At 58.5% G+C, this 43,993-nt stretch carries 36 protein-coding genes, 1 rRNA gene and 2 riboswitches (1 of these 39 running past the window's edge); of the genes, 23 read left to right on the plus strand and 14 right to left on the minus strand.

The features are described 5' to 3' along the window. Together NBH12_RS09520 and NBH12_RS09525 are read right to left on the minus strand one after the other, a co-directional pair. Positions 1 to 1,787 carry the 5' portion of an energy-coupling factor transporter ATPase gene (locus tag NBH12_RS09520; protein ID WP_003833454.1) on the minus strand. 565 nt of this gene lie to the left of the window's left edge, so 1,787 of the gene's 2,352 nt are visible here — the first part of the coding sequence; the start codon lies at positions 1,785 to 1,787; the stop codon falls past the left edge of the window. A gap of 13 nt (positions 1,788 to 1,800) precedes the next feature. Further along, positions 1,801 to 2,457, minus strand: a complete 657-nt coding sequence (locus NBH12_RS09525) for an ECF transporter S component (protein WP_015439013.1) — start codon at positions 2,455 to 2,457, stop codon at positions 1,801 to 1,803. Between the two features lie 5 nt (positions 2,458 to 2,462). After that, positions 2,463 to 2,615, minus strand: a riboswitch (FMN riboswitch). A 132-nt stretch (positions 2,616 to 2,747) separates the two neighbouring features. Between NBH12_RS09525 and NBH12_RS09530 the strand changes: the two genes are divergently transcribed. After that, positions 2,748 to 3,761 carry a glycosyltransferase family 2 protein gene (locus tag NBH12_RS09530; RefSeq protein ID WP_015439012.1) on the plus strand — a complete coding sequence of 338 codons (1,014 nt, stop codon included), beginning with the start codon at positions 2,748 to 2,750 and terminating at the stop codon, positions 3,759 to 3,761. Positions 3,762 to 3,899: 138 nt separating this feature from the next. Here NBH12_RS09530 and NBH12_RS09535 read toward each other — a convergent pair whose 3' ends face one another. Next, positions 3,900 to 4,682 (minus strand): nitroreductase family protein, encoded by a 783-nt coding sequence (locus tag NBH12_RS09535; RefSeq protein ID WP_014483558.1) that lies wholly within the window; start codon positions 4,680 to 4,682, stop codon positions 3,900 to 3,902. A 228-nt stretch (positions 4,683 to 4,910) separates the two neighbouring features. On the opposite strand from NBH12_RS09535, the gene ppgK reads away from it, so the two are divergent. Next, positions 4,911 to 5,678 carry a polyphosphate--glucose phosphotransferase gene (gene ppgK / locus NBH12_RS09540; RefSeq protein ID WP_014483559.1) on the plus strand — a complete coding sequence of 256 codons (768 nt, stop codon included), beginning with the start codon at positions 4,911 to 4,913 and terminating at the stop codon, positions 5,676 to 5,678. Between the two features lie 143 nt (positions 5,679 to 5,821). Here ppgK and NBH12_RS09545 read toward each other — a convergent pair whose 3' ends face one another. The 5 genes from NBH12_RS09545 to NBH12_RS09565 form a co-directional block, all read right to left on the minus strand. Then, positions 5,822 to 7,378, minus strand: coding sequence for a glycoside hydrolase family 32 protein (locus NBH12_RS09545; protein ID WP_014483560.1), 1,557 nt, complete (start codon positions 7,376 to 7,378; stop codon positions 5,822 to 5,824). A 164-nt stretch (positions 7,379 to 7,542) separates the two neighbouring features. After that, a complete protein-coding gene (locus tag NBH12_RS09550; RefSeq protein ID WP_012577172.1) occupies positions 7,543 to 8,868 on the minus strand; it encodes an MFS transporter in 1,326 nt (441 codons plus the stop codon). A 213-nt stretch (positions 8,869 to 9,081) separates the two neighbouring features. After that, positions 9,082 to 10,122 (minus strand): LacI family DNA-binding transcriptional regulator, encoded by a 1,041-nt coding sequence (locus NBH12_RS09555; RefSeq protein WP_014483561.1) that lies wholly within the window; start codon positions 10,120 to 10,122, stop codon positions 9,082 to 9,084. A 43-nt stretch (positions 10,123 to 10,165) separates the two neighbouring features. Continuing rightward, a complete protein-coding gene (serU, locus tag NBH12_RS09560) occupies positions 10,166 to 11,599 on the minus strand; it encodes a serpin-like protein SerU (protein WP_014483562.1) in 1,434 nt (477 codons plus the stop codon). A gap of 38 nt (positions 11,600 to 11,637) precedes the next feature. Next, complete coding sequence (locus NBH12_RS09565) at positions 11,638 to 12,654, minus strand: hypothetical protein (protein WP_014483563.1); 1,017 nt, start codon at positions 12,652 to 12,654, stop codon at positions 11,638 to 11,640. A 146-nt stretch (positions 12,655 to 12,800) separates the two neighbouring features. Here NBH12_RS09565 and NBH12_RS09570 point away from each other — a divergent pair, with 146 nt between their 5' ends. Both NBH12_RS09570 and serK read left to right on the plus strand, forming a co-directional pair. Continuing rightward, the gene (locus NBH12_RS09570; protein WP_052789452.1) at positions 12,801 to 13,493 is read left to right on the plus strand and encodes a response regulator transcription factor; all 693 of its coding nucleotides are present in this window, start codon (positions 12,801 to 12,803) and stop codon (positions 13,491 to 13,493) included. 53 nt (positions 13,494 to 13,546) lie between these two features. After that, positions 13,547 to 14,959, plus strand: a complete 1,413-nt coding sequence (serK, locus tag NBH12_RS09575) for a serpin regulatory histidine kinase SerK (RefSeq protein WP_025299938.1) — start codon at positions 13,547 to 13,549, stop codon at positions 14,957 to 14,959. Positions 14,960 to 14,968: 9 nt separating this feature from the next. Here serK and NBH12_RS09580 read toward each other — a convergent pair whose 3' ends face one another. From NBH12_RS09580 to thiD, 3 genes are all read right to left on the minus strand, one after another. After that, positions 14,969 to 16,348, minus strand: coding sequence for an MFS transporter (locus NBH12_RS09580; protein WP_003830345.1), 1,380 nt, complete (start codon positions 16,346 to 16,348; stop codon positions 14,969 to 14,971). Between the two features lie 524 nt (positions 16,349 to 16,872). Beyond that, positions 16,873 to 17,250, minus strand: coding sequence for a thiamine-binding protein (locus tag NBH12_RS09585; RefSeq protein WP_003830347.1), 378 nt, complete (start codon positions 17,248 to 17,250; stop codon positions 16,873 to 16,875). A 63-nt stretch (positions 17,251 to 17,313) separates the two neighbouring features. Then, complete coding sequence (gene thiD / locus NBH12_RS09590) at positions 17,314 to 18,123, minus strand: bifunctional hydroxymethylpyrimidine kinase/phosphomethylpyrimidine kinase (RefSeq protein ID WP_054321815.1); 810 nt, start codon at positions 18,121 to 18,123, stop codon at positions 17,314 to 17,316. A gap of 126 nt (positions 18,124 to 18,249) precedes the next feature. On the opposite strand from thiD, the gene NBH12_RS09595 reads away from it, so the two are divergent. Beyond that, positions 18,250 to 19,458: an ATP-binding protein gene (locus tag NBH12_RS09595; protein ID WP_032684021.1), complete on the plus strand. Its 1,209-nt coding sequence runs from the start codon at positions 18,250 to 18,252 to the stop codon at positions 19,456 to 19,458. 36 nt (positions 19,459 to 19,494) lie between these two features. Here NBH12_RS09595 and thiC read toward each other — a convergent pair whose 3' ends face one another. Further along, complete coding sequence (thiC, locus tag NBH12_RS09600; protein WP_250819420.1) at positions 19,495 to 22,248, minus strand: phosphomethylpyrimidine synthase ThiC; 2,754 nt, start codon at positions 22,246 to 22,248, stop codon at positions 19,495 to 19,497. An 82-nt stretch (positions 22,249 to 22,330) separates the two neighbouring features. Then, positions 22,331 to 23,275, minus strand: a complete 945-nt coding sequence (thiM, locus tag NBH12_RS09605; protein WP_250819421.1) for a hydroxyethylthiazole kinase — start codon at positions 23,273 to 23,275, stop codon at positions 22,331 to 22,333. Beyond that, positions 23,266 to 23,374, minus strand: a riboswitch (TPP riboswitch). (Overlaps the previous gene by 10 nt.) Before the next feature lie 214 nt (positions 23,375 to 23,588). Between thiM and NBH12_RS09610 the strand changes: the two genes are divergently transcribed. The 13 genes from NBH12_RS09610 (at position 23,589) to NBH12_RS09670 (ending at position 34,899) form a co-directional block, all read left to right on the plus strand. After that, complete coding sequence (locus NBH12_RS09610) at positions 23,589 to 24,119, plus strand: hypothetical protein (RefSeq protein WP_250819422.1); 531 nt, start codon at positions 23,589 to 23,591, stop codon at positions 24,117 to 24,119. Further along, positions 24,116 to 24,502 carry a transcriptional regulator gene (locus NBH12_RS09615; protein WP_015439003.1) on the plus strand — a complete coding sequence of 129 codons (387 nt, stop codon included), beginning with the start codon at positions 24,116 to 24,118 and terminating at the stop codon, positions 24,500 to 24,502. Before NBH12_RS09610 ends, NBH12_RS09615 begins: the two co-directional genes overlap by 4 nt. Then, entirely contained in the window at positions 24,502 to 25,146 is a 645-nt protein-coding gene (locus tag NBH12_RS09620; protein ID WP_025221910.1) for a hypothetical protein, read from the plus strand. The genes NBH12_RS09615 and NBH12_RS09620 overlap by 1 nt, the downstream gene beginning before the upstream one ends. Before the next feature lie 98 nt (positions 25,147 to 25,244). Beyond that, positions 25,245 to 26,009 carry an ABC transporter ATP-binding protein gene (locus NBH12_RS09625; protein WP_015439001.1) on the plus strand — a complete coding sequence of 255 codons (765 nt, stop codon included), beginning with the start codon at positions 25,245 to 25,247 and terminating at the stop codon, positions 26,007 to 26,009. Positions 26,010 to 26,028: 19 nt separating this feature from the next. Further along, a complete protein-coding gene (locus tag NBH12_RS09630; protein ID WP_015439000.1) occupies positions 26,029 to 26,742 on the plus strand; it encodes a hypothetical protein in 714 nt (237 codons plus the stop codon). A 74-nt stretch (positions 26,743 to 26,816) separates the two neighbouring features. Then, the gene (locus tag NBH12_RS09635) at positions 26,817 to 28,289 is read left to right on the plus strand and encodes a glycine--tRNA ligase (protein ID WP_065471539.1); all 1,473 of its coding nucleotides are present in this window, start codon (positions 26,817 to 26,819) and stop codon (positions 28,287 to 28,289) included. Between the two features lie 142 nt (positions 28,290 to 28,431). Then, complete coding sequence (dusB, locus tag NBH12_RS09640) at positions 28,432 to 29,667, plus strand: tRNA dihydrouridine synthase DusB (RefSeq protein WP_081293900.1); 1,236 nt, start codon at positions 28,432 to 28,434, stop codon at positions 29,665 to 29,667. A 121-nt stretch (positions 29,668 to 29,788) separates the two neighbouring features. Continuing rightward, positions 29,789 to 30,991 carry a cell division protein FtsZ gene (gene ftsZ / locus NBH12_RS09645; protein WP_003833441.1) on the plus strand — a complete coding sequence of 401 codons (1,203 nt, stop codon included), beginning with the start codon at positions 29,789 to 29,791 and terminating at the stop codon, positions 30,989 to 30,991. A gap of 12 nt (positions 30,992 to 31,003) precedes the next feature. Further along, complete coding sequence (locus tag NBH12_RS09650; protein ID WP_052829452.1) at positions 31,004 to 31,480, plus strand: cell division protein SepF; 477 nt, start codon at positions 31,004 to 31,006, stop codon at positions 31,478 to 31,480. Between the two features lie 111 nt (positions 31,481 to 31,591). Further along, a complete protein-coding gene (locus tag NBH12_RS09655; protein ID WP_003830366.1) occupies positions 31,592 to 31,894 on the plus strand; it encodes a YggT family protein in 303 nt (100 codons plus the stop codon). Positions 31,895 to 32,034: 140 nt separating this feature from the next. Next, positions 32,035 to 33,384: a DivIVA domain-containing protein gene (locus tag NBH12_RS09660; RefSeq protein ID WP_250819423.1), complete on the plus strand. Its 1,350-nt coding sequence runs from the start codon at positions 32,035 to 32,037 to the stop codon at positions 33,382 to 33,384. Between the two features lie 16 nt (positions 33,385 to 33,400). Next, positions 33,401 to 33,955, plus strand: coding sequence for a signal peptidase II (lspA, locus tag NBH12_RS09665; RefSeq protein WP_250819424.1), 555 nt, complete (start codon positions 33,401 to 33,403; stop codon positions 33,953 to 33,955). Then, on the plus strand, positions 33,955 to 34,899 hold the full coding sequence (locus NBH12_RS09670) for an RluA family pseudouridine synthase (protein WP_250819425.1): 945 nt from the start codon (positions 33,955 to 33,957) through the stop codon (positions 34,897 to 34,899). Before lspA ends, NBH12_RS09670 begins: the two co-directional genes overlap by 1 nt. Positions 34,900 to 34,909: 10 nt before the next feature. On the opposite strand, the gene NBH12_RS09675 is transcribed toward NBH12_RS09670, so the two are convergent. Further along, a complete protein-coding gene (locus NBH12_RS09675; RefSeq protein ID WP_065453726.1) occupies positions 34,910 to 35,959 on the minus strand; it encodes a helix-turn-helix transcriptional regulator in 1,050 nt (349 codons plus the stop codon). A gap of 294 nt (positions 35,960 to 36,253) precedes the next feature. On the opposite strand from NBH12_RS09675, the gene dnaE reads away from it, so the two are divergent. The 5 genes from dnaE to NBH12_RS09700 all read left to right on the plus strand — a co-directional run. Continuing rightward, positions 36,254 to 39,811, plus strand: coding sequence for a DNA polymerase III subunit alpha (dnaE, locus tag NBH12_RS09680; RefSeq protein WP_003833440.1), 3,558 nt, complete (start codon positions 36,254 to 36,256; stop codon positions 39,809 to 39,811). Positions 39,812 to 39,822: 11 nt separating this feature from the next. Next, on the plus strand, positions 39,823 to 40,209 hold the full coding sequence (locus tag NBH12_RS09685) for a DUF4186 domain-containing protein (RefSeq protein WP_003830380.1): 387 nt from the start codon (positions 39,823 to 39,825) through the stop codon (positions 40,207 to 40,209). A 90-nt stretch (positions 40,210 to 40,299) separates the two neighbouring features. Next, positions 40,300 to 41,181 carry an aldo/keto reductase gene (locus tag NBH12_RS09690; RefSeq protein ID WP_250819426.1) on the plus strand — a complete coding sequence of 294 codons (882 nt, stop codon included), beginning with the start codon at positions 40,300 to 40,302 and terminating at the stop codon, positions 41,179 to 41,181. Between the two features lie 177 nt (positions 41,182 to 41,358). Then, positions 41,359 to 43,236 (plus strand): oleate hydratase, encoded by a 1,878-nt coding sequence (locus tag NBH12_RS09695; RefSeq protein WP_250819427.1) that lies wholly within the window; start codon positions 41,359 to 41,361, stop codon positions 43,234 to 43,236. A 547-nt stretch (positions 43,237 to 43,783) separates the two neighbouring features. After that, a 16S ribosomal RNA gene (locus NBH12_RS09700) occupies positions 43,784 to 43,993 on the plus strand; the annotation flags it as partial.

Below are 43,993 nucleotides of genomic sequence, written 5' to 3' on the forward strand. Positions count from 1 at the left end.
AACATCAGCAGCGGATGAATGGATTTGAGCACCCATAATGGGTTCAGTCGGGCAGCTGCGATTACGGTAAGCGTCACCATGAGACCCAAGACAAGTTGCACTGGCGTATTCACGGCGAACATGGTGAACATGGCGGCCAGGAATCCCACCATTTTCACGCGCGGATCAAGTCGGTGAATCACCGAGAAAGCGGCACCGGCAGAGGCGGCGGTCGTGTTGGATACCGAGGCTTCTGTATTGGAGTTATTCAGGGCATCGCTTGCCGGAGAATCCGGTTGCTCCGCCGCATTCGGCATACGCACCACGCGGTCAGCAAGGGCCTCGGCCTCCGCTCGGTCGTGGGTAATGAGCAACACGGTTACGCCTTGCTGCTTCAAGGTGCGCAGCAGTTCATGGATGCGCTCTTTGGCCTGCGTATCCAGACTGGCGGTCGGCTCATCCATAATGAGCACATCAGGATTGCAGGCAATAACGCCAGCAATGGCCGCAAGACGCTGCTGTCCACCTGATAAGTCGAAAGGGGGGCGGTCGGCAAGGTGCCCGATGTGCAGCAGTTCCAGTGCTTCGTGGACACGGTCGGTGACTTCGGTTTCTGCCAGTCCCTGATTGCGCGGGCCATAGGCCACATCTTCAGCCACGGTATCCGCAAAAAGCTGATGTTCGGGATGCTGCATCACATAACCCACATGACGGCGAAGCTGCACAAGCTGCTGCCGTGTTGCGGATTTGGAACGTGTACCGGTGCCTGTGGATGTTGCCACAGGCACGTTGGCTATGTCGATACTGCCGGATCTCGGCGTGGCCAAAGCGCAGAGCAGTCGAATCAAAGTAGATTTGCCCGAGCCATTCGCGCCCATCAATGCTACGGTCTGGCCGCGCGCGATAGTGAACGACAGGTCGTTGATGGTCGCATGCTTGGCCGAGGAATATCGATATGTCACATGCGAAACCCGGATGATGGGGTCTGTGGCGTCGTCGTTTGAAGCATCCGAGAGTAAGGGGAATGCCACATCCCGCCCCGGCTGGTGGGGCTCGTCGGGTGAAGGATGGTTGGCAATGGTTTGCGGCCGAGCGCTGACCGCTTCGATGCCAACGATCTGCCCGGATTCCATATGCACAATGCGGTCAGCGTGCACAGTCTCATCCTGATGATGTGTGACATGCACGATGGTGGTGCCTTGCGCCTGCAGATCATCGAGAATACGCATCACTTCGGCGCGCGCCGACTCGTCCAACATGGCGGTCGGCTCATCCAGCACCAGCATGGCCGGACTCATGGCCAGCATGCCGGCAATGGCGGCGCGTTGCTGTTGGCCTCCACTCATACGAGTTGGATCGGACTGGCGGAAGGACACCAATCCAACCGATTTCAGAGAATCATCGATGCGCTCTCCGATGCGGCTGCGTTCAATGCCCAGATTTTCCGGTCCAAACGCCACATCATCTTCCAGCACGGTAGTGACCAGCTGATCCTCCGGATTCTGGAACACTACGCCAATGCCACGCCGGGCCGCACGATATTCGTCGGCATTCGGCAGGGCATCGGCGTAGGCGCGATGCCCCAACAACGTGATGTCGCCGCCGTCGGGCGCGGCCAGCCCGGCAATCAGCCGGGCAAAAGTAGATTTGCCGGATCCGTTCGGGCCGACCAGACAAATGCGCTCGCCGGCCCGAACGGTCAATGACACACCGTCCAAAGCCCAGGAGTTGCCACGGTCGTAGCTGAAACGGATATTCTTCAGCTCGGCAGCGTGGGCATAGGCGGGGTTATGGGTGGATTCAGTCATGGCTGCAGGTTGCTCACTGCTGCTTGGAAAGCAGGTTGGAGACCGGCTTGTAGATCAGGAACGTGATTACGGCGTGAATTGCCATCTTGGCCAGATTGAACGGCAGCAGGATCGGCAGAATCATCGCGGCCACTGCCTGATAGGTCATGTGCGCGTAGATCGGCGTGACGATGAGGTTGCCCACCAGCGCCACCACGATAGCCAGAACCGCACCCACCAGAATGCCGATGGCGGCACCCTTGCGCGTGCGAATCTTGCGGTAGATGAACGCGGCAGGAACCGACAGGAACAGTGCCACCAGCACTGCCATCAGCGAACCCCACGGGTTGGCGAACATATGAGGCACGAAGCCCAGCACGGACACAATCGCGGCGGCTGCCGGTCCATAAGCGAATCCGGCAATCAGGCATACGATGCCGGACGGGTCGTACTTGAGCCATGTGACCGGCGTGATCGGGAATTCGATGAAGCTGGTCACCATCGCCAGCGCTACGAACAATGCATACATGGCAATGCGACGTGTGGACCAGCGTCCCGAATCGGCCACGCCGGTGGCGTGTGAGCCGAGTTTGGTGCTGGAAGACGTGCTGGTTGAGCCGGAGCCTGCACCTTCAGCCTGCGGCGCCACGGAACGGATTGCTTGCATGCGGATACGCGAAGATATGCTCATCAGAGCCCTCGTTTCTTCCATCCGGACTATAACCGTTGGCTCCGGAATCTCACCGGATCAGCCGCTTACGCGGGTCGCGGGCTTCCTGACATCTCCGTTATGAAACCCGGAGTGCAGATCACCGCCAGTAAGGAATTACACCTTCCCTGAAACTGACAGGCTTATTCATACGCCATACGCCGGACGTGTGCAAGCTGCGTTTCACTTTCGGCAAGGAAATCAACAGCAATCAGCTGAGATTCAGCAGACGTTCAGAGGGTTTGTGCTGGTCAAGTGCAACAATGGATACCATGGCTGAAGTGAAGAATCCCAATACCACTATCGACAAACTGGCATTGATCGTCACCACATACAAGCGTCAGCAACTGCTTGAAGTGCTGTTCGATTCAATTCTGGCACTGGAGCAGGCGCCGTGGCGCATTGTCATTGTGGACAATGAGCAGTCCAAGCAAACCGCGGATATGGTTGCTGGTTTTGCCGGCAAGGTGACCGGTCAGTGGGGCACTACCGTGGCCGATCAATCAGGCAATGAGGAGCGTGTGGTCTATGCGCCGCAGTCCGAGAATCTCGGCGGTGCTGGCGGTTTCTCCGCTGGCGTGGCCAAGGCATATGAGCTGGGTGCCGCATGGTTCTGGGTGATGGACGATGATGTGGCCGTGCTGCCCGATGCCATCGCCAAGCTTGCCAAGTGGACTGATAAGCATGAGGTGATTCAGGGCTCCCGTTTCGATTACGATGGCGGCCCGTTCTACTGGCAGTATGACTTCATTGTGCCGCTGGGCATTCCGAATCCGATTGCCCCTGCCGCGTTCGGCCCTGCCAAATACCGTGTAATGAACACCCTGTGCTTTGAAGGCGGTCTGTTCAGTCGCCGCGTGGTGAGCGAAATCGGCCTGCCGGATCCGCGATTCTTCATCTACTGGGATGACACGATTTACGGCTATCGTGCCAGCAAGGTCACCAACCCGATTGTGGTGCCGGATGTGGTGTTGCGACGCACGCGTGAGATTGGAAACTGGGATATAGCCGGCATGCGCCAGCTCAACTCCACGTCGGATATGAACCGCTACCACATCATGCGCAACCGTGGCTATATGGCCCGGTATTTCATGGTGTATGGCGATTTCCGTCCGATGCTTTTTGCTCTGGGTACTGTGCTCACCGCCATCAAGGAAGTCATTCGTCTGGTGATGGTGGATCGGGAGCATGTCAAGACCGGCTTGGTGCAGATCGTCAAAGGTTGGTGGGACTCGCGCAAGTTGATGCACGATCCTGATTGGAAGCCCATGCCGCCGCTGAAGTAGTCCTTACTTGGCTCCCTCTATGAGGGGAACTGGCTCGCGTAGCGAGACTGAGGGGAGTCTGTCGGAGATGTACCTCTGAGACTCCCCTCAGTTGCTTTCAGTGGTGGCTCCCCTCAAAGCTGGGAGCCACTATAACGGTCACTTATGGATGAATAGGCCTCCGTCGCCCCATGCCCATTGGCCCTGGCCGGCGCCGATTTGGAAATGCAGTTTGGCAATGCCCATGTCGTTCATCGCATGATGCTCGTCACCGGCTGTGGTGTCGATATGCGCGGCGGCAGTGTCGTCGGCTGGATTGTACGAAAACATAATCGGCTGACGGTTCATGGCGCTCGGCGCCTTCATCGCAGCCTCGACGCCGGCCTTGAACCACGCTGGTGCTGAGTCACGTTCTTCATCGCCCATCGTGGCGGTGAACTGCTCATACGATTTGGTCGGCCGGTGCGTGCGCTGGGCCTCGCAGAGATCTTCATAGGATTTCGCCCGATACTCCAGATGGTTCTTGGGATGGCCGATGACCACACCGAGATAGAGCTCCTGACCGGATGCCACACGGCAGTGCTTGGCGGCCTCGTCCTTGTCCCATGAGCCGGCGACCCACAGTGTGCCGAGACCTCGCAGCGTGGCGGTAAGCACCAGGCGTTCGGCGTAGAAGCCGGCGCGTTCCCGGGCTTCCTCATCGTTCTTGGGGCCAACGATGGCCAGATAATTCGCCGCATTGGTCAGATGGCCTGAGGCGTTGGCCTCGAATACCTTTGGCTGGTTGCGCACCAGCTGAATGTTGAGATCGCCGAGCAGGTTGATTGGCTGCAGTGCCATCTCGAGCTGACGGGCCGTGTCGTCATCGATCGGTTCGTCATCATAGGTACGCACGGCGGTGCGAATGTTGACCGCATCAATAAGTTGGGTATGTTCTGTCATGTATTCCATTATCGCGCGCGACACGTGGAAATGATGGCTGTGCGCGGTGTTCCCTTGTGCCGTATTTTTTTAAGGAGCGAAGGGGTCGAAGTCCTGGATACGTAGTGCCGCAACAAAAATGCACACGTTTGCACAATAGGTGGAATGTCGGTTTCGTGTTTGAAAGATATTCGCGTTAGACTGGGCGCAATCCTAACGAAAGCAATACTGAAGGGAAGGACATCAACGATGATTGAAACTGCGCAGGCTTTCGGTGTCGATATCGGTGGCTCCGGCATCAAGGCCGCACCCGTCGATCTGGCCAAGGGCGATTTCGCCGAACCCCGTCTGAAGATTCTCACTCCGGAGGTTTCCACTCCGCAGGCGGTGGCCAAGATAGTCAAGCAGCAGCTCGACCATTTCGAAGTGCCTGAGTCCGCACCTGTGGGCATCGCTTTTCCTGCTCCAATCAAGCCTGGCCAGAAGCTTGACTTCATGGCCAACCTTGATCAGTCCTGGATCGGCGTGGATGTTACCGAGGCGTTCTCCGAAGCTTGCGGCCGTCCGGTTGTCGTGGTGAACGATGCCGATGCCGCTGGCCTTGCCGAGGTCCAGTTCGGTGCCGCCAAGGGGCAGGACGGTCTGGTGATTGCCACTACGTTGGGAACCGGCATCGGTACCGCGTTGATCTACAATGGCGCGCTCATCCCGAACACAGAGCTTGGCCACATCATGCTGAGCCCCAAGCACCTTGACGCCGAGAAGTATGCATCGTCGGCCGTGCGTGAGAACGAGGAGTTGGGCTACAAGAAGTGGGCCAAGCGACTGACCAAGTATTACGGCCTCATGGAGAAGTACTTCAACCCTGACCTATTCACTGTGGGCGGCGGCGTGAGCCGCCAAAGCGACAAGTTCCTTCCCTATGTGGACATCAAGACTCCGATCGTGCCCGCCACGCTGCGTAATCAGGCCGGCATCGTCGGCGCTGCATATTATGCCAGCACCAAGCAGCAGTAATCACAGCTACTGCGCCTGGTAAGCATTGAGCCCCGATCACCGTCTGGTGGTCGGGGCTCAATGCTTGGGGTTCGGTCTGCTTTTGGGAGGAGCGTGGCCGACTCCTGAGATTGCTCGCCTGCTTATGGCGTTGTCTTTACGGTCTACTCCAGTCCGATGGACTTCATGTGGTGCAGCTTCAGGGACTCCACCTTGAGGTTGCCGAACTCGGCCACGAGCTTGATGGCGCGTGGGCCTTCGGAGGCATAGGAGTAGGAGCTTAGGACCTGATGGCCGCCGTTGACGTAGACCTCCACGGAGCCGCGATCCACGAACACGCGCAGGTCCAGCTTGCCGGAGGCCAGTTCGGTGTCGGTCAGTGGGGCGGCGCGGTAGCCGCGATCGCCGTTGGCCATGGCCTGACGATCCACCACCACGCGGCCGATCTGGTCGTCATAAGCCACGTAGGTGTAGGCACCGTCCTCAGTGGCATGAATCTTCAGGCCCGCACGCTCGGCAGTGGAGGCAGCCAAGTCGATGGTCATTTCGATTTCCACGGCCTTGGCGTCATCGGCGATGACCTGCTCCCCATCCATGTCGAGTGTGATCGAACCATGGTCGAGGGTATCCTCGCGCAGGCCTTCCATTTCGGCGACCGGCGCGGTGACCACGTCGCCGTCATCGCCAAGGGTGATCTCGCGCGGCAGGGTGAGCTGGCCACACCAGCCGTCATCCTCCATGGGAATCGGCTGCACGAACGGGCTCATCCAGCCATAGACGATCTGACGGCCGTCCACATTGAAGGACTGCGGGGCGTAGTAGTTGTGGCCGCAATCCCACAGGCGGAACTCGGTTTCCGGCTTGAATTCGCCGCCCGGCTCCCACGTGCCGATCATGTAGCCGGCGTTGTTGACGTTGCGGTTCATGAAGCCGCTGGGCTTGGACCCCATGGCGGAGAAGCCAATGACCCACTTCTCGTTGCCGTCCTTGTCTTTGATGGGGAAGAAGTCGGGGCATTCGAGCATGAACACATCCGGATCCGGGTGCTGGAAGAGCACGCGCTCGTATTCCCAGCGGACCATGTCCTTGGAGGAGAACAGCCACATCTGGCCGCGCTTGTCCGCAGAGGAGACACCGAAGGTCATGTACCAGGTGTCGCCGGTCTTCCAGACCTTCGGGTCGCGGTAGTGATGGTCGACCTTGTCGGTCGGGCAGTCGATGATCATGCCGCGCTTGGTGGCGCTGGTCAGCTCGTCGTTGTCCGGCTCGGCGAGCATCTGCACCTGCCAGTCGCCGCCGGTGTTGTCTTGGCCGTTGGCCCAACGGTGGCCGGTGTAGTAGAACTTGAGTTCGCCGTCGTCGCCGATTACTGCGGAACCGGAGAATACGCCGTCCTTCTCCTCTTCAAGGGTCGGGGCGAACATGATTGGCTCACGTTTCCAATTGAGCATGTCGGTGGAGGAGACGTGTCCCCAGTGCATCGGACCCCACTGGGTGCCGTACGGGTGCAGCTGGTAGAACACGTGCCAGCGGCCCTTATAGAAGCACAGGCCGTTCGGATCGTTGATCCAACCGCCGTTGGATGCGATGTGGAACTTCGGGTACCAGCGGTTGTTGCGTTCGGCGGCCATAGCTGCAACGCCTGCTTCCGCCTGTGCCAGAGCTTCGCTGTGGTTCTTGATTTCGTGGAGGACGGGTGCATCCGGAGTGAAGCCAGTCATCGTTGAATAGCCTTTCTTCATGATTGTTGAATCTTGCGATTGTTGAATTGTTGCTTATTGAGTTTTTAGATAAAAGTTTTAAGAATGCTGCCCGAAACGGAAAAAGGGGAAACGCTTCGGGCAGCACGATTTAGTTGTGTTTTTGCCGATTTTGGCGGTTGCGCTCAGGCGTTTGCTTTAGCTGCGGCTTGGGCCTTGAGCTGCTTATCGGTGTAGAACGGATCACCGCCGACTTCCTGGTCGTCCTTCTTGATCACGAAGAAGCCGTAGATTAGGGCGGCCAGCACGATGCCGGAGATGGTGAAGAAGGTCGGACGGTCGCCCATGGCGTCATGCAGGGCGCCCATCGGGGTGGAGAAGATCACCTGGCCGATTTGGGAAGCGATCTGGAAGCCCACCATGTACAGGGTTGCCGACAGTTTGGTGTCGAAGTGCAGGGTGAAGTAGCGGAATGCCGGTAGGCAGAACAGCGGAACCTCGATGGAGTGGAACAGTTTGACGATGGAGACACTGACCGGATCGTGGAACACGCCGCACAGACCGATACGCAGGAACATCACGGTTGCGCCGAGCAGCAGGGAGTTACGAACGCCGATCTTCTTCATGATAATCGGAACGACGCCCATCATGGCGGACTCGAGGAACACCTGGAAGGAGTTCAGGGTGCCGTAGGTGGCGTTGCCGATTTCGGTGGTCGGGAAGAGGGAAGCGTAGTAGTTAGGGAACATCTGCTGGTCGAACACGGTGTAGAAGGTGTTGGTGAACAGCATGAAGACGATGAGCACCCACAGAGTCGGCATCTTCAGAACGGAGATCATCTCTTTGAAGGATGGGTTGGTTGGAGCCGCGTTCGGATCGGCTTCTTTCTTGAGCTCTTCCTTTTGCTTGGCCGGAACCCAGAAAGCGTAGACGCACAGCATGCCAAGGCCGCAGATGGAGCCGACCCAGAAGTTCAGCAGCGGGTTGATATTGAACAGGAAACCTGCGCACAGTGCCACGATGGCGTAGCCGAAGGAGCCCCAAGCGCGGGACTGGCCGTATTCGAAGCCGAACTTACGGGAGTAGCGTTCGGTGAGCGCTTCGAACAGGGAACAGCCGGCCATGAAGCCTGAGGAGAGCACGATGGAGCCGATGAGCACGCCGATGAAACGGGTGGTGCCGCCGGCAGTCAGCATCGGGGCATACACGAACTGTACGAACGGGCCGACGAGCGCTGCGATGGCGGAGACGAAGATCACGAGCTTGCGCTTGATGCCCAGCTGATCTTGGATGGCACCATAGGCGAACATGATGACCAGGGTTGCCAAGGAGTTAATGGAGTAGATCTGGCCCTGCTCTGCGGAGGTCATGCCCAGACCGTGGGTCGGGTCGGTGAGCCAGCGGGAGAAGAAGGACCACCAGATGCCCCAGGAGCAGAAGAACATGAAGATGCCGAAGGAGCTCTGCAGATAGGAAGGATTCTTCCATGCAGATTTGGTTGCACTTGCCATAATCATCCTTTGATTACTACTTGGTTGGTTATTGGTTATGTGACGCTTCTGCTCGGGCGGCTGTGCCTTTGTAGAAGTTGTTGTGTAGTAATTACTATGCGACGTCAATCGATTTACGTCAATCGATTGACGTCATCGGCGTGTCGTACCCGTTCGAGACGCAAAAAGGCCTCCGTGCTGAACGGAGGCCTTGAGAAATCGCGTGGGCCTCGGTTACTTCACCGAGGCCTTTTCGATCAGCGTGCAGTGGATCTTCGCCGGAATCGGCGCGTCGATCGGCGGCAGGGGAGCGGTGGTCGCTGGCCGTGAGACGTCGTCCATCGAGCGTCCTTCGATAATTGACACCAGCTTGGCCACGGCCCAGTAGCCCATCTCGAAATGCGGCAGTTCCACAGTGGTGAGCATCGGTTCCAGCGTTTCGGCGAACACGCGATGGTTGTCCACGCCGATCACGGAGATGTCCTTGCCGACCGTGAGTCCTCGGCGTGCGGCGCATTCGTACACATACCAGGCGCGGGCATCGTTGAAGCAGAAGAATCCGTCCGGATGCTCGGCGTCGAACAAATCGCTGACTGCGGTCAGTGCCGGCCCGTTATTGAGCACATTGACGACCAGACGATCGTCATAGTCGAGGCAGGCGTCCCTGAGCGCCGCCTGATAGCCTTCCAAACGACCATCCTGCGCAATCATCGGTTCCGAGCAACCCACATAGGCGATACGTGCGCATCCGGCCTTAACCAATCTGGTGGTGGCGTCGTAGCCGATTTGGAACTCGTCCGGTTCCACGCTCGGGATTTTGCCAAGCGAGTCGGTGGCATCCACCAACACCAGTGGCGTCTTGGCCAGCGAAGAAGGCGCATGGGTGATGCGGTTCGACATCTTGGCGTACAGGAAACCGTCGGTGCCGTATCGCTTGAGTGCGGCGATTTCCTCGCTCTCGCTGTTCTCACCGTCGGTGCTCACGGTGATGAGCATATAGCCGAACTGGCTTGCGGCGGTCTGCGCGCCCAGAATCATACCGCCGGCGTACGGGGTGGTGGCCACCTCCTCACTGATGAAACCGAGGATGTGCGTCTTGCCTGTACGCAGCGAACTGGCCAGCGGATTCGACCGGTAGCCGAGCTTGGTGGCGATGGCGCGCACATTGTCCGCAATTTCGGACTTTACGCGCCCCTCGTCGCGTCCGTTGAGCACCAGCGACACCGTAGAGACGGAAACCCCCGCCTTGTTCGCGATTTCCTTCATCGTAGCCATGCGTCAAACGATACACCCTAATTGACGGACTGTCGGGAAAGTATCAGTGTTCTCCACCGACTCCGCCGAGGTTGCGCACCGCACCGATGAATAATGGTATGCCGTCCGGGGTGACGTACGAATACAGGAATGGGCGATCCACCGTGAACTCGATGTTGTCCACCGGCGCGCTAGTGAAGTCTGCGCCGGCTTTGGTGAAGGACATGGCCTTGGCGCCGGCCTCGTTCACCTCGATGCGCGTGCCTTGCAGAATCGAACCGATATACAGATTCTCGCCGTGCGAACCGGCGTCGACCATCTTGGTGAAGTCGGCGTCGCCTGCACTGAACGCATCGGTCACCCCCAGTTTTTCGAATGCCTTGATGGTGGCTTCCGAGTCGAACATGCTGTCGATGGTGAATCGCGGTAGCGTGACGTTCACCGTGGCCGAGTTGACGGAGACGCCCCATCCGGGCATACTGTCCGCGGCGCAACCCATTGCGCCCTCGCCAGGGGATGCCGACGAACACGTGCCGAACGCCCATCCGAGTTTCTCGGCATTGCCGGCCAGCTCGTCGAAATGCCCTTTGGCCGGCAGCACGATGGCCAGATTGCCGCTGTTGTCGAATGGAATCTCCACCCGCTGCCAAGTGTTGTACTCATCATGGCTGTAAGTCATTTGGCTGAAGGTCCGGTGCATCATCGGCACCTGAGCATCTCCGGCTTCGCCGTGGAAGGTGCCGTCGCCGGTGGACTGCTCTTCGAACGGATCCTTCCAGCGGCCATCCGCATAGACGGTGTTGATGATGGACAGGACTTCACGGTCACGCAGCGTGATCTTCGGCTTGAGCGAACCATTCGTATGTTTGGCAATCCAATCGGACATCTTGGCGGCGGCCTGATCGTCGAACGGTAGCGTGGTGACTTCGGCCTCGAACATTTTCTTGACGGTGGATTGGTAATCGCTGGCAAGGGAGTAGTCGTTATCGATCCACAGCGAGTTCGCGGCGCTCATCTCGGATTTCGCCCCCGAATATTGCCCGTTGATCGAACTCAGCAGCGATTGGTAGTCGCTGTCGGCCAGCGAACCGGAGCCCAGCAGCTCATTCAGTTGCGAGCGGGTCGTGCCATTGGCGCCCTGCGCGGCGATGGCCAACGCCATCCACATCGAAGCAGGGGAGTAGTTCACATTGCCGGTGTCTCGGTCGCCGGTTTCCATCGCCAGGAATTCCGGTGCGGTGCGGTAGGCGAAGGCTGCGGTGCTGTCGACTACCGGCTGCGTGGCAGGCGTGGCCTTCGGCTTGAACATATTGCGAACCAGTACGCTGCCATCTCCGGCCGTCCACCATACGCCGCCGGCGACGGCAAGGTCAAGCACTACTGTCACGATGGCGGCGATACAAGCGTTACGGCGTTTGCGTTGTTTGCGCAACCGGTACTGTTCCATCAGTTTCTCGCTCATGGTCAGCCCCTTTGCTTGGATCGGCTCGTGCATCATTGCACGAAGCCCCTGATTCCAGTATATTTTGGTCTCTCTTATTTTGTGCGACGAGCCACAATCCACCGCACGGCCCACACCACGCCGAATCCGAGGAAGCTCGCCACGGCGAACACGATGACGAAATGCAAGACCTGATCCATCGAGCCCCAGGAGAGGTATCGGTCGCCGATCAGCGTGCAGGTACTTCCTATCGGGCACGTGTCTTCATACACCGTGATGAGCGCCATGAGCATCGGCGCAGGTACCAGTGTGCACGCCAACGGGAACAGCAGGCTTTTCCACGGATACGTCAGTGAGGCCGGGCGTAGCGTGTAGATGCCGTTGATGACCAGCAAGGCGGGCGGAATCACAAAATTGATTAGCAACGCGGCGGCCATCGCAGCCATGCCGCCTCGTAAGGTCAGCGCCAATAGCAAGCCGTACATGATTGCCGTCGCCAGCCAGCAGCCGAAGCGAATCGCATCCTGACGAATCCATGTGAGCAGTCGTCCGCTCGCCGTCTGCGGATTCGGATCCACAAACAATTCGCGCAGACCGTAGCGTCCGATTGCATAGCAGATGAACGCAACGGCCGTATAACAGATCAACAGCATGGCCGAGCCGATCAACGAATGAACCAATAGCTGATGGCCGCTTTCAGCGTGCATTAGCTTCCACCACTGAGCCCAGGAACGGTATGGGAACCCCGGCCGTAAGCGAAGATTGGTACAGCCGAATGCCAGCGGTCCGATGATTGCGCTCGCCAATGGGAAAGACAGACTGCCGGATCGTATCGAACCGAGTATCAGGTTGGTGATTCCCAACACCAATGGCCAGTGCAGAACCATACCGGGGAACCATACGAACAGGTTTTTGGCAGCCCTGTCAAGGACCTCGTCGGGCATGAGATACATTGATGAGCTCCACTGCAGCAGCAACAACACCGCTATCAGTACAACCATGCCAATCCAATGCGCGCGGTTCCACGCGAATATTCGTTGCGTCCCGCGCTCGGCGGCGGCATTGCGCATATCGCTCCTGTTGAGCTTGCTGAGTGCTTGTGCACGGTTCATTGCCGTCCTCCTTTACCGCCTTGTCAAGGATTGATGATGATTCCATCGTAAATCGCGCAGGAAATGTGGAATGATAGTTGTCATAGTGACCATGACATGTCAGGACGGAGCAGTTCGGCGTCGGGCACACTGAAGGGGTGAATGTAATGGGAGAAGCGCGCAACCGCAACATACGCATCGGCATTGTGGACAATGACCCGTATGCGCTGAAAGTGTTCGGCGCGCTAATCGAGCGCATGTCCAGCGATTTTGCCGTGATATGGACCTGCGATTTGGGTGCCGTGGCCATCAGCCGATGCCTGAGCCCCACCAAGCGGCCTGACGTGCTGGTTACGGATATGTCTATGGGCGACGTGCCCGGTACCGAAGTCTGTCGTGCGATTCGTACCAAAACACCCGAGGTTGGGCTGGTGGGTGTCACCTCATACGCGCTCGCGTCATTTCACGACGAGGCGGCTCGCTGCGGGGCGCAGGCCTTGGTTGGTAAAACCGATTTGAACGGCATTGCGCTCGCTATTCGCAATGCAGCCCAAGGATTGTCGACCAATGAGCTGGTACTGGGAGATGAGGGGAGCGGTAATTCGCTGTCCTTCATGGATGCCGCAACCGCCTACGCGGTGCTCGAAGATACGTCATACGCGCACTGTGGCGCGCTTTCCGGCAAAGAACGCGACACCCTGCGTATGTATGCGGATGGGTCGACCACCAAGGAAATCGCCGAGCGATTGGGCATCAGCGTGGCCACTGTGGCGACTTTTGAACGCCGCGCACTCGCCAAACTCGGCGCTCGCAGTCGCGCTCATGCCATATCAATCTGCGTGAAACGGCATGAGATTTAAGAGTTGGCATGGGCGGTATGTGCAACGGCATGGATGGTAGGAAAGGAACTGCTATGAAAGCGTTACGACACCGATTGGCCGAGCTGGATAGCGGTGTTCGCAATGCATGGCTGTTGATTGCCATACTGGTTGTTGCCTTGATATGCACGATGGAAACCATGGCGGGCTTGGCTGCTGACAGTGTCTCGGCGGCGGACTGTCTTGCGGAGTTCATATTCGTTGCCATTGTGGGGTGGATGGCGTTTCGTCCGGTCACCGGATGCGTGGCGGTAGCGGTGGCTTGGATAGTGTTGTGCATGAGTCCGATCTGGATGCCGTCGGGTGCAATGCTCGCCGTGTTATTGGCGGTGGGTATTGCCGGATACGCCGATAAGCGATTGGCGCTGGCGGTTGCCGGCATTGCCGTTGTGGTGTGGATGTTGTCGCGTGGTGGCGTGGCCATTCCTTGGCTTGATGGCGGCTCAGACACGATGAGCGGTTCTGCGGATGGCGCGGCGAGTAGTAGTGCCCTAGACGGTAGTGTTGCTGATGGTGGCGCTGCTGATGGTGGCTCTTCATCCAGTGGGTCTGACAGCGCAGGGCAGTCGGGAAGCGACTTCACCGGAAGCGCCTATGAATCGAGCGGTTCTTCTGCCGAGCATCGCACTGGGCAAGTGATTCTTGGTGCGATTGCCCTCTATGGTGTGATGCCAGTGGCCGTGTTGTTTATTGGCTTCATGCTTGGTGGCATGGCGGCGCGATGGAATCATGAACGCAGCTTGGCTCGAGCGGAGTTGGCTCACCGCCGTCAGCAGGAACGCACAGCTCAGGACATTCACGATTACGTATCCAATGATTTGGCATACCTGATTTTGCGATTCGACAAGGATATTGCCGATGGCAAGACCCCTTCTGAAGAAGAATTACGCGAACTGCGTAGCGTGGCTATGGGCGCATTGGATCGCACGCATCAGGTCATTGATGTTATTGAAGGCAGGGGAGAAGCGGCGCACAGTGCAGTGACTCCGCATGATTCGACCGTTGATGCCGCTTCTGGCATTGCATGTGGCATCACAGACGCTGATTGCCCGCTAGCCGAGCAAATTCGTGATGTTGCGAGCAATGGTGACCGCCGATTATCAGAGCTTGGCTTTGAAGGTCAGACGATTATTTCCGGTGCTCATGGCGCAGCCGGTCGGAGTGGCCTGATCGCCGGGCTGCTGGAGGAACTGTACGGCAACATCGCCAAACATGCCGACCCGGAAGCGGGCTATGTAATGACGATTGGCATCGGACTGGACACCGTCCGCATCGCCTGCATCGACACGGCCCGCACGTCATCGGATTCGGATGCGGATGGCAGTGCGGACCTATCCACCGGTACCGGTCTCAACCGTTACCGACAATTACTAGAACAACAAAACGGCGCCCTGCATATCACCACGCAAGACGCCGAATGGACATTATCAGCAGTTATTCCACTGTGAGGAAACCGATCACCCAACCGACTTCTGCGCAGTCTCCGCGCCAAAGAAGCCGACAATCAGCATCGATGCAATAGCAATTGCGCTGATGGCCACAAAGATGGACGTGGCACCAAGCGAGGTAAGCATCCAACCCACCACCATAGGCATCAACACATTGAGCAGCTTGGCCACGGCGTTCGCGAAGCCGACGCAACGGAAGCGAACCTTGGTGGCGAACAGTTCCGGAGCGTACACAGCCACCACGGAAGCCATAAGCACGTACAGGCACATCATGAGCAGGAAGCCAACGATAATTGCGCTCACGGTAGAGGTCTGGAAGGCATACATTAAACCGAACACGCCAGTGAACAGGAAGGCCGGCACAATCGTGCGCTTGCGGCCGATGCGGTCGATAAGCAGAGAGCCAATCAGGCAGCCGACCGGGGCACCGAGCATCATCGCCGTGGAGGTGAGCAGCGAGCTGGACAGGTTAATACCACGCTTGACCAGAATCGTCGGAACCCAAGAAGTGAAGGCGTAGGAGCACACGTTCGTGGCGGCCACAGCAACCACAGCTACAAGCAGGCAGATGCCGAGCGAACGGCCGCCGGCGTTGCGGGTGTCGCTGGTGTCGGCCTTGGCGGCTGCGTCGATCAGTTCGGAGCCGTTGGCCTCAAGCTGCTTGACGATGGCGTCGGCCTCATCGTAACGGCCGTGCACGGCGAGCCAACGCGGGGATTCGGGGATGTCGCGGCGCAGCCACCAGATGATGGCGGCCCCCAGACCGATGGCCACGAACAGCGGACGCCAGGACCAGCGGGGGATGATCCATGCACACAGCAGCATAGCGATCGGCACACCGCAGTTGGCCACGAGCGAGACAATCGCGCACCAGTGGCCACGGCGGTTCATCGGTGCGAACTCGTTGACCATGGCGAAGCCGGTGACGATTTCAGCGCCGAGGCCCAGGCCGGCACCCAGACGGCACAGGGACAGCACGGCCATGTTCGGGGCGAATGCGCCGAGGAAGGTGAAGCCGCCAAACAGCAGCAGGTTGATTTGGTAAGCCACGCGGCGGCCCTTCAGGTCACCGACGAAGCCGGCCAGCAGCGAACCGACCAGCAGACCCAGGAAGCCTGCGGACATAAAGGTGGAATTTTGCGCAACGGTGGACCAGTGTGTGGCCAACGCGCTGGAGGCAACGGCACTGCCAATATATACGTCGATGCTGTCCATCAGCATGCCAGCGGCGACCAGCGCCACGATGCGATGGAACATCGGGGTTTCATGTGCGCGATCCACGCGCGAGATAATATCCTGAACCTTGGCTTGATCCGTCACGGTGGTACGTGCTTGTGCGCTTTCCATAGCCGCGGGATTGCCGGAAATCTGCTGTTCAGCAGCAGTCATATTTGAGCCCTCTTCTTGCAAACCTGCCCGCGTGCAACTGCTCAATGATGTTGCGGCGAGCGAACTCTTGATTGGACTGCGTGTTCCGTTCGCCCTCCCATTGTGTGGGATGAACGACGTTTGCAGTCCAAGTCTTGAATTCCACGTAGCGAGCCAATCGTTGTGAGATAGCTCATTACATGGGGCTTAACTATAGGTTCGATCTTGTGGCACGCCGCGTTGCGGTCACATTGTGAACGATAACAGAGTTTGTAACGCTCCTATATATGCCCCACTTACGCTCTTACCCCGTTGAAAGAAGGCAGAACCGTGATTCCCATGGGGCGGTAAAACACTCATGGGGCGGTATTTGGCCCATGGGGCGGTTAGCGGATTTTGCCTTTCCGCAGAATAGAGCCGTTTTCGCCTACCGCCCCATGAGGGTTTTACCGCCCCATGAGATATTTACCGCCCTATGGGTGAGTTACCGCCCCATGAAACGTGTAATAACAAAGCATGCCCTTGCTGGTGGAAGCGATGCTTTGCTATTTCGCCTGCTTGTCGGCGAGGATCTCATCCACCAGCTTGGGCTTTTCGGTCAGCTGGCCGGTGAAGCCGGGACGGATATCCATGTGCAGCACCAGAGAAGTGCGGTAGCCCTGCTCGGCGAGCTTCTTGGCGGCCTCACCGGCCACCTTGAGCACGTCGTCCAGATTGCCTTCCACGTTGGTGAACAGGGCGTTGGTTTCCTGCGGCAGGGCGGATTCGCGAATCACTTCGACGGCCTGAGCCACGTATGGTGAAACCTCGGAGCCCACGCCATTGGCCGACACCTGGATGGCTGCCACGGTGTTGAGGTACGGTTTGCCGGTTTCCGGGTCGATCGGCACTTCCTGAGTAACGGCATTACGGTCAAGAACCATGATTCTCCTTTTTCAGTAGTGTTAAGCTCCCCTGGCAAGGGGAGCTTAACAACCACACTTATGTCAGCGATACTTCCAGAAATGATCCATCGGGCCGGAGCCGTGGCCGAGATTCAGCTGGATCTTCAGCGCACCGGTCAGATACTTCTTCGCATGCTTGATGGCTTTGGGCAGCGTGTCGCCAAGCGCCAGATACGAGGCGATGGCGGAGCTCAGCGTGCATCCGGTGCCGTGCGTGTTCGGATTATTGATACGCGCGCCATCAAACCAGGTCACGGTTCCATCCGTCTCGGCAAGCACATCGTTGGCATCCTCGGTGCCATGACCACCCTTGACCAGCGCGGCACAGCCGTAACGCTCCACGATGCGGTGGGCGGCGGCCTCCATATCCTCCTGATCGCGAATCAGCGTATCGGTCAGTACTTCGGCTTCGGGAATGTTCGGAGTCACGACCGTAGCCATCGGGAACAGCTTGCCGGTCAAGGCCGCAATGGCATCGTCACTGATGAGCTTGGCACCGGAAGTGGCCACCATAACCGGGTCGAGCACGATGTTCGTGGCGTGATGGAAGGTGAGTCGTTCAGCAATGACGTCGATGATGTCAGTGGCAGACACCATGCCGATTTTCACCGCGACCGGCGGAATATCCTCAAACACCATGTTGATCTGGTCGGCGAGAATGTCCGGTTTGGTGTCCTGAATGGAACGCACGCCGGTGGTGTTCTGTGCGGTGAGCGCGGTGATGGCGCTCATGCCGAACACGCCGCAAGCCAGCATGGTCTTCAGATCGGCCTGCATGCCGGCACCGCCGGACGAGTCGGAGCCGGAGATCGCGAGAACAGCGGGAAGTGTAGATGTTGCAATCTGTGCCATAGTGTTCATTCTAAGTGGGGCCCATGATGTTTTTCGGAGCGGTTTTCCTTGATGTTTTGCCGCTCCTGTGGTGAGATGGGAGGGTTTGCTGATTGCGATTGATTCATGAAATGTTCGGGAGGGGACATGGCTGATAACGATGTACTGCGCCGTGACGGCGTCTTGGTACGCATCACCGGTTTTGACGATGAACGCACCGCATATTTTGGCGTAATGCCTAATGGGCACACCACACAGCTCACATTTCCGCGTCAGGAGGTGTTCGATGTGGGCGACGTGTTGCTCGTCGGCACGGATTTCTATCGTAAAGTGCCGCATGATGTGTGGCCGTTGAAGCCCCGTGTGGGCATCGTGCGCCGTGCGCTCAACGAAGGCGTGGTCCTGGAGACTTCCGACGGCCTCGAACTGCTTGAAGGCGATTACCCGAATTCGATCATGCCCGGCAACACCGTGCAGTTCACCGACCTGTTCGGCATTGAACGAGTGCTGTGGCCCACGGCCATCCGTCCAGGCGAATCCGATCACGATGACGACATCAAGCAGTACCGCATCACGCCGGGCAGCGATCCGTCGCTTACCTTCGATTCGTTCGGCGGTTATGAGCAGGTGATCACGCGCGCCAAGGAGCTTATCGAAACGCAGCTGGGCAACAGTGCGCAGATGCGTGCGATCGGTGCCAAGCCGATCAAGGGCGTGATCTTCACCGGTGCTCCGGGCACCGGCAAAACGCATCTGGCCCGCATCATCGCCAATGTGGCGGACGCGCAGTTCTATCTGGTGTCCGGCCCGACCATCGTGAGCAAGTATGTGGGCGATAGTGAGGAAACGCTGCGCATGATTTTCGCCGCCGCGCAGGCGGACAAGCGCGCCATCATCTTCTTTGATGAGATCGATTCGATTGCGTCCTCGCGCGAGAACGATACCAATGGCGTCGGCAAGCGCTTGGTGGCGCAGTTGCTGACGTTGATGGATGGTTTCGAGTCCAAGGGCAATGTTGTGGTGGTCGCTGCGACCAATCGTATTGAGGACGTGGATCCCGCTTTGTTGCGTCCGGGCCGTTTCGACTGGCAGATTCCTTTCCCGATGCCGTCTGAGCGCGACCGTTTGGGTATTTTGCAGGTGCAGGCCCGTTCGCTGTCAATCGAGGGCGAACTGCCGTTGGCGGATATCGCACAGCGGACCGAAGGCTGGAGCGGCGCCGAAGTGTGCGCCATCTGGACCGAGGCCGCTCTGGTGGCCGCCAAGGACCGCCGCGGCGCGATCCGGGCTGCCGACCTCGTCACCGCCTTCGAGCGAGTCGAGCGTCGTCCCGAATTAAGGCACCACCGGGCATAATAATTGGCTCCCCTCAGAGAGGGGAGCCAGAGAGGTTTACTCCTGGGCGGTGGAGTAGAGCTTGCCGCCTTGGGCGGTGTACTTTTCGCTCATCGCATCCATGCCGGCGAGGATTTCTTCGGGGCTCAGCACGTTGGCGGACACCACGCCGTTATCGACATTGGCCTTGGCCTTAGCCAGTGCCTCGGAGTCGATGCCTGCAGCAGCCTCCTTCACGATCTGCTGCTGAGCGGCCTCGCCACCGAATGCCTTGCGGATGTTCTGGGAGATGGCCATCGAGCAGAACTTCGGGCCGCACATCGAGCAGAAGTGCGCCATCTTGGCCGGCTCGGCGGGCAGGGTGTCATCGTGGAAGGCGATGGCGGTGTCCGGATCGTAGGACAGATTGAACTGGTCGAGCCAACGGAACTCGAAGCGAGCCTTGGAAATCGCATTGTCACGATCCATCGCGTGCGGGTGGTGCTTGGCGATGTCTGCGGCGTGGCAGGCGATCTTGTAGGCGATCACGCCCTGCTTCACATCATCCTTGTTCGGCAGGCCGAGGTGTTCCTTCGGGGTCACGTAGCACAGCATAGCGGTGCCGTAACGACCGATCTCGGTGGCGCCGATGGCGGAGGTGATGTGGTCGTAACCCGGAGCGGTATCGGTGGTCAGCGGTCCGAGGGTGTAGAACGGGGCGTTGTGGCACACGGCCTTCTCCAGCTCGATGTTCATACGCACGGTGTCGAACGGCACGTGGCCCGGGCCCTCGATCATCACCTGCACGTCCTTGGCCCAGGCGCGCTCGGTCAGCTCGCCCAGAGTCATGAGCTCGGAAAGCTGCGCGGCGTCGTTCGCGTCGGCCAGGGAGCCGGGGCGCAGGCCATCGCCCAGAGAGAACGCCACGTCGTACTTGGCGAAGATGTCGCACAGCTCGTCGAAGTGCGTGTACAGGAAGCTCTCCTGGTGGTGGCGCAGGCACCAGTCGGCCATGATGGAGCCACCGCGGGAGACGATGCCGGTCACGCGGTTGGCGGTCAGCGGCACGTAACGCAGCAGCACACCGGCGTGGATGGTCATGTAATCCACACCCTGCTCGCACTGTTCGATCACGGTGTCGCGGAACAGCTCCCAGCTCAGCTTGGAGGCATCATCCTCGACCTTTTCGAGGGCCTGGTACATCGGCACGGTGCCGATCGGCACGGGGGAGTTGCGCAGAATCCACTCACGGGTGGTGTGGATGTCGTTACCGGTGGACAGGTCCATCACGGTATCGGCGCCCCACTTGGTGGCCCACGTCAGCTTCTCCACTTCCTCGTCGATGGAGGAGGTGACGGCCGAGTTGCCCATGTTGGCGTTGAGCTTGGTCAGGAAGGCGGATCCGATAATCATCGGCTCGGCCTCGGGGTGGTTGATGTTGCAGGGCATCACCGCGCGGCCGGCGGCCAGCTCGGAGCGCACGAGCTCCACATCGCAGTTCTCGCGGGTGGCCACGTACTGCATCTCCGGGGTGATGATGCCGTGGCGGGCGTACCACATCTGGGTGATCGGGTGGTCCTTGGCGCGCATCGGCTCATGCTTGCGTCCACGCCATTCCTTGGTGGCGCGGCCGCGCTTGATGGCGCGCTTACCATCATCCTCAAGGTTGCGGCGGCGGCCCTCGTAGTCTTCGATGTCGCCGCGGTCGCGGATCCAGTCGAGACGCAGGGGCTTAAGGCCTTCCTTCGGATCGCACTTGGGCCCTTCGGTGCTGTAATCGTGGAACGGTGGGTTCGGGCCCACACCGGGGGTGTCGGACAGCTTGATTTCGGTGTACGGCACTTCCAGATCGTAGGAGCCGTACTGGTAGGTGAATGGCACGGTCTTGGTCTTACGGATGTGCGCCTTGTCGCGCTGCTCGGAGCCGCGTGCGGCGATGTCCACGCGCTGCTGCTTGGCGAGCTTCTGCGCGTCCTTGGCCTGCTTGGCGTTGGTGAACTTCTTTTCGGTGGCTTCGCTGCCGGCTGCGGCGGTGCCTTCCTGGGCGGCCTGGGGGTCGGCGGCGGGGGCGTGGGCCACAATGCGCGGAGCGTAGCAGTGCTTCTTGTCGCCGCGGACGGCTTTCCAGCCTTCGACCATGGCGCGCGTGGCTTCTTCCGGGTTCTCGGCGCCGGCGATGGCGGAGACCGCGAACCAGCCGGCGGCCTTGGTGCCGGCGAGCATGGCCATGTCGGCTGCGGTCACGCCACCGCCCACGACCACCGGGAATTCGCTGGCGACGCAGATGGTGTTGATCTGGGCGGCGTCCAGCGTCTTTCCGGAGCCGTCGTTGCCGCCTACGGAAGCCTCGGGCTTGGTGGTGGAGACGTGCAGCGGGCCGGCGCCGATGTAGTCGATGCAGCCGTCGGGCAGCTCGTTGATGAGCTGGACGAGGCTTTCGGTTTCGGCGGACAAGCCCACGATGGCCTCGTCGCCGAGCAGGGCGCGGGCTTCGCGCGGCTCCATGTCGGTCTGGCCGATGTGCACGCCGTCCACTTTGATGCCCTTGCGGCGGGCCTGCCACACCACGTCGGCACGGTCGTCGATCACAAAGGCCACGGAATCGGACTTTTCATTGTCCTCGATGATCTGCGCGATGTCGCGGGCCATGTCGGTCAGCTCAGAGGCATCGGCCTCCTTGGCGCGCAGTTGGATGAAGGTTGCGCCGCCGTGCAGAGCCTGATCCACCACGTCGGTCAGCGGACGGCCTTTGCAGTCCTCCGGCCCCACCACGAAGTACGCGGACAGGTCGAAGCTGTCTCGCATGGAGGCGTATGGGTATTCATTACTCATTATTATTCCTACCTTTGTTGTTTCTTGTGGAAGTCTTATTGGGAAAAACTGTTATGAGCTCCCTCATCAGAGGGAACGGAAACTACTGCACCAAAATCTCGGATTCCGCCACCTGTTCGGCGGTCACATTCCACAGCGCGTCAAGGAACGCAACCTGGAACGAGCCCGGCCCGTGCGAAGTCGTATCGGCTATCTCTCCCGCGCGGTTGTACAGCAGAGACGCGGACAGAGCGGCGGTCAACGGATCGGAAACCGCCAGATATGTGGCAGCCACGCCGCCCAGCGAGCAGCCTGCACCGATGATCTTGGTCATCATCGCGCTGCCGCCCGGCAGTCGGTACACGGTTTCACCGTCGGTCACCAGATCGGCGATGCCGGACACAGCCACTGCACAGCGGGTGGAAGCGTCATGGGAGGAATGCTTGGCGTGCTGTTCGGTCAGATACTGTGCCAGCGTCACCGCCGCACCGGTCGCGGACTCCACGTCGTCGATGGATTCCACTCCGGCGGGGCGGTGCTCGGAAGCGTCCCCCACGGTTTCGGTGTCGAGCCCCCACATGTTCGCCAGCGCGATTACCTCGGAGGCGTTCGCGCGAATCATAGTCGGGGGAGCGGCCTTGAAGGCCTGAAGAATGGCGGTGCGGGTGCGGCCGATGCCGGCGGCCACCGGGTCGAGCACCCACGGCTTGTCCAAGTAGTTGAGTCGTTGGGCGATTTCGGGCAGCGCGTCCTTATAGAACGGCAGCAGCGTGCCCACGTTGATGTAGTTCGCGCCCGCGATTTTCGCGGTTTCGATTACGTCGTCCGGCAGAAAGCTCATGGCCGCAGTGCCGCCGGCTGCCAGTTGCGCGTTGGCAACCAGATTTATGGTCACGAAATTGGTGAACGACTGGGCCAATGGAGTCGTCTCGCGCACGCGGCGAACGGCATCGGCGATATTGTCACGGACGGGTGAATCGGCTGGAACCGGAGTCCCGGCGGTACAACCGCTGGACACACCGGTAAACGATGATGCACTATTGCTCATTTACTGCTCCCTACGATGGTCTTAACCAACAGGTTCTAAGGGTCAGGCTCAGGCCTTTCTCAACTCGCGAACCACATGCGAGTTCCCCTGCATTACAGTGCCGACGCTATGCGCCAACATGGACATTATCGTGACGGATTTGTTCGATACGTGTCGTCAGGTCTGGCGCGTCGTGGCGATGCGTGGTAATGGACGCGTTCGGCGCGATGAACGAGTTTGACACGCCAACTTGTTTTCCATAATGGAAAGTAGTACTGTTTTTCATGTTGGAAAGAAGTTCTGCTGTGACGATATTGAATCGAGATGATCACACATGGATGACGAACGGTCGTTCCTGCCGGATTCATCGGCGGAGCAGGCCCTGCGCCTGATTGACGGCGACCGCGCACGGCTGGTCGCGCGCGTGCGGTTCCCGCACTGGTGTTACCTGTCGCTGATGGGCAACGCGATGTTTCTGGACCTGCTGGCGTGGTCGGAGTTCAGCGTACCGCCATCGGTGTTCGGCAGATCGAAGACGGTATGGGCGTGTTCGTTCTTCGCCGCGTTTGCGATCGCGCTGGCTTGGCTGTTCTGCAATGCGTTGCGGGTCCGTCGCGAATGCGGATTGATGGTCAGAGACCGGCATCGTCTGCGTCGCATGACCGGCCGAGCGTGGATGTGCCTGACGGGTGCCACAGCGGTGTGCTGGGGCGGCTGCGCACTGATGATGGCCGCCGGCCTGCAGGGCGTACCGCTGCTGTGGATGCTGCCGGTCGTCGCCGCTTCGGCCGGTGGATTCGCCTATCTGATGCGTCTATTCGAGGACGAGTTGTTGCGAGACATGATCGGAAGGAATCTGCAATGAGTGAGCGGACGATTGAATGGGCGGACGGTGGGAATGACGGAACAAGAGGTGTGGCACCGCATTTCGACGAAGTGATCCACGCGCCGATTCGGCTGCGCATCTGTGGATTGTTGTCCGCCTCCGACTCGGTGCGGTTCGACGTGCTGCGCGACACGCTCGGCATCAGCGACGCGACATGCTCCAAGCATCTGAAAACCCTGGCGGACGCCGGATACGTGGCGATTGCGAAGAAACCGGGGGTGGCGCGGCGGTATCCGATCACTTGGGTGTCGCTCACTGAGCAGGGTCTCGCTGCGTTCAACGCGCATGTCGAGGTGCTCCGGCAGATCGTCGCCGGCGTGATGCCGGACCCTGCTGAGCCGCGCTATGAAAAGGCACGGTGATGGGGATCATGAAAGGGTTGCTGTATAGGGATCTGGGACGGCTGCGGCATGACTGGGTGATGTTGACGTTCGTGGTCATCGGAGGTGCGATGCCGTGGATATCGCTGATCCGTGACGGAATCGAGCGTGCGGATGCCGCCGCTGCGACGGTCGGTCTGGCCGCTGCGTTGGCGTCGATGCTGATGATCGTCGTACCGCCGGTGATATCGGGATTGGTCGGAGGGGATCGCAGCGACGGCGTCCTCGAGACGTTCCGGTTCAGTGGCCGGCCCATGGGGGAGTATGTGGCGGAAAAGCTGCTGTTGGGCACGGTCCCGGTCGCGGGATACACCGTCGTGATCCTGTTGGTCGCGGCGAGGGTGATTGGTGTGACGGATGCGGGACTGATCGCGTTCACGCTGACGGCGACCGTGCTGTTCTGCGTGTTCACCACGCTCGGCGCGCTGCTGACCGGTGGCAATGTCGTGATCGGCATGCTCGTGTCGGTCGTGGTACTGGCCGGGTTGGCCGGTTCGAGATTCGTGCTGACATGGATTCCACTGGCCGCCAAGATGATGGGGTTCGTCGTAGTTGCCGCGGGACTTGTCGCCGTCGCGGTCGCGGTGTTCGACAGTCGGTTCGTCGATACGCGGCGGGAACTATGAGCCGCGTTCTTTGCTCCCCCTTCAGGGGGAGCAAGTGATAGGACCCACAGTATCCCTTGGGAAATAAAGAAGCGTTCATTTTGGGGAAAGGGGCAGATATGCCTGAAAACGGTCAAACTATCATCGCGGTGCGCGATGTCGCGTTCGGATACACGTGCAAGAAGACGGTACTCGAGCATGTGAGCTTCGGCGTGCCGCAAGGACAGTCGCTGGCGATCCTGGGATACAACGGCGTCGGCAAGACCACGTTGTTCAACATCATCGTCGGGCTATTGCGACCAAGATCCGGTGAAGCGGTCATCAACGCAAACCTCGTGCCGAGCATGCAGGACGTGTTCCAGTTGTCCGACGAATCGAACCTCGCTGCGACCATGACCGTGCGTGAGAACATACGGTTCCGTGCCATGCTTATGGACACGGGCCGGAGGAACGGCCGGCAGGCCATCGACCTCGAGCATCTGGAAAACGAAAAGCTCGTGCAGGCATTCGGACTGACCGAGCATCTCGACAAGAAGGTCAAGGAGCTGTCAAGCGGTCTGCGCAAACGCGCCGGACTCGTCGCCGGCATGCTGTTCGAGCCACACGTCATCCTGCTTGACGAGCCGACCAATTCGGTTGACCCGATCACCCGCGACCTCATGATCGACCTGATGGAGCAGCTGAGCGATTCCGGACGCACGATCCTGACCATCACGCACGATCTCGAATACTGCTGGAGTGTGGCCGACAGGGTCGTCATTCTCGACGACAGGCACATCGCCAAGGACATGATGCTTGACGACTTCCAGGACTTCGACGCGTTCAAACAGGCCGCCACACTTGGCCGCACCGCTGACGAATCAGTCGACTTCGGCATTCGGTAGGCATCAGGCAAGGAGGCATATGATGAAGGCATTGTTCTGGCATGACTGGCAGGTGTGCAAAAACCGGGGCATCTTCTGGGCGGTGATGATCGGCAACCTGGTGTTGGCGATCGCCATCACGAGCTATGCGGCCGGCACCGCGCAGTCGAACGGCTTCAGCCCGCAGCAGGTGCACGCCATCACGGCGTCGCTGATGGCGATCTGGGCGCCGCTGTTCGCTTATGAACCGGCGGCCGAGGCTGGCAGCCTCGCACTGGGCAACAGCGGATGGAGTTTTGAGGAGTCCGCGCAACGCTACAGCGAGCGCGCGTTCCGCGAATCGGGACGCCCGATGGCCGAATACCTGCTCTCGCGCATGCTGTTCGCGCTGATTCCGCTGGCGGTGTCGATGATGCTCCTGATCGGCTACCTGCTGGCACTCGGAGGACTCGGCTGGACAGACCTCGTCTCGCTGCCCCTGTTGACCGCCTACGGCTCGGCGGTCGCGGTCAGCTGCTGCATCACCCTGATCGTGATGGCGACCACGAGCACGAACCTGCACAGCCTCGTCGCGATGGTGTACCTGACCTATATACCCATGGGACTGCTGACTGGCGTCAACATCGCCACGATGGCATGGGGCTGGCCGCAATGGTTGCCATTCATCGTGATGCTGGCCGTCGTGGCCGCCTTGTTCGCGATCGCGCGCATCGTGATCGGCCGGCGCTACGTGGAGACGCTACGGGCGGTGTAGGGGACTGTCACACTGTACCATTACACTCGAAACGCCAATTAAGACCCCAAACCGTTCAAACCAGAAGGTGCATTGTGGCTCAGTCCAAACTCGATGAAGTTGTATCCCTCGCGAAACGTCGCGGCTTTGTATTCCCCGCCGGCGAAATCTACGGCGGCACCCGTTCCGCATGGGATTACGGCCCCCTCGGCGTCGCTCTCAAAGACAATATCAAGCGCGAATGGTGGCGCTCCATGGTCGTCACCCGTCCTGATGTCGTCGGTGTCGACACTTCCATCATCCTGCCTCCCGAAGTGTGGGTGGCCTCCGGCCACGTGAGCGTGTTCAACGATCCGCTTGTCGAATGCCTCAACTGCCACAAGCGCAACCGCGCCGACAAGCTCGAGGAGTCCTACGCCGAGAAGCACGGCGACACGATGCCGGAGAACGGCATGAAGGACATCGCCTGCCCGAACTGCGGCACCCGTGGCCAGTGGACCGAGCCGCGTGACTTCAACATGATGCTGCGCACCCACCTCGGCCCGGTCGAGGACGAGAACAGCCTGCACTACCTGCGCCCCGAGACCGCGCAGGGCATCTTCGTGGACTTCAAGAACGTGATGACCTCCTCCCGTTCCAAGCCGCCGTTCGGCATCGCCAACATGGGTAAGTCCTTCCGTAACGAGATCACCCCGGGCAACTTCATCTTCCGCACCCGCGAGTTCGAGCAGATGGAGATGGAGTTCTTCGTCGAGCCCGGCACCGACGAGGAATGGCACCAGTACTGGATCGACGCCCGCACCCGCTGGTACATCGACCTCGGCGTCAAGCCGGAGAACCTGCGCCACTACGAGCATCCGAAGGAGAAGCTCTCCCACTACTCCAAGCGCACCGTGGACATCGAATACAAGTTCGGTTTCCAGGGCTCCGACTGGGGCGAGCTCGAAGGCATTGCCAACCGTACTGATTACGACCTGACCGCGCACTCCAAGCACTCCGGCGAGGATCTGTGCTACTTCAACCAGGCCACCGGCGAGAAGTATATCCCGTACGTCATCGAGCCGGCAGCTGGCCTGACCCGCTCCCTGATGTGCTTCCTCGTGGACGCCTATGACGTGGACGAGGCTCCGAACACCAAGGGTGGCGTCGACAAGCGCACCGTGCTGCGCCTCGACCCGCGTCTGGCCCCGGTCAAGGCCGCCGTGCTGCCACTGAGCAAGAAGCCCGAACTGCGGACCGTGGCCCAGAACCTGGCCGATGACCTGCGCTTCAACGAGTGGATGATCGACTACGACGAGTCCGGCGCCATCGGCCGCCGCTACCGCCGTCAGGACGAGATCGGCACCCCGCTGTGCATTACCGTGGACTTCGATACTCTCGAGGACCACGCCGTGACCATCCGTGAGCGTGACACCATGGTCCAGGAGCGCGTCGCTCTCGACAAGGTGGCCGACTATGTGGCCGCCCGCATCGGCGAGAAGCGCACCCGCGTGCCGCTGAAGCCCGTGGAGATGGGTGGCGAAGCCTGGCCTGAGTCCGGCGTTCAGGAAGCCGGCGGCCTGTACTAAAGCCTGATATATCAAGGTGACTGGCTCCCGCTGGCGGGAGCTGGCCGGCGACAGCCGGACTGAGGGTGGTCTTTTCTGCACAAGGAAGACCACCCTCGGTCTCACCTACGGTTTGACAGCTCCCGCCAGCGGGAGCAAGAGCATGGATATGGAAACCACCATCACCGCTATTCACGAGACCAACAACCTCGATCCGCGCACGGACGCTCCATCACGCCCGGAAACGCAGGTACACATTGCCCCGGTTCAGCTCGGCAACATCACCGTGCCGACTCCGGTGGTGCTGTCGCCGATGGCGGGTGTGACCAACTGGCCATTCCGCGTGATCTGTGAGGAATATGGTCCCGACGGTCTCTACGTGGCCGAAATGATTACCGCACGCGCCCTCGTGGCGCGCAACCCCAAGGCTCTGCGCCTGTGCCATTTTGCCAGTAGCGAGAAGATTCGTTCGCTGCAGCTCTACGGTGTGAATCCCTCCATCACCGAACAGGCCGCGAAAATCGTGGTCGATGAAAACATGGCCGACCATGTGGATTTGAACTTCGGCTGCCCGGTGCCCAAAGTCACTCGCCGCGGTGGTGGTTCGGCCTTGCCCTGGAAAACTGACATCTTTACTGAACTCATTCAGCGTGTAGTTGCCGTGTGCGAGCCGGCCGGCATCCCCGTAACCGCAAAGATCCGAGTCGGCATTGATCACGACCATGAGACCTTCCTTGAAGCTGGACATATCGCTCAGGAGGAAGGCTGCAAAGCGGTGACCCTACACGCCCGCACCACCGCCGAATATTACGGCGGCCACTCCGATTGGTCCCGCATCGGAGAGCTCAAGGAACACCTTGATATTCCGGTGTTCGGCAATGGCGATATTTGGGGAGCCGAAGACGCGCTTGAAATGGTGCGTGAGACCGGCTGCGATGGCGTAGCCATCGGACGCGGCTGCCAGGGCCGTCCGTGGCTGTTCGCCAATATCAAGAACGCGTTTGAAGACAATCCTGGACGTCTTAATCCGAACCTCGGCGAGGTTTGTCGGGTAATCCATCATCATGCCGAACTACTGACCCAGTTCTATGAAGGTGATGAAATGATGGCTGTTCATGACCTGCGCAAGCATATTGCCTGGTATCTCAAAGGTTTCCCGGTCGGCGGCAGTACTCGTAAGGCATTCATGGAGTGTGAGAATCTTGCCGACGTGGATCGAGAGATCGGCAAGCTTGATCCCACCATCGAATACCCTCCACGTGTGGTCGACAAGCCGCGTGGCCGTGTACGCTTCGCCAAAAAGGTTCATTTGCCTTACGGCTGGTTGGAATCACGAACCACCACCCATGAGGAGCGCGAAGCGCTTTTTGGCGATGATCCGATGGATGCCAGCTACTGATTGGTTGACAATTTCAAACAAGAAATGCACAACACGCACTTTTCCTCGCGTGAATTTCCCTCCACCAGTATCCTATTTGCGCTACTCTTAGGTGTAACCGTGAAGTGACAGGAGTCAAAACGTGAGCGAGATCGCCCAGACTGAGTTCAACGACAAGACCAATATCAAGGTCGTCGGCGTAGGTGGAGCCGGCGGCAACGCCGTTAACCGTATGATCGCCGAAGGACTGCAGAACGTTGAATTTGTGGCGGTAAACACCGACGCGAAGGATCTTATGCGTTCTGATGCCGACGTGAAAATCTCACTATCCGACAAGTCCAGCCGTGGACTCGGCGCCGGAGCCGACCCGGAGCGCGGTGCCAAGGCCGCTCAGGATCACCAGTCGGATATCGAGGAATCCCTGAAGGGCGCCGACATGGTGTTCGTCACCTGCGGCGAAGGCGGCGGTACCGGTACTGGTGCCAGCCCGATCGTTGCTCGTGCGGCACATCAGCAGGGTGCTCTGACCATTGCCGTGGTGACTCGTCCGTTCGGCTTTGAGGGTCCCCAGCGTGCCGCTTCTGCCGACTACGGCATCGACAATCTGCGTAAGGAAGTTGACGCGCTGATTGTTATTCCGAACGATCGCCTGCTTGAGCTCTCCGATCGCTCCATCGGTATCATCGAGGCGTTCAAAACCGCCGATACCGCGTTGCTTGCCGGTGTGCAGGGCATCACCGACCTCATCTCGATGAATTCCTACATTCACGTGGATTTCTCCGACGTGAACTCCATCCTCCGTGGTGCCGGCACCGCGCTGTTCGGCATCGGTTCCGCGCGGGGCGAGGATCGCGCCACTCAGGCCGCCGAGATCGCCATCAGCTCCCCACTGCTCGAAGAGAGCATCGAGGGTGCACATGGTGCATTGATCAACATCGCCGGCCCGACTGATCTGAAGCTGCAGGAGGCCTCTGCAGCTACCGAACTGGTGCGTAAGGCCATTCATCCGGAGGCACAGATTATCTGGGGTCTCGCTTTGGATGACGCCTATGGCGACGAAGTACGTGTCACGGTTATCGCCGCTGGCTTCGATCCTGTTTCCGCACAGGAGGCGTCTGATCGTCAGACCGTGTCCCCGGTCGTTCCTGCCGACGAGCCCGTCGCTCCGGCGGCAGCTCATCCTGCCGACAATCCGGCTGGTGAAGCGGCTGCCACGGTTCCATCGTATGCGCCCGTTTCCGGCGATTCGACTTCGCTGCCGTTCGATGACTCGACTTCCGAACATCCGGCCATCGCCGTCAATGATCCGGCCGGTGACCTCGATATCCCCGACTTCCTGCGCTGAAAGGACTGATCCATGGCTGGGTTCATGAAGAATGCGATGTCCTATCTGGGCATGAGTGATGTCGTCGATGATGATGACGAGTACTTCGATGAGGAGGATGAGCAGCAGCCTGCGGCCAAGCCGAGTTTCGATTCTGACCACACGGTGACTCCGATCGCGCAGTCGACGGCCAGTCCATCTGCCAAGACTTCTCCTTTCCAGGGTGGTCGCGTCAATCGCATCACCACCATTCATCCCAAGTCTTATGAGGATGCGCAGCTGGTGGGTCGTGCGTTGCGTGATGGTGTGCCGGTCGTCCTTAACCTCACTGGAGTTTCCGAAGCCGTGGCCTACCGTATCGTCGACTTTTCCGCAGGTGTGGTATTTGGCGTGCGAGGCTCGCTCGAACGTGTAACCCCGCGCGTGTTCCTGCTGAGCCCGGCTCAGGTGAACATCAAGGTCGAAGAGCCGACCACTACGGCTTCCGCGCACGATCTATTCGCTAACTAGCAGCACTTCATATTGGCAAGCAGCCAGGGCGACGACCGGTACTCGAGAGAGGCCGGTCGTTATTATTTGCGCTGTCGGCAAATTCTCATACATGCTTGTTAGGGTGACACCATGTTGTCCTTTGTATTCGCCATGATCGGCCGTGTCCTTGCATGGCTGATCAACGCATATATCACTGTTCTGTTCGTGCGCATGATTCTCGACTGGGTCTCCATCCTTGCTCGTAACTGGTATCCGCGAGGTGTGGTGGCTCAGCTCATCAATATCGTGTATTCCGTCACCGAGCCGCCGTTGAGATGGCTGCGTCGCTATATTCGTCCCCTGCCGTTGGGCGCCATTAGTCTGGATATTAGTTTCATAGTGTTGTATTTTGCGCTGGTGGCGCTCGAAAGCGTTGTGCTCATCATCTTTTAGCGCCTTTGAGCAATATTCTTGCGGCGACATACGTGCCGTAAAATCTGCGCAAAATGACTGTAAACGATGGGGTCGTGATAGCATTTTGACTTGATACCAACGTAAGCGCGGGCAATGCCCCAAAGCGAGGTGCAAGATTTATGGCTCTGTTGACGCCGAAAGATATTAGGGAGCACACCTTCCAGACCGTTCGTTTCAAGGAAGGCTACGATGTTGACGAGGTCGATGACTTCCTCGATCAGGTCACCGAAACGGTTGAGGCTCTGGGACGTCAGGCAGTCGCCGGCGGTCAGGCCACTCAGTCTCTGGGTCCTGATGTCAGCAATCTGAATGCTAAGATTTCCGAGCTGTCCGGTCAGGTGCAGAAGCTGCAGGCCGAAAACGCCGATCTGAAGAACGCTGCGGCACAGGCGCAGCCCGGTGCCGAGTCCGACGCTCAGGCCTCCGAACTGGCTGCTGCCAAACTGAGCGAGGCGGAGGAGTCCAACCGTGCTCTGTCTGCGCAGAATGATCAGCTCAAGGGGCAGGTCGATCAGCTCAATGCTCAGATCGACCAGCTGACCGCTCAGGCCGCTCAGGCTACCGGCAACCAGAAGGCTGTTGGCCAGCAGATTGCCGCCATCCAGCAGGAGCGCGATCAGTTCCGTGCGTCCAACGAGGAGCTGTCCCGCAAGCTTGCCGAGGCCCGGCAGCAGGGTGCTGCCGTTGAGCAGCAGGCCGCTCAGATCGCCGACCTCACTCGTCAGCTCGAGGAAGCCAAGCAGCGCGAAAACCAGCTTCGTTCCCAGGTCTCCAAGGTCGAGCCGAGCACCGAAACTGGTTCTCTGCAGAAGATTGCAGGCGCAGCTTCCATGCCGGGCACCGAGCCCGAACGTGCCACCGCAATGCTCACCCTGGCCATGCAGCTGCACGATCAGTACGTGGAGAAGGGCAAGGCCAAGGCGCAGGAAATCACCGAGGCCAGCCAGAACAAGTACACCGAACTGGTGAACAAGGCCAACAGCTACTCTGACCGTACGCGCTCCGAAGCAGATACCTATTCTGATCGTACGCGCTCCGAAGCAGATGCTTATTCTGACCGTACGCGCTCCGAGGCGGATGCATACTCCGACAAGACCCGTGCTGATGCCGACACCTACGCGCAGAACACGCATCAGGATGCCGACTCCTATTCAGCCAAGACTCGTCAGGACGCGGATAACTACTCCAAGACCCAGCACGCTGATGCCGATCAGTATGAGTCCGAAGTTCAGAACCGTGCTGCCGAGTACGACAAGAACACTCGTTCTGCCGCTGACACCTACGCACAGCAGGTGCGCGACAACCTGCAGGCTCAGTCCAAGGTGGTCGAGGGCAACATCCAGAGCCTCAAGCAGTTCGAGACCGAATACCGTGCACGCCTTACCGAGTTCCTCGGCCAGCTTGCCGCTCAGGTTTCCGAATCGAACAACTACGAGAGCCAGACCCAGTCTGAGCCTCAGGCCAACTGAGCGTAGGTAAGTTCATATGATGAACCAACAGGGACGGCTGCGCACCCGCGTGGCCGTTTTTGCATGTGTATCCGCGGTTGCGTTGATTGCTGATCAGCTCACCAAGGCGTGGGCCATGGCCGCGCTGTCTGACGGACAGTCCATCCGAGTTATTCCCGGACTGCTTTCCCTGACTCTGGTTCGCAATCCTGGTGCCTCATTAGGAATGGGATCCGGTGCCACCTGGGTAATCAGTCTGCTGGCCATTGTGGCTTGCGTGGTACTCGTGGTATTGGGCATACGCACGATTTCCACGAAGTGGACCGTGGCACTGTCCTTTGCCTTTGCCGGGGCCTTGGGCAACCTGATTGATCGTGTAATGTACGCCGACGGCTTCCTCAACGGCAAGGTCGTGGATTTTCTGAATTACGGCTGGTCAGTCGGCAATGTGGCGGATGTCTATCTTGTTGTTGCCGCTGTGGTCCTAGTCGTGCTGATTCTCATCGGTGAGCCGTTCTCGCAGAAAGAGCTGGATGAGAAGTCCGCGCACATCGCTGATTCGTCTTCCGATTCGGAGGCAGATGCCGAATAATGAGCCGAATGGTCCCCGCCCCTGATGCACTGATTGGCAAGCGTTTCGATGTGGCAGTCGCGAAGATGCTCGGCATATCGCGTTCCAAGGCCGCCGATCTGATCGACTCCGGTCAGGCTCGCATTCTTGGACGCGAGGTCGCACGTTCCAGTTCCTTAATGGCAGGGGAGACCGTCGAATTCGATTTGGTTGAGAATCATGTCGAACCGGAACCCATCGCGAACGATATGGCCGTGGTCTATGAGGACGATGATGTCGTCGTAGTTGATAAGCCGGTGGGAGTAGCGGCCCATGCTTCAGTCGGATGGTCCGGGCCTACGGTTCTCGGATCGTTGCGCGACCGCGGAGTGCGCATTACTTCCTATGGTGCTGCAGGACGTGAGGGCATAGTCTCGCGGCTTGACGTGGGGACTTCCGGCCTTATGCTGGTATGCAAATCCGAGTTGGCGTACACGGAAATGCGTCGGCAATTCGCGCAGCATGAAGTGAAGAAAACCTATCATGCCCTGGTGCAGGGTGGGTTGAAAGAGGACAAAGCCACCATCGAGGCTCCGATTGGGCGAGCAAAAGTCTCTGATTTTCGATTCTGCATCACTCCAGCAGGAAAGCCGGCCATCACTCATTGGGATGTACTGGAGCGGTTCGGCCACGAGGCCACATTGGTATCCGTGAATCTGGAGACCGGTCGTACCCATCAGATTCGTGTGCATTTCTCTTCCATTGGTCACCCGTTATGCGGAGACCCCATGTATGGTGCCAATCCGGTGCTGTCCGAGGCTCTGGGTCTTGACCGCCAATGGTTGCACGCTATGAAGCTTGAATTCCGCCATCCCCGCACGCGCGTCTGGACTACGGTCGAGTCTCATTACCCTGCTGACTTAGCTGCTGCTCTTGATGTCATGCGCGCTCGTCATACCGAGCCGGTTGAATCGTTGGTGGATTAGCGAATAGTCCTCATGGTTCTTGGTACATCTGCGTCAGGGATTGGCCGGTATCATGCAACATGGTGCGTAAAGACTGTGGTTCGAGAATCTCAATGAAATGCGAATCGGCGTATTGCAATGCCCACCATAATGTGGCTCGTTCGTTGGCCACAATGTGCACGTCGTATTCGGCGTCGCTGATTTGAGTGACGGTAGCCTCGTCGAACCAGTCATATAACGGTTCGAGCGTGCCCTTAATGCGCATGTGAATCGGTACGGCTTTCCCGTTCATCGGGTAAGGGCGTTCGTTCATATGTTGTGTGACGTTGAATGGTGTTCCCGGAACCGGGCTAAAGCTGTCAAGCGTGCGTTTGAGCGAATGATCGGTACTGCTCATCGTCAAGTCGCGGAACCGCTCCACGTGCAGATAGGACAGGCTGTCGTGCTGATGCATGTGGCAAATGAGGTAGTACTTGCTGTTCTTATACATCAGATGATAGGGGTCGACTCGGTATTCCTTGGGGGAGCTGGAACTGTCAAGGCGGGGGACCAGATTGCCATTGATGTCGTACGTGCAGTAGTGGAACCGAATTGTGCGCTCGTGTTCGATGGCATCATTGAGCAGCTCGATGTTGTTGAGGAACTCGGTGTTGTAGTTCTTCGGCGTCGCCAGCTGGTTGAGTCCGCGCAATTGGCCTGACCTGCCCGCGAATGTGTAGATTTTCGCGATAAGATCCTGCAAGTATTCGCCATCCGAATGCGAGAGCGCCGCGCCATCGGCAAGCAGCCGCATCTGGGCCGTGTCAAATACGGGCTCGATATACCATCCGGGCTTGGGGTCAACGCTTTCCGCCTTGGCAAGGTCGCGCCGCTCCAGATGCTCCACCCGGCGTCCGAACGGCTGCATGTCATGCAATGCCTTGAGATGTCCGCGCGCGGTCTTCTCCGAAACGCCGATGCTTTTGCTGATTTCGATGGCGGTCAGCCCATGCTCGCTGTCCGTGCGGGAATCCAGCAGCTCGAGGATTTCGATGACGATTTGCGCGGTGGAAGGTGCTGCGGTTAGTGGCGATGAGCTCATAATAGTCCCTCCTTGGCCAATCGGACGCGCTATAAAAAACGGTAGATAGCTACCGGTAATTGTATCTCAATGGGAAACTGTGCGTAGTCGCTTTCAATATTGCCGAGGACGGGTCTTGACGATGGAAGTATCGGAATGCGCGATGGGAGGCATCACGATGTTGTTTGTACGACTGATTATTCGCCCGAATGTCAAGGTAGGGGGCTGCGGAGCGGTCGTATCTAAAACCGGCCAACTATGACGCTCGCCGGTACATATCTACCGCCGACAAGACCACACGGTAAGGTGGAACGCATGGCTGATTACGGGAAGAACTTCGTGCAACTGCACAACCACACGCACTATTCATTGCTTGATGGTGCGTCGAAGATCCCGGATCTGGCCAAGCGAGCCGCCGAACTTGAGATGCCGGCAGTCGGCATTACCGATCATGGCAACATGCACGGTGCCTATGAGATGTACACCAACTGTGTGGCCAACGGCGTCAAGCCCATCATCGGCATCGAAGCTTACGTGACCCCGGAAACCGCGCGTCAGGACAAGTCCCGTGTGCACTGGGGCACCGAAGCTCAGCGTCGTGATGACGTTTCCGGTGGTGGTCTCATCACCCACCTGACCATGTGGGCGGAAAACGACGAAGGCCTGGTCAACCTCATCAAAGCCTCGTCCGTGGCCAATCTTGAAGGCCGTGTTATGCGCTACCCGCGTATGGATAAAGAAGTGCTGTCCACCTACTCTAAAGGTGTGATCGCGTCCTCCGGATGCCCTTCGGGCATCATCCAGACTCGTCTGCGCCTGGGACAGTTCGACGAGGCATTGCGTGCCGCTGGTGAATTCCAGGACATCTTCGGTAAGGACAATTTCTTTATCGAACTCATGGATCACGGTCTGACAATCGAGAACCAGGTCACCGACGACCTGCTGACCATTGCCAAGAAGCTGGACGCCCCGCTGCTGGCCACCAACGATTCCCATTATGTGCATGCCGAAGATGCCGGCGCACAGGATGCCATGCTGTGCATCAACTCCGGCTCCCGACTGGATGATCCGGATCGATTCAAGTTCGACGGCACCGGCTATTACATCAAAACCGCCGAGGAGATGCGCGAGCTGTTCAAGGATCATCCCGACGCTTGCGACAATACGTTGCTCATTGCCGAACGTTGCAACGTCATGTTCGATGATCACGAGGACGGCGCTTTCATGCCGCAGTTCCCCTGTCCGGAAGGCTGGGATGAGACCTCGCTGTTCCTGAAGAAGGTCGAAGAGGGACTCGAAAAGCGTTATGACGGCAATCCACCGCTGAACGTGCTCAAGCAGGCCGATTATGAGTGCGGTGTGATCTGCCAAATGCAGTTCTGCGGTTACTTCCTCGTCGTGGCCGATTACATCCAATGGGCCAAGGACCACGGCATCATGGTGGGGCCGGGCCGTGGTTCGGCTGCAGGCGCCATGGTCGCCTATTCCATGGGCATCACCGAGCTCGACCCGTTGAAGCACGGTCTGATTTTCGAGAGGTTCCTGAACCCGGAGCGTGTGAGCCTGCCGGATATCGATGTCGACTTCGATCCTGAAGGCCGTGCCCGAGTCATCGAATACTGCGGTGAAAAATACGGCACCGACAAGGTTGCCCAATGCGTGATCTACGGCACCATCAAAACCAAGCAGGCGCTGAAGGACTCCGCCCGCATCATGGGTTATGAATTCTCGGTTGGAGAAAAAGTCACTAAGGCCTTGCCCCCGGCGGCCACCGGCGGCAAGGACATTAGCCTGCATGATATTTTCGACCCTTCGGCCAAACGATATGCCGAGGCCAGGGAATTCCGCGAGATGTACGATTCCGACCCCGATGCCAAGCGCATTACTGAGGAGGCCAAAGGTATCGAAGGCCTGATTCGTCAGACCGGTGTGCATGCGTGCGCCACCATCATGGGTAGCGCACCCATCACCGATACCTCGCCATTGCTGGAACGTACCGATGGCACCATCACCACCACCTTCGAATACCACACCTGCGAAACGTTGGGTCTGGTCAAGATGGACTTCCTTGGCCTGTCCAACTTGACGGTAATCCACGACACCCTGAAGAATATCGAAGCCAACGGCAAGCCCGCTATCGACTACACCAAGATTCCGCTTGATGATGCGGAAACCTACAAGCTGATGGCCCGAGGCGACACCTTGGGTGTGTTCCAGCTTGATTCCGACGGTATGCGCTCGCTGCTGAAAACGCTGAAGCCTGATAATTTCAACGATATTTCTGCACTTATCGCCCTGTACCGACCGGGCCCAATGAGTATGGATTCGCACACCAACTACGCCAAGCGTAAGAATGGTCTGCAGAAGATTACACCTATTCACCCCGAACTCGAGGAGCCGCTCAAGCAGGTGCTCGATGAGACCTATGGTCTGATCATCTATCAGGAGCAGGTGCAGTCCGCCGCACGAATCCTGGCAGGCTATTCGCTGGGCAAGGCAGACGTGCTGCGTCGAGCCATGGGTAAGAAGAAGCCCGAAGTGTTGGCCAAGGAAAAGGTGCCATTCTTTGCAGGCATGAAGGAGCACGGATACTCCGAGGAAGCGGCGAATGCCGTGTGGGATATTCTGGTGCCGTTCTCCGGTTACGCTTTCAATAAAGCGCACTCCGCCGCATATGGTCTGATTTCCTATTGGACCGCTTATCTGAAAACCCACTATCCGGTCGAGTTCATGGCCGCCCTGTTGCAGGGTGCCGCCACCAACAAAGACAAGACCGCACTGTATCTGGGCGAAGCGCGCCGCATGGGCATCCAGGTGCTGTCCCCGGATGTCAATGAATCGGTTTACGCGTACTCCGCAGTAGGAGACGTCGTCCGATTTGGCCTTGGTGCCATCCGTAACGTGGGCGATAAGGCAGTGGCCGACATCATTGCCGAGCGCGAAGGACCGCGCGGCAAGTTCGTGAACTTCATGGACTTCATTCGGCGTGTGCCTCTGACCGCGCTCAACCGGCGACTGGTCGAATCGCTGATCAAGGCCGGTGCCTTCGATTCGATTGACCCGAACCGCCGCGCATTGTTCACTGTCCACGAGGCCGCCATTGATTCAGTGGTCAGTCTCAAGCGTAAGCAGGCCGAAGGTCAGTTCGACCTGTTCTCCGATGCGGACGATGGGGGAGCGGAAGCCATGGGCGACGCCTCTGTCACCGTGCCGGATATCGAGGAATGGGACAAGAAAACAAAGCTCAACTTTGAACGAGAAATGCTGGGTCTCTATGTTTCCGACCACCCGCTTTCCGGTATGCAGTCGATACTGGCCTCCCTGCGTGAAATGTCCATTGCACATCTGATCGATCGAGCCAAGACCATGGGTGAGGGGCAGCAGGTCACCTTGGCCGGTCTAATCACCGGCGTGGATCGCCGTGTGTCCAAGAAGGGCAACCCATGGGCCATTGTGACCATTGAAGACATGGAAAGTTCTATCCAATGCATGTTCTTCGGTAAGGTCTACGAGGCCGCTGCCGCCGAGCTGGCCGTGGATGCCATCGTGCAGATACGAGGCCAGGTGGAACTGCGCGATGAGACCGTTTCCATGCGTGCCACCGAGCTGCAGGTGCCCACTCTGGAATCCGAGGACGAGCGCCCGCTGACCATCACATTGCCGCACGCGGCTTTGGATCGTCAACATATGATGCAACTCGGGCAAGTGCTCACCAACCATCCCGGCTATTGCGAGGTGCACTTGGCGGTGATGGACAAGAAAGGCAATGCGCAGGTGCTGACATTCGGCGATCGGTTCCGCGTCAAACGAGATACTTCACTGTTTGCTGAGATCAAGATTCTCTTCGGCCCCAGCTGTCTCCCCGCTGCCTAAGCTTAAGAGGCATGACGGCCGATGATGAACAACAGTGGATTGCTGAAACGCTGACGCGTTTGCAGCATTCGGCATTTCGTGCCAAGTTCGTGCTGACCGACAAAGACCGTGCCTACGCTCGGGTCAAAGGTAAAGCGACCATCGATCGGCATGCGCATGAAATGCTGCGTGAGCGGGTAGGTGCGGCCGAGCCGAAAAATGATGGCAAACAAACACCGTGGCGTGGTCATCCAGTATTCACCTCCCAGCATGCCACCGCCACATGCTGCCGGGGATGCATCGAAAAATGGCATCACATACCCAAAGGGCGTGAACTGACGGAAGCGGAAGTGAACCGTTTGGCAGATCTCGTCATGGCATGGATTGAACGCGATCTCATCAATCATCCAGCACGATAATTCGGCGCAATAGTGCAGATCATTTCCTTTCCAAACGGTTGCGGATGCCTACAATGAGGTCGGCATAGGAACCGCTCTGAGGAGGAACATATGACTCAGGTATTGCAATCGCCGGGAATCACCTTGCAGAACAAGGCTCACACTGTTATTCCACAAATCGGATTCGGCACATTCCAGATTCCGCCCGAAGATACGCAGCGGGCCGTCGAAGAAGCGTTGGAAATCGGTTACCGTCACATCGATACTGCAGCCGCTTACTACAACGAGGAACAAGTCGGCGATGCATTACGCGCTACTGGCATGGCCAACAAAGTATGGGTGACCACCAAATTGCGCAACTGCGATCAAGGCTATGATCCGGCACGCATCGCGTTCGAGGAATCCCGTCGCAAGCTGGGCGTGGATGTAGTCGACATGTACCTGATTCATTGGCCATTGCCCGCAGTCGATCTCTACAAGGAGACATGGAAGGCGCTACTCAAACTGCAAGAGGAAGGTGCTATCCGCGTGGCTGGCGTCAGTAACTTCCTTCCCGAGCATCTTCAGGCTGTTATCGATGATTCCGGCGAAACCCCAACGGTGAACCAAATCGAAGTGCACCCGCGTTTCAGTCAGCCGGATAATCTCGCCTTCTGCAAGGCACATGGCATCGCCGTTGAAGCGTATAGCCCGCTCGGCCACGGCAAGGACATCGAATCCGAGCCGGTTGTCTCTGCGGCCGAGGCCCACAACGTCACGCCCGCACAGGTGGTATTGCGTTGGCATACGCAAGAAGGTCGCATCATCATCCCGAAGTCCAAGCACGTCGAACGTATGAAGTCCAATCTGGCCAGTGCCAGTTTCGACCTGACTGCCACGGAACTTGCTGCCATCGATGCCCTGCACGATCCGAAGGGCAATGTGAGTGCCGACCCCGCCACCTTCGTGCAGTCTCAGTCCTGGGCCAACCAGCACTCGCGCGGCAATATCTGATTCGTCACATAAGCCGAATGCGCAGGGCGAACGTCAATGGCAAAGCCCGTTAATGTAATCCACAAACAAATGCAGCAGAACGCCGGACACTGCCTATGGCGTGTCCGGCAATAACGCGACAAGATATCTGTACAGAAGAGTTGATGGATTGTCAATTCATCCCCAAGGAGGCGGAACATGTACTACAGCAGCGGCAACTATGAGGCGTTTGCCCGTCCGAAGAAGCCAGCCGGCGTAGACAGCAAGCATGCATATATCATCGGCACCGGTCTGGCGGCCTTGTCTTCGGCCTGTTACCTGGTGCGTGACGGCCAGATGCCAGGCGATCATATTCATATTCTCGAAAAGGATCCCGTACCGGGAGGAGCCTGCGATGGTCTCGATATTCCTGGTCTCGGTTATGTGATGCGCGGCGGCCGCGAAATGGACAATCATTTCGAGGTCATGTGGGATCTCTTCCGTTCGATTCCCTCCATCGAGACCGAGGGAGTCAGCGTGCTCGACGAATACTATTGGCTCAACAAGGAAGATCCGAATTACTCGCTATGCCGCGCCACCAAAGATCTCGGCAAGGATGCCGGACTCAAGGGCAAATTCGGATTGTCTGACAAGGCTTCCATGGAAATCATGAAGCTGTTCTTCACTCCGGACGAGGACCTGTATGACAAGCCGATCACCGATTTCTTCGATGACGAGGTGCTGAACTCCAACTTCTGGCTGTACTGGCGTACCATGTTCGCTTTTGAGAATTGGCATTCAGCGTTGGAAATGAAGCTGTACATCAAGCGCTACATTCATCACATCGGCGGCTTGCCGGACTTCTCCGCACTGCGATTCACCCGCTACAACCAGTACGAGTCGATGATTCTGCCAATGGTCAAATATCTGGAATCTCATGGCGTGGAATTCCGATACAACACCAAGGTCGAGAACGTCGAATTCGCCATCGGTGGGGGAGACGGCCCCAAGCGCGAGCATACTGGCGTCGGACAAGACACCATCCAGAAAATCCAGGCCACTTCCGGTTTCTTCAAGCGCAATCCAGCCAGCACCCCCACCAAGAAGCTCGCCGTACGCATCGATGTCAGCCAGGAAGGGGAGAAGTCCTCTATCGATCTGACGGAAAACGATTTGGTGTTCATCACCAACGGCGGCTGCGTGGAGAACTCCACTATGGGTTCGCAGAATTCGCCCGCCGCATGGAATCCGGATCTGAAGCCAGGCGGCGGCTGGGATATGTGGAGGCGTATCGCCGAACAGGATCCGAGCTTCGGTCATCCGGAAAAGTTCTGTTCCGACCCGAACGCCACCAAGTGGATGAGCGCCACTGTTACCACTTTGGATGATGAGATTCCTCCGTATATTCAGAAGATATGCAAGCGCGATCCGTTCTCCGGCAAGGTCGTCACCGGCGGCATCGTCACTGTGCAGGATTCTAACTGGCTGATGAGCTGGACGCTCAATCGTCAACAGCAGTTCCGCGATCAGCCCAAGAATCAGCTGTGCGTATGGGTCTATGGCCTATTCCCGGACAAGCCGGGCAACTATGTGAAGAAGCCGATGACCGAATGCACCGGCGAGGAAATCTGTGAGGAGTGGCTCTACCACATGGGCGTACCGACCGACAAGATCGAGCCGCTTGCCAAACATCATGCCAATACCGTGCCGGTGATGATGCCATACATCACTGCATTCTTCATGCCTCGCGCGGCCGGCGACCGCCCGGACGTGGTGCCCGATGGCGCCGTGAACTTCGCATTCCTCGGCCAGTTCGCCGAAACTCCACGCGATACGATCTTCACAACCGAATACTCCATGCGTACCGGTATGGAAGCCGTCTATACGCTGCTCGGAGTGGATCGTGGCGTGCCTGAAGTGTGGGGCAGCGTCTATGACGTACGCAACCTGCTCAACGCCACCGTCAACCTGCGCGACGGCGCACCGGTGACGGATATGAAGCTCAACTTCATTGAAAAGGCCGTGGTCAAGAAGGTGCTTAAGAAGCTCGATGGCACGGATATTGCCACCCTGCTACGCGAATACCATGTGATCTGAATTGATTCGGCTCCCGTTCCGCCCTGTGCGGGAGGGAGCCGTTCGCATAATCGGGCTGTGGAGAATTGAACATGGAATGAACTATTGCGACACGCCGATGAACTTTTGATTTTGCTCCATTATGCAGAGAAAAGCTGGCGTATTGTGATGGTGAAGGTGTGATGTAAGCCATTTTCGACACGCCGATAGAACGCCGTCGTTGCAACGATTGTGGCGTGTTTTGTTGTGCCCGATTTGCATGAATCCATGTGCTCGTGTAAGTTATTCACCTGTTGCCGCTCAGCGCAACGGGGTTCCCCTCCTGGAGAGGATGCGGGGTTTCGTGTGCTGGTGTGGTGGTGGTTTGAGAACTCAAGAGCGTGTTTGTACTACTTCTTTATAGTCAATGATTGCCAGTTCATTCCTCGCCTGATTGCCTGTTGTGGTGGTCGGGTACCCGGGAGGGTTTGATGAGGGGTGAGGTTTTTTGAGGGCGTCCTTCCTTAAGGACGTGCTCGTCGATTTTTGTTTTGTGAGTCATCTGTTCGGATGCTTTTCATGAAGTTTTTTTGTGGAGGGTTCGATTCTGGCTCAGGATGAACGCTGGCGGCGTGCTTAACACATGCAAGTCGAACGGGATCCATCGGGCTTTGCCTGGTGGTGAGAGTGGCGAACGGGTGAGTAATGCGTGACCGACCTGCCCCATGCACCGGAATAGCTCCTGGAAACGGGTGGTAATGCCGGATGCTCCAGTTGATCGCATGGTCTTCTGGGAAAG

The sequence above is a fragment of the Bifidobacterium sp. M3-N-101 genome (assembly GCF_023656805.1).
GTDB classification, from domain to species: Bacteria; Actinomycetota; Actinomycetes; order Actinomycetales; family Bifidobacteriaceae; genus Bifidobacterium; species Bifidobacterium breve.

Coding starts and splice junctions, on each gene's coding strand:
- dnaE (WP_003833440.1), top strand. CDS start 36,254: ATGGCTGATTACGGGAAGAACTTCGTGCAACTGCACAACCACACGCAC.
- NBH12_RS09670 (WP_250819425.1), top strand. CDS start 33,955: ATGAGCCGAATGGTCCCCGCCCCTGATGCACTGATTGGCAAGCGTTTC.
- NBH12_RS09675 (WP_065453726.1), bottom strand. CDS start 35,959: ATGAGCTCATCGCCACTAACCGCAGCACCTTCCACCGCGCAAATCGTC.
- NBH12_RS09660 (WP_250819423.1), top strand. CDS start 32,035: ATGGCTCTGTTGACGCCGAAAGATATTAGGGAGCACACCTTCCAGACC.
- thiM (WP_250819421.1), bottom strand. CDS start 23,275: ATGAGCAATAGTGCATCATCGTTTACCGGTGTGTCCAGCGGTTGTACC.
- thiD (WP_054321815.1), bottom strand. CDS start 18,123: ATGGCACAGATTGCAACATCTACACTTCCCGCTGTTCTCGCGATCTCC.
- thiC (WP_250819420.1), bottom strand. CDS start 22,248: ATGAGTAATGAATACCCATACGCCTCCATGCGAGACAGCTTCGACCTG.
- NBH12_RS09530 (WP_015439012.1), top strand. CDS start 2,748: ATGGCTGAAGTGAAGAATCCCAATACCACTATCGACAAACTGGCATTG.
- NBH12_RS09555 (WP_014483561.1), bottom strand. CDS start 10,122: ATGGCTACGATGAAGGAAATCGCGAACAAGGCGGGGGTTTCCGTCTCT.
- ppgK (WP_014483559.1), top strand. CDS start 4,911: ATGATTGAAACTGCGCAGGCTTTCGGTGTCGATATCGGTGGCTCCGGC.
- NBH12_RS09620 (WP_025221910.1), top strand. CDS start 24,502: ATGGGGATCATGAAAGGGTTGCTGTATAGGGATCTGGGACGGCTGCGG.
- NBH12_RS09545 (WP_014483560.1), bottom strand. CDS start 7,378: ATGACTGGCTTCACTCCGGATGCACCCGTCCTCCACGAAATCAAGAAC.
- NBH12_RS09550 (WP_012577172.1), bottom strand. CDS start 8,868: ATGGCAAGTGCAACCAAATCTGCATGGAAGAATCCTTCCTATCTGCAG.
- NBH12_RS09630 (WP_015439000.1), top strand. CDS start 26,029: ATGATGAAGGCATTGTTCTGGCATGACTGGCAGGTGTGCAAAAACCGG.
- NBH12_RS09525 (WP_015439013.1), bottom strand. CDS start 2,457: ATGAGCATATCTTCGCGTATCCGCATGCAAGCAATCCGTTCCGTGGCG.
- NBH12_RS09615 (WP_015439003.1), top strand. CDS start 24,116: ATGAGTGAGCGGACGATTGAATGGGCGGACGGTGGGAATGACGGAACA.
- NBH12_RS09595 (WP_032684021.1), top strand. CDS start 18,250: ATGGCTGATAACGATGTACTGCGCCGTGACGGCGTCTTGGTACGCATC.
- lspA (WP_250819424.1), top strand. CDS start 33,401: ATGATGAACCAACAGGGACGGCTGCGCACCCGCGTGGCCGTTTTTGCA.
- NBH12_RS09570 (WP_052789452.1), top strand. CDS start 12,801: ATGGGAGAAGCGCGCAACCGCAACATACGCATCGGCATTGTGGACAAT.
- NBH12_RS09580 (WP_003830345.1), bottom strand. CDS start 16,348: ATGACTGCTGCTGAACAGCAGATTTCCGGCAATCCCGCGGCTATGGAA.
- NBH12_RS09585 (WP_003830347.1), bottom strand. CDS start 17,250: ATGGTTCTTGACCGTAATGCCGTTACTCAGGAAGTGCCGATCGACCCG.
- serK (WP_025299938.1), top strand. CDS start 13,547: ATGAAAGCGTTACGACACCGATTGGCCGAGCTGGATAGCGGTGTTCGC.
- NBH12_RS09565 (WP_014483563.1), bottom strand. CDS start 12,654: ATGAACCGTGCACAAGCACTCAGCAAGCTCAACAGGAGCGATATGCGC.
- NBH12_RS09625 (WP_015439001.1), top strand. CDS start 25,245: ATGCCTGAAAACGGTCAAACTATCATCGCGGTGCGCGATGTCGCGTTC.
- NBH12_RS09650 (WP_052829452.1), top strand. CDS start 31,004: ATGGCTGGGTTCATGAAGAATGCGATGTCCTATCTGGGCATGAGTGAT.
- NBH12_RS09695 (WP_250819427.1), top strand. CDS start 41,359: ATGTACTACAGCAGCGGCAACTATGAGGCGTTTGCCCGTCCGAAGAAG.
- NBH12_RS09690 (WP_250819426.1), top strand. CDS start 40,300: ATGACTCAGGTATTGCAATCGCCGGGAATCACCTTGCAGAACAAGGCT.
- dusB (WP_081293900.1), top strand. CDS start 28,432: ATGGATATGGAAACCACCATCACCGCTATTCACGAGACCAACAACCTC.
- serU (WP_014483562.1), bottom strand. CDS start 11,599: ATGATGCACGAGCCGATCCAAGCAAAGGGGCTGACCATGAGCGAGAAA.
- NBH12_RS09535 (WP_014483558.1), bottom strand. CDS start 4,682: ATGACAGAACATACCCAACTTATTGATGCGGTCAACATTCGCACCGCC.
- NBH12_RS09610 (WP_250819422.1), top strand. CDS start 23,589: ATGGATGACGAACGGTCGTTCCTGCCGGATTCATCGGCGGAGCAGGCC.
- NBH12_RS09655 (WP_003830366.1), top strand. CDS start 31,592: ATGTTGTCCTTTGTATTCGCCATGATCGGCCGTGTCCTTGCATGGCTG.
- NBH12_RS09685 (WP_003830380.1), top strand. CDS start 39,823: ATGACGGCCGATGATGAACAACAGTGGATTGCTGAAACGCTGACGCGT.